The sequence below is a fragment of the Nocardioides sp. genome (assembly GCF_030149505.1).
GTDB lineage: Bacteria > Actinomycetota > Actinomycetes > Propionibacteriales > Nocardioidaceae > Nocardioides.
On sequence record NZ_JASBRN010000040.1, the window covers coordinates 1 to 57,671 of the forward strand.

Here is a 57,671-nt window from a genome sequence, read left to right on the forward strand (position 1 = left end):
GAGGAGCGTGGCTGGGTCTGGCGCGCCGTTCGTGAGGGACGAGCGAACGGCCTGGTAGCGACGAAGGGGGCGCGCCCGGCTGGCCGTGGCCGGGCGCGGCGCCGCGCACCCCTCGACCCAGCCCGACCACCAGCCCGCAGCGACCACTCCGACAAGACAGTCCCCACCCCGCGAGACGGTCGACGCTGCAACGTGACGACGGCTACACTCGCACCCGATAGTTGGACATCCAAGTACCTTCCCCTGGAGCCCCCGTGAGCGACCCGACCTCCCGCCCCCTGCACGTCCCGTCGAACCCGGTCCGCCTGGTGACGGCGAGCAGCCTCTTCGACGGCCACGACGCCTCGATCAACATCATGCGGCGGATCTTCCAGAGCCAGGGCGCGGAGGTCGTGCACCTCGGGCACAACCGCTCGGTGCAGGAGGTCGTCGACGCGGCGCTGGAGGAGGACGTCCAGGGCGTCGCGGTGTCGTCGTACCAGGGCGGCCACGTGGAGTACTTCGAGTACCTCGTCGAGCTGCTGCGCGAGGCCGGCGCGGGCCACGTGAAGGTCGTCGGCGGGGGCGGCGGCGTGATCGTGCACGACGAGATCGCCCGGCTGCGGGAGTCCGGCGTGACGATCTTCAGCCCCGAGGACGGCCAGCGCCTCGGCCTGGTCGGGATGGTCAACACCGTCGTGGAGGCCTGCGACACCGACCTGTGGGACCTCCGGCCGGTCACCGCCGACCAGGTGCTGACCGGCGAGCGGTCCGCGGTCGCCCGTGCCCTCACCGGCGCCGAGCTCGGTCGCCTCGACGGCGCGACCCTGGAGGCCCTCCAGCAGGCAGCCGCCCGCAGCCACGCCCCCGTCCTCGGCATCACCGGCACCGGTGGTTCGGGCAAGTCCTCGCTGACCGACGAGATCCTGCGCCGCTTCCGCGTCGACCAGCAGGACAAGCTGCGGGTGGCGGTCGTGGCCGTCGACCCGACCCGCCGCAAGGGCGGCGGCGCGCTGCTCGGCGACCGGATCCGGATGAACTCCCTCGACCTCCCGGGCCACGACCGCGACCGGGTCTACTTCCGCAGCCTCGCGACCCGCGGCGCGCACGAGATCCCCGACCACCTCGCCGACGTCATCACCGTGCTCAAGGCCGCCGGCTTCGACCTGGTCGTCGTGGAGACCCCCGGCATCGGCCAGGGCGACGCGGCGGTGGTGCCGTTCGTCGACACCTCGATGTACGTCATGACGCCGGAGTTCGGCGCGGCCAGCCAGCTGGAGAAGATCGACATGCTCGACTTCGCCGACCTGGTGGCGATCAACAAGTTCGAGCGCCGGGGTGCGGCCGACGCGCTGCGCGACGTGGGCCGGCAGATGGTGCGCAACCGCGAGGCGTTCGGGCAGCAGCCGAGCGACATGCCGGTCTTCGGCACGAGCGCCGCGACCTTCAACGACGACGGCGTCACCGCGCTCTACCAGCACCTGCGCGGGCTGCTGGCCGACAAGGGCCTGCCCGTGGCCGAGGGCGCGCTGGCCCCGGTCGACGTCAAGCACTCCAGCGGGATCCGCGCGGTCGTGCCGCAGGACCGGGTGCGCTACCTGGCCGAGATCACCCAGACCGTCCGCGACTACCACGCACGCACGGCCGAGCTGGTCGAGCAGGCCCGCCGCCTGCAGCGCCTGGAGTCGGTGGCGGGCGAGCTGGAGTCCGCGGGCGCGGACGCCGGCGGCGTACCCGTCCTGCTGGAGCAGGCGCGCGAGCAGCTGCCGGTCGAGACCCGCAAGCAGCTGGACACCTGGCCGCAGGTCAAGGAGGAGTACGCCGCGGTCGAGGGCCGCACCTCCCTGTCGGGCAACCAGGTGCCCAAGGTGGCGCTGCCGCGCTGGACCGACCACGGCGAGCTCGTGCGGTTCTTCCGCGACGAGAACCTCCCGGGCCGCTTCCCCTTCACCGCGGGCGTCTTCCCGTTCAAGCGCGAGGGCGAGGACCCGGCGCGGATGTTCGCCGGCGAGGGCGACCCGGCGCGCACCAACCGCCGGTTCAAGATGCTGTCGGAGGGCCAGCCGGCCACCCGGCTCTCGACCGCGTTCGACTCCGTGACCCTCTACGGCCGCGACCCCGACGAGCGCCCCGACATCTACGGCAAGGTCGGCACCTCCGGCGTGAGCGTCGCGACCCTGGACGACATGAAGGAGCTGTACGACGGCTTCGACCTGCTCGCGCCGACCACCTCGGTCAGCATGACGATCAACGGCCCGGCGCCGACCGTCCTGGCCTTCTACCTCAACACCGTGATGGACCAGGCCCGCGAGCGCGGCATCGACCCCTACGAGGCGATCCAGAGCGTGCGCGGCACGGTGCAGGCCGACATCCTCAAGGAGGACCAGGGCCAGAACACCTGCCTGTTCTCCACCGAGTTCTCGCTGCGGATGATGGCCGACATCCAGGAGTGGTTCATCCAGCACCGGCTGCGCAACTTCTACTCGGTCTCGATCTCCGGCTACCACATCGCCGAGGCCGGGGCGAACCCCATCAGCCAGCTCGCCTTCACCCTGGCCAACGGCTTCACCTATGTCGAGGCCTACCTCGCGCGCGGGATGGACATCGACGACTTCGCCCCCAACCTGTCGTTCTTCTTCTCCAACGGCATGGACCCGGAGTACTCCGTCATCGGCCGCGTCGCCCGCCGCATCTGGGCGGTGGCCATGAAGGAGAAGTACGGCGCCAACGAGCGCTCCCAGAAGCTGAAGTACCACGTGCAGACCTCCGGCCGGTCGCTGCACGCGCAGGAGATGGACTTCAACGACATCCGCACGACGCTGCAGGCGCTGATCGCGATCTACGACAACGCCAACTCCCTGCACACCAACGCCTACGACGAGGCCGTCACCACCCCGAGCCCGGAGTCGGTGCGTCGGGCGCTGGCGATCCAGCTGATCATCAACCGCGAGTGGGGCCTGGCGATGAACGAGAACCCGCTCCAGGGCTCGTTCGTCATCGAGGAGCTGACCGACCTCGTGGAGGAGGCGGTGCTGCGGGAGTTCGAGGCGATCAACGAGCGCGGCGGCGTGCTCGGCGCGATGGAGACCGGCTACCAGCGCGGCCGGATCCAGGACGAGTCGATGCTCTACGAGCACCGCAAGCACGACGGCAGCCTGCCGATCATCGGCGTCAACACCTTCCTGCGCCCCGGCGGTGACGACGCGACCCCCGAGCACGTCGAGCTCGCGCGCGCGACGGAGTCGGAGAAGGAGTCGCAGCTGCGTCGGGTCCGGGAGTTCACCCGCACCCACGAGCAGGAGGCCACCGAGGCGCTCGCCCGCCTCAAGGCCGCGGCCGCCTCGCCGGACGAGAACGTCTTCGCGGTCCTGGTCGACGCCGCCCGCGTCTGCTCCCTGGGCCAGGTGACCGAGGCGTTCTTCGAGGTGGGCGGGCAGTACCGCCGGAATGTCTGAGCCGCTGCCGAGCGCAGCGAGGCAGCGTCAGCGAAGAGGTCGAGCAAGCCCCGCGGCCGAGGAACGAGGCCGCGACGGGCGTGTCGAGACATCGGTCGGACAACAGATAGGTTCACCCCCGTGACCAGCACCGCGCACCCGTCCTTCGCCCAGCTCGTCGACCTGCCGGCGTACGCCGAGCAGCCCGTCCCGGTGGCCTTCGAGGACAACAACGGCCACCTCAACGTGCGCCACTACCTGGGCATCGGCTCCGAGGGACTCGACGAGTCCCTGGTCGACCTCGGCATCCCGATGGACTGGCCGTTGCGCGAGGGCCACGCCTGCTTCGCCGCCGAGCACCACGTGACCTACCTGCACGAGCTGCGCACGGGCGACCGGATGTCGGTGCGCGTGCGGCTGCTCGGGCGCAGCGAGCGGGCCGCGCACGCGCTGGTCTACATCCTCGACGAGACCCACGAGCGCGTCTCGGCCGTCTTCGAGGAGATCTTCCTGCACATCGACCTCTCCGACCGGCGTACCGCTCCCTGGCCCGCCGACGTCGCCGCCAACCTCGACCGACGCATCGCCGAGCACGCAGCGCTGCCCTTCGAAGCGGCCACGTCGGGCTCGCTCGGCCTGCGCTGACCGCCGAACCGTCACTTCCGAACCCGCCAACCGTCAGTTCCGGACCAGGGCATCGGGCGAGCGCGAGCAGAAGTGACGGGTCGGGGGTTCAGAAGTGACGGTTCGGCGGTGAGGGCGCGGCGGGTGGTGTCGCTGGTCCCCTCGATCACCGAGGCGCTGGCCAGCGTGGACCCCGCGGGGCTCGTGGGCGCCACCGACTGGTGCACCCACCCCGCCGACCTGGAGTCGTACGGCGTCGCGCGGGTGCGCGGGACCAAGAACCCGGACCTCGCCGCGATCAGGGCCCTGCGCCCCGACGTCGTCGTGGTCAACCGCGAGGAGAACCGCGAGCTGGACGTCCGGCGGCTGCGCGACTCGGGGGTGCGGGTCGAGGTGACCGACATCGAGACCGTCCCCCAGGGGGTCGCGGAGCTCGAGCGGGTGCTCGACCTGCTGGGTTGGCCGCGCCCGGCGTGGCTGGCCGAGGCCCGGCGTCTCTGGTGCGGGGACCTGCCGCCGGTGACCCGTCGGGTCGTCGTGCCGATCTGGCGCGACCCGTGGATGGTCGTGGGGCCGCGCACGTTCACCGCCGACCTGTGCCGCCGCCTGGGCTGGGAGGTCGTCGTCCCCGAGGGCGCTGACCCCGAGCAGCGCTACCCCACCGTCACCGCCGAGGCGATCGACACCGCCGCGGTCGACGCGGTGCTGCTCCCCGACGAGCCGTACGTCTTCACCGCCGACGACGGCCCGGAGGCCTTCACCCGCACCCCCGTGGAGCTGGTCAGCGGACGGCTGCTCACCTGGTACGGCCCGTCCCTGGTCGAGGCCGCCGCCGGCGTCGGTCGCTGAGCGGACCCCAGGCACACGGCCGGTCGTCCCCCGTGGCCACCCCTCCGGGCGGTTAGCCGTGCCCGCACCCGGGGAACCCCTGGTGGGACCGCACGGAGAGGGCAGTGATGAGCGAGCAGCAGCAGACCGAGATCCTCGGGCGCTACCGCGTCGACGGCACCATCGCCGCGGGCGGCACCGCGACCGTGCACCGCGCGCACGACCTGCGCCTGGGCCGCGACGTCGCCCTCAAGCGGGTCCGGCCCGGCCTGGGCCGTGCCCAGCACCGACTGCGCCTGCGCGACGAGGGCCGACTGCTCGCCGACCTGCGCCACCCCGGGCTGGTGCGGATCCTCGACGCCGCGTGGGAGGGCCACGGAGCGCCGTACCTCGTGCTGGAGCTGGTCGACGGTCCCGACCTCGCGACCGTGCTCGCCGACGGGCCGCTCGACCCGCAGCGGGTCGCCGCGATCGGGCGCGACGTCGCCTCGGCGCTCGCCTACCTGCACTCCGAGGGCATCGTCCACCGCGACGTGAAGCCCGCCAACGTGCTGCTCGACCCGTCCGGGAGCGCCCGGATCTGCGACCTCGGCATCAGCCTCGACGTCGGCGAGCCCGACCCGCACGGCCGCCCCGGCCACACGGTCGGCTCCCTCGCCTACCTCGCCCCCGAGCAGGTCCTGGGCGAGGCGATCGGCACCGCGGTCGACGTCTTCGCTCTCGGGCTGCTGCTCCTCGAGGCCCTCACCGGCCACCGGGAGTACTCCGGCCCCGACGACAGCTCGGCCTGGGCCCGCGTCCACCGCAGCCCGACCATCCCCATCTCGCTCGGCGCCGCGTGGACCAGGCTGCTCGCGGCCATGACCGCACGGGTCCCGGCCGAGCGGCCCAGCGCCGCCGACGTGGCGGCGCACCTCGAGGCCCTGCTCGCCGTCGAGGACGCCACCTCCGACGTCCCCACTCCCGCAGTGACGCGCACGGAGACCGCGCGCGTCGGGCGGCACCGCGCCGGCCGCCCCGTTCAGGACCTCGCGGCCACCGTCGCCTGAGCCCGACCCGCCACCCCGGGGCCCCCAGGGCGCTGCGGCAGCGCGAAGAGCGCGGAGGCGCCGCATCGACGCAGCCCGGCGTGCATCACCAGCGCGGCCGCGACGGCGAAGCCCGTCAGCACGACGGGGTACGCCGCCGCCTCGAGCCAGCCCAGGTAGCCCCGGCCCAGGGGGCTGACCCGCAGCGGCTCGGGCAGGTGGAGGGCCAGCGCCAGCAGCGGCGCGTGCAGCACGTAGACCGGCAGCGTCCGCCGCCCGATCCAGGCCAGGCGCTCCGCAGCCGGTCCCGCGGGCCAGCCGCACGCACAGCCCGATCCCCAGCGGCACGCCGACCGCGCTCGCGACGAGCAGGTCCACGGTGCGCGGCAGGTGCACCAGCGGCAGCAGCACCACGAGCGCGAGGTAGAGCAGCGCCAGCCGCGGCAGCAGCCCACCAGCCCCGTCCCGGACCCCGAGAGAGACCCCGTCCCCGACCCGGTCAGCGACCCGGCGCACCAGGTCCGGCGCCAGCGCCCCGAGCGCGAAGAAGGTGAAGTGGAAGAGCACCGACGTGCGGTTCCACGCCTCCGTGGGGACCAGTCCGGACAGCGCGGAGACGGCCGCCGCGACCAGCAGCACCCGCTCGCGCGGGAACCGTGAGAGCAGCCGTGCCAGGGCGAAGTAGACGGCCAGGGCGTAGAGGAACCACAGGCCGGTCGAGGCCCACACCAGGTCACCCGCGAGCTCGGCGAGGTCCTGGGTGCGGTTCATCGGCAGCAGCCGCTCGACGGAGAAGAACGCGCCCTGCAGCACCAGCCACACGACGTACAGGTAGTAGGGCGAGAGCACCCGGCGGCGGGCCTGCGGCCACGGGCGGGTGACCGCACCGGCGGCCACGAGGCCGCTGAGCACGAAGAAGAGCGGCATCCGCACGGGCTTGAGCGCCATCGTCACGGCCGCCCACCCGTCCGCGACCGGGGCGAGGGCCGGCGGCGCCTGCACGGCGAGGTCCTTGACCACGGCGTGGTGGAGCACCACGAGCAGGATGCACAGGCCCTTGGCGACGTCGACCCACAGCAACCGCTCCCGCGGCGCCAGGGCAGCCGGGGAGGGTGCGCTCACGCCCCCATGCTGGGGGGGTACGCCGCCGACGACCGACTCGGCGGCGCTGTGCCGTGCCTCACGTGCGGACGAACAGCTCGGTCTCCGAGGTCCGGCCCCGCAGGGTCACCGTGTCGTGCCGGACCCACCGGACCGCCTCCTCCTCGCCCGCGTCCCCGACCGTCTCGGCGCACGTGAGCACCCGGCCCTCGACGTCCTTGGCCAGCTCGGTGAGGCGGGCGGCGGCGTTCACGGCGTCCCCGATCACGGTGTACTCCAGCCGCGAACGGGTGCCGACGTTGCCGGCGACGGTCTCCCCCGTGAAGACCCCGATCCCGGCGTCGAGGGTGGGCTGCTCGGCAGCCAGCCGCTCGACCATCGCGCGGGCCGCGCGCAGCCCTCGGGTGGCGTGGTCCGGGAGGTCGACCGGGGCGCCGAAGACCGCGAGCACCGCGTCGCCCATGAACTTGTTGACCAGCCCCCCGTGCCGGTCGACCTCGTCGACGACGACCTCGAAGAAGCCGTTGAGCAGCTCCACGACCTCGGCGGGGTCGCGGCCCGCAGCCATCGTCGTGGAGCCGACCAGGTCGACGAAGAGCACGGTGACGCACCGGGTCTCCCCGCCGAGCTCGACGTCGCCGGAGACGGCCGCGCGGGCGACCTCCTGCCCGACGTGGCGGCCGAAGAGGTCGCGCAGGTGCTCGCGCTCGGCCAGGCCCTCGGCCATGTGGTTGAAGCCGGCCTGCAGCAGGCCGAGCTCGGTGGCGTCGTAGACCGGCACCCGCTGGTCCAGGTCGCCGTCCTGCACCCGCCCCAGGGCCCGTCGCACCGAGACCAGCGGGGCGACGACCGAGCGGGCGTTGAGCACGGTGACGAGCAGCCCGAAGACCAGCACCACCCCGGAGATCGCCAGTGCCTCCACCGCCATCCGGTCCGCGGAGACGTCGCCCTGCACGAGCGCCAGCAGGGCGGCGTACCCCAGGCCGAGCAACGGCATCCCGGTGCCCAGCAACCAGAAGGTGAGCATCCGCCCGCCCACGCCGAGACCCCGGGGGCGGCGGGTGCCCGGGGCGCCGGTGAGCGCGCGCGCCGCGACCGGGCGCAGGACGAACTCCGCGAGCAGGTAGGTCACCGCGCAGACCACCGCGCCGCCGATCGCCACCGTCGGTCCGGTGCCCAGGGCCCGGGAGGGGGCCAGCCAGAGGGCGAGCCCCGTGAAGAGCACCGCGGCGCCGGCCCACAGGAACCCGGAGACGGCCGCCAGCTGCAGCGGCACCCGCATGGCACGACGACGGTCCGTCGGCGTCGGCTCCTCGCCGCGCAGGGCCCAGCGCAGTGAGCGGAACGCCACCCGAGTGCCCCACACGACCCCGATGAGCAGTGCGAGCCCGACGTACACGGGGACCGCGACGGCGAGTGCGAGGTAGAGGTCGTCGCTGCCGCCGGGTTGCGGGATCACGAACAGCGTCAGCACCACGACGATCCCCGCCCCGATGGCGTGGGTCAGCGAGATGCCGAAGGTCAGCAGCAACTGGATGCGCACCCGGAGACGGCGCAGCGACTGGCCCTCGGGGCCGAGGAGCCAGGAGCCGAAGGGAGCGCGTGCGACCACCACGGGTGCATTGTTGATGCTGCGGCCCGCTCGCGGGGCCGTTCCAGGCGTGCGTCCCGCGCGGCGGCCTTCTCCCCGCCGCCCGACCGCCTCCCGGGCTCCTCCCCGGTCCCGGCCCAAAAGGGTGAGAAGTGTGCAAGGTTTGTCGAAGGTTGTTTAGAGTTCTTCAACAAGCACCGCACCTCCCGGGAGACCGGCCCACCGCGCTCAGCGCAGAGAGCGAGAAGGCATGACGACCAGCCCGCTCGACGACCGGCGCGAGGTTCGCACCGACGACGTCGTCCCGCTCGTACGCCGCCAGCCGACCGCCCCGGCCGACGCCGACCACCGCATCCAGGACGCCCTCTCCGTGCGCCGGCTCACCGACGCGCAGCGCTCCGAGCAGACCGCCGAGCTGCTCGCGCGGGCGCACGCCGCCGGTGTCTCCCCCGAGGAGCGGGCCGCGTGCCTGGACCGGGTGGTCGAGCTCAACATGCGCGTCGCCGAGGCCGTCGCCCGCCGCTACGCCCGCAAGTCGATCCCCGTCGAGGACCTCACCCAGGTCGCCTATCTCGCCCTCGTGCGGGCCGTGCGCTCGTTCGACCCCAGCCACGAGCGCGACCTGCTCTCCTACGCCGTGCCGTCGATGACCGGCGAGATCCGTCGCCACTTCCGCGACCACTCCTGGACCATCCGACCCCCGCGCGAGGTCCAGCGGGCCCACGGCCGCCTGGTCCGCTCCGGCGCCTCCCTGGACCGGGTGGACGAGGCCTCGGTCAGCGCCCTGGCCGACGAGGTGGAGGAGTCGGTGGACGTGGTCCGCGAGGCGCTCGCCGCCCGCTCCTGCTTCTCGCTCCTCTCCCTCGACACCCCTCCGGGCGCCGAGGGTGGCGAGGGCGAGGCCTCGGTCCTGCGCGAGGTCGGCGACCCCGGCCACGAGGCCGACGTCGCCCGCACCGAGGCCCGCCTCGTCGTCGCCCCGCTGCTGCGCACGCTGAGCCCGCGCGAGCGCGACCTTCTGCGCCTGCGCTTCGCCGACGAGCTGCCCCAGCGCGAGATCGCCAGCCGACTGGGCATGAGCCAGATCCAGGTGTCCCGCCTGCTCCAGCGGCTGCTGCTGCAGTTGCGCGGGGCGCTCGCCGAGGCCTGCTGAGCCATCCCCGGCGTACGACGTCGGCGGGACCGCCCCGTGAGGGGCGGTCGTCCCGGACGCCGGTCGGCGCGCCGCGGACGGGTCAGCGCTGGTCGGAGTCGTCCCAGCCGTCGCCGTCCATGCCCTCGACGGAGACGCCGCTGTCGAGCTCGCGGGTGTCCCACTGGCCGGAGGGCCGCACGGGCAGGTCGGTCTGCGCGGCGGCCTGGTGCATGCCGACCCGCTCCATCCAGCTCAGACCCGGCGACCAGGCCGAGCGCATCGAGATGCGGCCGTCGGCCTCCATCACCTTCATCAGCACGACCGCACCCAGGACCAGCTCGCCCTCCTCCGGGCGGTGCTCCACGCCCAGCGAGTCGACGAGCCGGCCGAGCGGCTGCGAGTCCGTCAAGGGTCTCGACCTCCTGGGTCGATCGATGTGCGATGCTCCCCTCGCCGACCCAGCACAGCCCGGCGACGGGCTCGAAGACTCAGTGTAACCCCGCTGTCGAAGGTCGGTAGAAGGTCAAGGAGAAGGTGGGGTGACCGGGCAGCGCCGGCGACGGCGGGGTCACCCCCCAGGCACCCGGACAGCACGCGGCGCCGGGGGCGGAGCCAGGAGGAACCATGAGCGGCGGTCCGGCGGAGCGCTGGCGGATCGGGGTGCTGGCCACCCGGGTCGGAGTGAGCGAGACGCTGCTGCGCGCGTGGGAGATGCGCTACGGCCTGCTCAGCCCCACGCGCACCCAGGCGGGCTACCGCCTCTACGGCCCCGAGGACGAGCGTCGGGCGCTGGCCATGCAGGCCGCCCGCGAGCGCGGGGTGCCCGCCGCCCAGGCCGCCGCCGACATCCTGGCCAACGAGCGCACCCGCGCCGAGGGCCACGACCGCGCCGAGGACGGGACCGTCCACAGCGAGGGGTCGCTCGACGTCGCCCGCACCCGCGCCGAGCTCGAGGCAGCGATGCTGGCCTTCGACGTCGGCTCGATGCACGAGGCGCTGGACCGGCTGCTGCGCACGGTCTCGGTCGAGACCGCCATCCGCGACGTGCTGCTCCCCTTCATGGCCCAGGTCGGCCAAGGGTGGGAGTCCGGGGACTTCGACGTCGCCGACGAGCACTTCGCCAGCGACCTGGTCCGGGGTCGGCTCGCAGCCCTCGCCGTCGGTCCCGGCACCCGCTCGGGACCCACCGCCCTGCTGGCCTGCCCGCCCGAGGAGTCCCACGACATCGCGCTGAAGGCCTTCGAGGTCGTCCTGCAGCGCGCCGGCTGGCGCACCCGGTTCCTCGGCCCGAACTGCCCGCTGCCGTCGGTGCAGGTCGCCGTCGACGTCGTGCGGCCCGAGCTGGTGGTGCTCGCGGGCACCCTCCCGCAGGTCTTCCAGCTCTCCGAGGCCGACGTCGCCGTCGTACGCCGCCTCGCGCGCGACCAGACGCTGGCGCTCGCCGGGCCGGGCGCCACCGCCGAGCTCGCCGTCGAGTGGGGCGCGCTCCACCTGCCGGGCGACCCCGTGACCGCGGCGCTGTCGCTGGTCGACCGGGCCCGGGAGATCCCGGCCGCCCGACCGAGCTGAGCACCGCAGACCTTCCACGCAGCATCCACACCGGACCAGGTCCTTACCGACGCGATCTGGGCCACACCGACCCCCTCCGGGGTTGGCGTGGCGGCCACCCGGACCCCCCACGGCGTGCGGCCCGGACATCGCTGCTGCACGCGTCCTTCCTGCTCAGAGCCCCTTTTCGCACCCTCGACCGGCGCCCCTCCCGGGTCAACCCCCTCCCGTCCAAGGCGGGGGGAGGTGCTGGTCCGGACAGGTCAACCCGAAGGGGTGAGATGTGATTGAACCCTGGAGCACTGGATAAACACAGGAGTGAGGCGCCTGCCGGCGCCTCACCCGGATTCCTGACGTTCCACAGAGGTGACGAGCATGACCTTCGAGAGGAAGACCCTCACGGCGACCATCGTCGACGACAACGACCTGGCTGTCGCCGGCCTGGAGACGCTGCTGACCCCCTACGCCGAGCGCGTGCGGCTGATCGACGTCCGCACCGCCCTCGCCCACCCGGAGGACGTCGACGTCGTCCTCTACGAGCCGATGCAGCAGTCCTCCTACAGCGCCTCGATGCTGCGCAACCTGCAGTCGGCCGCCGAGGCCCAGGCCGTGGTGTTCAGCTGGGCGCCGGCCGACATGCTGCCCGACAACACGAGCCCCTACCTGTCCAAGTCGATGACCGCGGCACAGCTCGTCGTGGCCCTCGAGGACATCGTGTCCGGCCGCGGCGTCCCCGCCCCGCGGGTCCACACCCCCGCCGAGCCGGTGGAGCCGGTGGCCCCGATCCGCACCCCGCAGGCACCCGCGGGCAGCCGCCTGACCCCCCGCGAGCTGGAGATCCTGACCCTCATCACCGGTGGTCTCACCAACGGCGAGATCGGCGAGGAGCTGGGACTGTCGATCAACTCGATCAAGACCTACATCCGCCAGGCCTACCGCAAGATCGACGTCGAGCGTCGCACCCAGGCCGTGGCCTGGGGCATGGCCAACGGCCTGGTCGCCGACGCCGAGCCGGTCGCCGTCTGATCCCGGGTGCCGCCCTGGCACCGGGCGGCACCCAGCACCACGACGAAGGCCCCGACGGTCCGCAGCTCCACCCAGGAGCACGGCCCGTCGGGGCCTTCGTCGTGGTGCTCTGCGGGCTCGCGTCGTACGCCGGCGTGTGACCCCCTCCACCCGTCGGACAACTGGTCCACGTTGGGAAGGGCAGGCTAACCTTTCCTCGGCTGCGGCTCCGGTCGCGCCGACGTACGGCACCTTCCCCGCCCCACCCAGGAGTCCTCGATGTCCCGCCGCCGTTCCCTGCCCGCGCTCGCCGTGGCCCTGCTGACCCCGATGGCCCTGTCCGGCTGCGGCCTGTTCGGCGGCGAGGAGGCCGACCTGCAGGTCTACTCGGCACGGCACTACGACCTCGAGGAGGCCTTCGCGGACTTCACCGAGGAGACCGGCATCACCGTGGAGTTCCTCTACGGCGACGACGCCGAGCTGCTGGAGCGGCTCAAGGCCGAGGGCGAGGACACCCCCGCCGACATCTTCATGACCGTCGATGCCGGCAACCTGTGGAACGCCGCCGAGCAGGGCGTCCTGGAGCCGGTCGAGTCCACCGTGCTCGACGGCGCGGTCCCCGAGGACCTCCGCGACCCCGACGGCGAGTGGTACGGCCTGGCCATGCGCGCGCGCACGATCGTCTACTACCCCGAGACCGTGGACCCCGACGACTTCGACGCCGAGGACACCTACGCCGGTCTCGGCGACCCGCAGTGGCGCGGCCGCATCTGCATGCGCGACGAGACCTCCTCCTACACCCAGAGCCTGGTGGCCAGCCTGATCGACCTGCACGGCCGGGAGCGTGCCCAGGAGATCGTCGAGAGCTGGGTCGCCAACGACGTCGAGATCATGAGCAACGACATCGAGCTGCTGGAGGCCATCGACGCCGGCGGCTGTGAGGTCGGGATCACCAACCACTACTACGTCGCGCGCCTGCTCGAGGAGGACCCCGATTTAAGCGTGGACGTCTACTGGGCCAGCCAGGACGGCGCCGGGACCCACGTGAACATCTCCGGTGCCGGCGTCGTCGCCGGCAGCCCGGCCTCCGCCGAGGCGCAGCAGCTGCTGGAGTGGCTGGCCACCGACGGCCAGAGCGCCTTCGTCGACGGCAACCACGAGCTGCCGGTGAACCCCGACGTCGACCCCGAGCCGCTGGTCGCCTCCTTCGGCACCTTCGAGCGGCTGCCCGTCGACGCGGCGGCGTACGGTTCCCTCAACGCCGAGGCCGTCGAGGTCCTCGACGCCGCGGGCTACCGCTGACCGCCTCGAGCAGCACCCCGTGACCGCCCCCGCCCCCGCCCCCGCGGTGGCCCCTGCGCCGGGCCTCGTCCGCCCGCGCAGCCGCCGCCTGCTGGGTGCCGGCCGCCCCGGCTGGTCCACGGCGGTGCTGGTCGTCGCCGCGCTCATCGCCAGCCCGGTGCTGGCGGTGGCGCTGCGCGCACTGCTCCAGGGCGGACTGCAGCTGCCCGGCGGCGTGGGACGGATGGTCGTCACGACACTGCTGCTGGTCACGTCCGTCGCGCTCGGCACCGCCGCGCTCGGCACGGGGCTGGCGTGGCTGGTCAGCGTGCACGAGTTCCCCGGGCGCAGGGTGCTGTCCTGGTTGCTGGTGCTCCCGCTGGCGATGCCGGCCTACATCCTGGGCTTCGTCTTCCTGTCCACCTTCGACTACGCCGGCCCCGTGCAGGGCGCCCTGCGCAGCGTGCTCGGGGACGACCTCGGTGCCCTGCCGGTCCGCTCGCTCGGGGGCGCGTCGGTGGTCCTGGTCCTCACGCTGTACCCCTACGTCTACCTCCTGGTGCGGGCCGCCTTCACCGACATCGCCCCGACGGCGTACGACGCCGCACGCACGCTCGGCGCGTCGCCGGCCCGCGCCTTCCGGACCGTCCTGCTGCCGCTCGCGCGCCCCTCGCTGGCTGCCGGACTGGCGCTGGTGACGATGGAGGTGCTCACCGACTTCGCGACCGTGCAGTACTTCAACGTCCGCACGGTCTCGGTCGGGGTCTACCTGACCTGGAAGGGCTCCTTCGACGTCGCCTCGGCCGTCTCGCTCGCGAGCCTGGTGCTGGTCTTCGCCCTCGTGGTGCTCGGGATGGAGCGCGGCCTGCGCGGCGGTGCGCGCTACCACCAGCGCGGCGGACGCGGGCGCGGGCTGGAGCGCCGGGAGCTCACCGGAGGCCGCGCCGTGGCCGCCACGGGCGCCTGCGCGCTGGTGGCGGCGCTCGCCTTCGGGCTGCCCGTGCTGCGGCTCGCCACCTGGGCCTGGTCGGCCGTCGCCGACGACAACCCGCTGGTCAACGACCGCTTCGCAGACCACCTCACCAGCTCGGTGCTGGTCGCCGCCATCGCCGCCGTCTCGTGCGTGCTGGTCTCGGTCGTGCTCGCCCACGCGCTGCGGCTCGGCGGCGGTCGCTGGGTGCGGGGCGCCGCCCAGGCCACGACCTTCGGGTACGCCGTGCCCGGTGCCGTCGTCGGCATCGGCGTGCTCGCGCTCTTCGAGGGCGCCGACCGACTCCTGGAGGCCCTCGGGCGCGAGGACGGCACGGGAGTGCTGGTCACCGGGTCGGTGCTGGGCATCCTGCTCGCCTACGTCGTGCGGTTCACCGCTCCGGCCTACCAGGCCGTCGACGCCAGCTTCGGCCGCATCCCCCCGACCGTGAGCGCCTCGGCGCTGACCCTCGGCGCGACCCCCGGCCGGCTGCTGCGCCGGGTGCACCTGCCGCTGGCGCGCTCGGGCGTCGCGGTCGCGCTGACCCTGGTCATCGTCGACGCCGTCAAAGAGCTGCCGCTGGTGCTCCTGCTGCGGCCCTTCGGGTTCACGACCCTCTCGGTCTGGGTCTACGAGCTGGCCTCGGAGAACTTCTGGGAGCGCGCCGCACTGCCCGCGCTGCTCATCGTCGTGGTCGCCGTGGTGCCCGTCGCGCTGACCTTCCGCACGCGCGTGACCGGGCAGGCGCCATGATGGTGGGCGTCATGCCTGCCTCCACGCCCGCCGCCGCGTCCCCCGGATCCGCGACCGGCGACCCGTCCGCCGGTGCGACGACGCCGGCGCTGCGGCTGCAGGCGGTCACGAAGTCCTACGGCGAGCACCCGGCGGTCCAGGCCGTCGACCTCGCGGTCGCGGCCGGCGAGGTTCTCACCGTCATCGGCCCCTCGGGCTGCGGCAAGTCGACCCTGCTGCGGCTGGCCGCCGGTCTCGAGCGGCCGGACTCGGGGTCGGTGTGGCTGGGCGACCGCGAGGTCGCCGGCTCCCGGTGGGTGCCGCCCGAGCGCCGCCACGTCGGGCTGGTCTTCCAGGACCACGCCCTCTTCCCGCACCTCGACGTCGCCACCAACATCGCCTTCGGGCTCGACCGGCTGCCTCGTGGCGAGCGCGGCCCCCGGGTCACCGAGGTGCTCGAGCTCGTCGGGCTCGGCGACCTGCGCGACCGCTACCCGCACGAGCTCTCCGGCGGCGAGCAGCAGCGGGTCGCCCTGGCCCGCGCCCTCGCGCCCCGCCCGGCGGTCGTGCTGCTGGACGAGCCGTTCTCCAGCCTCGACGAGAACCTCCGCGCCCAGGTGCGCGCCGACACCCTCGCCGCGATCCGGCTGACCGGGAGCGCCGCGCTCCTGGTCACCCACGACCAGACCGAGGCGCTCTCCCTGGGTGACCGGCTCGCCGTCGTACGTCGTGGGGTGGTGGAGCAGGTCGGGCCACCCACCGAGGTCTACGAGACCCCGGTCAACCGCTTCGTGGCGACGTTCATGGGCGACGCGGACTACCTCCCCGCCCACGTGCGCGACGCGCTGCTGACCTCCGAGATCGGCGTCGTCTCGACCGTCCCGGGGTGGGGCCGCACCGAGCTCGACGTCGAGGTGATGCTGCGCCCCCACGAGGTCGCCCTGCGCCCCGAACCCAGTGCCGCGGCCGTCGTGGAGCGCGTCGAGTACCACGGGGCCTTCGTCCTCCACCACGTCCGCCTCCCCTCCGGGCGCACCGTCCGCTCCTGGCAGCAGCACGGCGTCCGGCTCGAGCCCGGCACCCCCGTCGACGTCACGGTCGTCCCCGGCTCCCGCCCCGTCCTGCTCTCCGGCGACACAGCCCTCTTCGCACCTCCCGACTCCGCCCGCCGCTGACCCCGGGACGGCTGACCCGTCGCCACTTCGGGGCTCACCCGTCGCAACTTCGCCGCTGACCCGTCGCATCGACGGAGCCAACCCGCGCCGTGCTTGCCGAGCGCACGCGCACAGGGCAGGCAGTCCTGACAGGCTGTGGATGAGCAACGACGTCGTACGCCGGAATTGGGCAACCTGCTGGCCATGATCGACGAACCCGGGGACGGGCCGCGCGACCTTCGCGACCGGCCGTTCACGACCCAGCAGGCCCTCGACGCCGGGATGACGCACGACCAACTGACGCGCGCCGTGATGTCACGCTGGCTGCGGCGACCGGCCAAGGGCGTCTACGTCCCGGCGACCCTGGAGGACACGCTCGAGACCAGGTGCGCCGCCCTGAGCCTGTCCGTGCCGGACGATGCCTTCATCGCCGACCACTCGGCGGCCTGGCTCATCGCGGGCGACCGGGCACTGGTGCCCGGCGACCATCTGACCGTCCCCGAGGTCTCCTGCTTCCGGACCCGGACCGGCAGCCGACTCCGACGCCACCAGGTGCGCAGCGGGGAGCGGGAGCTCAGGGCCGACGAGATCATGGAGCTGGGCGGTCTGCAGGTGACGACTCCGCTGCGCACCGCGCTGGACATCGGTCGACTCGCGCGCAACACCGACGTCCGGCTGCACGGGATGGACACGATGCTCTCGATGGGGGTGTTCACGCAGGCCGAGTTGCTCGCCGAGGTGCCGCGCTTCAAGGGGTACCGAGGTGTCGTCGGTCTGCGGGCTCTCGCTCCGCTTGCCGATGGCGGGTCCCAGTCCTTCGGCGAGTCCGCCCTACGGCTGCGCTGGCACCAGGCACACCTGCCGTGGCCGACGACCCAGCACCCGGTGCCGGGCACGCCGTACATCCTGGACATCGCGCTGCCCGAGGAGACGTTCGGACCCGAGTACGACGGTGAGGAGTTCCACTCGAGCCCGGACCAGAAGGCACATAACGCCACCCGTCGCCGGGAGATCCACCGGGCCGGCTGGACCGTCGAGGTCTTCCGGAAGGAGCACGTCTTCGGACCGCGCCAGAACGCCGAGCGCCGTCTGCGGGCGACGTACGACGCCTTGGTCCTGGGACGGACCAGCCGCACCTACCTGTGAGGACCTCGGCGCGGGCCACCGTCGATCCGCACGGCTGCAGGTCCGTCGGGGCTCGCCGAGGACGCGACGGATGACGCCCGAAGACGCGACGGGTCAGCCCCGAAGATGCGACGGGTCAGCGCGGACAGGTGCGCCACGAGGCGGTGGACCAGGACGCCGACGACCAGGGAGGCGAGGGTGGCGAGGAGCGGGTGGTCGACCTCGAGATGGGGGTAGACCTGCCAGTGGGTGAGGTAGATCCACAGCGAGGCGGCGGCGAGGGCGCTGACGAGCGGGACGAGGGCGGCCGGCACCCAGGTGCGGCGCACCCAGACCAGCGCGAGGGCGGCGACCAGGACGACCAGGTCACGGACAGGGTCGGTGAAGAAGCCGGGGACGGTGAGGACGAGCAGCGCCGAGACGACGGCGCGGTGGGTCGTGGTGGTGGCGCGGGCGGCAGCCCAGCCCAGGGCGACCAGCCACCAGACGACCTCGGCGCGGTGGATGACGTCGCCGCCGCGAAGCACGACGACCTCGTAGCGGGTCAGCAGCCCGACGAGGGCCAGCACCACCGGGAACCAGAAGGGGTGCCGACGGTCGAGCCGGTGCACCGCGGGCACGGCGGCCAGCAGCGCCAGCCCGAGCACGCACAGCACGAACGCCTCGATGAACCAGAAGTGCCAGGCCGGCTCGGTCCACGACCGCGGCCCGACGAGCTGGTTGACGAGCAGGGCAGTGGCCCAGGGGTACTGCCCGGTCAGCAGCGTCACGCCCCCGATCCACAGCACCGACGGCACGGCCACCCGGGCTGCGCTGCGCACCAGCGCCCGCACCCGCTCGCGCCGCTGCGGCGACCCCAGCGCGAACCGGCCCAGGTTGAAGCCCATCAGCACCAGCAGCAGGTGCGCGCCGCCGGTGAGGTCGAGCAGGTTGCCGTGGGTCCCGACGATCGCCACGATCGCCAGCGCCCGCAGCAGCACGCCGGTCTCGACGGCCCGCCACCCGCGCGGTGCCCGCCGGGCCGGCGCGGCGACGAGGGTCCCGACCGGGCGCAGGTGCCAGTCGTCGGGGAGACCGCCGAGCAGCTGCTCGAGCCGCACCGACGCCTCGACGTACGACAGGGAGTCGCCGCCCAGCGAGGCGAAGGAGTCCCGGGGCGCGACCGGTCGGCCGAGCACCGCCGAGAGCACCCCCGCCGCGGACGGCGAGGAGGCCGTCGCGGCACAGGAGCCGCCGGCCGTCACGTACCGCTCGGGGCGCCGGGCCAGCGCGGCGACGCGCTGGCGGTCGGGCTTGCCGGAGGCGAGCAGCGGCCGCTCCTCCAGGGGTACGACGGTGACGGCCGCCGCGGGGACCCCGGCGAGTCGCGCGGTGCGGGCGACCAGGTCGGCGAGCCCCTCGCGGTCCGCGGGGGTCGAGGCCGCGCGACCGACCGGGTCGGCGCCGTCCGCGGGAGCCTGGGCAGCGGCGGGCGCGGAGGCGGGCACCGAGGTGGGCACTGAGGCGCGCACGACGCCGACGGCCACCCGGTCCCCGGCGTCCACGACGAGCGCGTCGACGCCCTCGGCGGCGAGCCCGGACTCGACCCGGTCGAGGTCGACGCGCAGCCCGAGCACCTTGGCGAAGCGGCTGCGCCGTCCGACCACCCGCCACAGGCCGTCGGCGTCCTGGCGCCCGAGGTCGCCGGTGCGCAGCTCGGTGAGGTCGTGACCGCGGGCGAGGTCCTCGCGGGTCTCGGCGTAGCCCATCATCACATTGGGCCCGCTGTAGACCAGCTCCCCGACGCCCTCGGGCTGGCCGGCCACCGGCTCGAGCCGCAGGTCGCCGCCGGGCACGGGCACGCCGACGCAGTCGGGTCGTTCGGCGGCCAGGTGCGGCGGCAGGTAGGCCATCCGGGCAGTGGCCTCGGTCTGGCCGTACATCACCACGAGGTCGAAGCCGCCGCGCTCCCCGCGCTCGGCCCAGGACCGCACGGTCTCCGGTGCCATCCGGCCACCGGCCTGGGTCAGCACCCGCACGGAGGGGTGCTGCCCGGCGGCCAGCCGGGCGGCGGCACCGGAGACCTCGAGCATCTCGAAGGAGTGCGGCACACCGGCCACGCTGGTGACGCCGTGGCGGTCGACGGCCGTCCAGAAGCAGGGGTCGACGACGGAGGTCCCCGTCAGCACGACGGCCGCGCCGACGGCGAGGTGCGAGTGCAGGACCGAGAGCCCGTAGCAGTAGTGCAGCGGCAGCGCGGTGACGCCCACGTCGTCGGGCGTCAGCCCGAGGTAGTCGGCGATCGCCTCGGCGTTGGCCTGCACGGCCCGGGCGGAGAGCCGCACGAGCCGCGGGCTGCCGGTGCTGCCGGAGGTCGACATCAGCAGCGCGAGGTCGGGGTGCGGCGCAGGTGCGCCGGGCCGCGCGCCGAAGCGCGCCTCGAGCTCGTCGGTCGACCGGGCCGGGTCGGTCAGCAGCACGGGCCGGCCGACCGCCAAGCAGGCGAGGTAGGTGACGACGTCCTCGAGCCGGGGCCCCACCGCCAGCAGCAGCGGCTCCGCCACCCGGGCGGCGTGCCGGTCGGCGGCCGCCTCGACCAGCCGCGCCAGCTCGGCGTACGACGTCGTGCCGGCCTCCCCGAGCAGGGCCGGCCGCTCCCCGTGCCGCCCCAGGCCCCGGGCCAGGGCGACCCCGCGCGGGGACGCGTCGGCGTCCTGGATCGCGCGCACGGGCAGGAGGGTCATGCGGACAAGAGTAAGGCAAGCCTCACCTACCTCCTAGTGTCGTCCACGTCACCCCCGGACGACTGCCGACCTCGACGCACCGGGTCGCGCGACGCCAGGTGGACCAGACCACCCCCTCCTCCGAACGGCCAGTCCTCGCCTGGGCGCGGGCCAATTCCGCCGTTCCCCGGCGCGGAGGGCCCCTGGTGTGGACATGCTGGGCGCGCCGTTGTCTGGGAGGGCTGCGGTTCATCTACATGGGAGGACGTTTCACCATGCACTCACGCATGTTCCGGAACGGTGTCGTCACCGGCACCGTCACCCTCGCTCTCGCCCTGGGCGGTGTCGCCGTCACCGGCGGCGCGGCCCAGGCAGCCGGCTCCTCGGCCGACCGCGAGGTCAGCTCGCAGTGCCAGCAGGCCCGCAAGGACCTCAGCAAGGCCAAGAAGCAGCTGCGCAAGGCCAAGCGCTCCGACAACGCCGCCAAGGTCCGCAAGGCCAAGAAGCGGGTCAAGGCCGAGAAGCGCGACGTGCGCACGGCCTGCGCGCCCGCCCCGGTCACCCAGGAGACGGTGCTCGAGCAGGTCCAGCAGGGCTCGCTCGCGCTCGACGGGATCGACCTCAACGGCCTCACCGCGGTGCTGCCCCCCGAGGCCGCTGCCGCCATCCAGGCGCTCATCGCCCAGCTCCAGGCCGGTCTCGACCAGGTCCAGGGCCAGGCCGAGGTCCCCGGCCTCGACACCGCGCAGCTCGAGGCGCTCCTCGCGGCCGTCCAGGCCATGGACCCGGCCGGCGTCGCCGCCGCGCTCCAGGGCCTGCTCGGCGAGCTGACCGCCATCGGCGGCGGCCCCGAGGCCATGGCCACGCTGATCCAGCTGCTCCAGGGCGGCCTGCCGACCGGCGACCTGCCGATCGCCGGCATCCCGCAGCTCGAGGACCTCATCGGTCAGCTCACCGCACAGCTCGGCGGCCTCGCCGGCGGCGGCCTGCCCACCGACCCGGCCGCGGTCCAGGCCGCGATCGCGCAGTTCATCGGCACCATCGAGGCGATCTCCGGCAACGTCGGCGGCGACTCCGCCCCGTGGCTCGGCGCCCTCACCGAGATGGTCGACCAGCTCGGTGCCCTCGGCGCGCTCGTGCCCGGTGGCGCTGGCTCCGGCGCGATCCTGGGCCAGGTCATCAGCGGCCTGCTGTTCTTCGCCCAGCCCGGTGTCGACCCGCTCGGCCAGCTGCAGGGCATCCTCGCCGGCCCCGGTGGCATCGGCAGCGTCCTGGACCTGCTCGGTCTCGGCGACCTGCTGGGCGGCCTGCTCGGCTGATCGCTGGTAGCACCGCACCGGCACAGACACACGCGAGAGCCGCGGCCCCCTCGGGGACCGCGGCTCTTCGCGTTGCCGGACCGCCGACGACGTACGCCGCCGGCAGATGGCCTAGGAGACCGTGACGCCCCCGAGCCGCAGCCAGGTGTCGACGACGGTGTCGGGGTTCAGCGACATCGACTCGATGCCCTGCTCCACCAGCCACTCCGCCAGGTCGGGGTGGTCGGAGGGGCCCTGCCCGCAGATGCCGACGTACTTGCCCTGCTTGCGGCACGCCTCGATCGCCAGCCGCAGCATGTGCAGCACCGCCGGGTCGCGCTCGTCGAACGTGGCCGCGACCAGGCCGGAGTCGCGGTCCAGGCCGAGCGTCAGCTGGGTCATGTCGTTGGAGCCGATCGAGAACCCGTCGAAGTGCTCGAGGAACTGCTCGGCGATCACGGCGTTGGACGGCAGCTCGCACATCATCACGACCTGCAGGTCGTTCTCGCCGCGGCGCAGCCCGTGCTGTGCGAGCAGGTCGATGACGCCCTCGGCCTCACCGACGGTCCGCACGAACGGGATCATCACCTTGACGTTGGTCAGGCCCATCTCGTCACGCACGTGCCGCAGCGCCGCGCACTCCATCTCGAAGCACTCGGCGAAGTCGTCCGAGAGGTAGCGGGACGCACCGCGGTACCCGATCATCGGGTTCTCCTCGTGCGGCTCGTACGCCGGTCCGCCGACGAGGTTGGCGTACTCGTTGGACTTGAAGTCGCTCATCCGCACGATCACCGGCTCCGGCGCGAACGCAGCGGCGATCGTCGCCACACCCTCGGCGACGCGCTTGACGAAGAAGTCGCGCGGGCCGTCGTACGCCGCGATGGTCTCCTCGATCTCCGCGCGCAGGTCGGCGTCCAGGCTGGCGGGGTCGCGCTCGAGGTCGAGCAGCGCCTTGGGGTGCACGCCGATCTGGCGGTTGATGATGAACTCCAACCGCGCGAGCCCGACCCCGGAGTGCGGCAGGCGGGAGAAGGCGAAGGCCTGCTCGGGCGTGCCGACGTTCATCATGATCTTGACCGGGATGTCAGGCATCGAGTCGAGCTCGGTGCGCTCGACGGAGAAGTCCAGGACGCCGTCGTAGACCAGACCGGTGTCGCCCTCGGCGCAGGAGACGGTCACCTCGGTGCCGTCGGCGAGCTCCTTGGTCGCACCACCCGTGCCCACGACGGCGGGGATGCCCAGCTCGCGGGCGATGATCGCGGCGTGGCAGGTGCGGCCGCCGCGGTTGGTGACGATCGCCGAGGCCCGCTTCATGATCGGCTCCCAGTCGGGGTCGGTCATGTCGGCGACGAGCACCTCGCCGGGGTTGAAGGTGTGCATGTCGTCGAGCGAGGTCAGCACTCGCACCGGGCCGGCGCCGATCTTCTGGCCGATCGCGCGGCCCTCGACCAGCACGTCGGCACCCTTGGTCGCCGAGGCGTCGATCTTGAAGCGCTCGAGCGCACCGCTGCGGCGCGACTGCACGGTCTCCGGCCGGGCCTGGAGGATGTAGAGCCTGCCGTCGACACCGTCCTTGCCCCACTCGATGTCCATCGGGCGCCCGTAGTGCTCCTCGATGACCAGCGCGTGCTTCGCGAGCTCGGTGACCTCGTCGTCGGTCAGCGAGAGCAGCCGCGACTGCGCGGGCTCGACCTCGACGAACTCGGTCGTGCGGCCCACGGTCGCGTCGTCGGTGTAGACCATCTTGGTGGCCTTGCCGCCGACGCCGCGCTTGAGGATCGCGGGGCGCCCGGCGCGCAGCGCGGGCTTGTAGACGTAGAACTCGTCGGGGTTGACCGCACCCTGGACGACGCCCTCACCCAGGCCGTACGCCGAGGTGATGAAGACCGCGTCCTCGAACCCGGACTCCGTGTCCATCGTGAACATGACGCCGGAGGAGCCGATGTCGGAGCGCACCATCCGCTGCACGCCGGCGGAGATGCCGACCGCGTCGTGGGCGAACTCGTGGTGCACGCGGTAGGCGATCGCGCGGTCGTTGTAGAGCGAGGCGTAGACCTCACGGATGGCGGTGAGGATCGCGTCGATCCCACGCACGTTGAGGAAGGTCTCCTGCTGCCCCGCGAACGAGGCGTCGGGCAGGTCCTCGGCGGTGGCGGAGGAGCGCACCGCGAAGGACGCCTCACCGCCGGCCTCGGACACGAGCTTGTCGTACGCCGTGCGGATGTCGGCCTCGAGGTCGGCCGGGAACTCCTGCGCGACGACGGCCTCGCGGATCTCCTTGCCGGTCGTGGCCAGGGCGCGGGTGTCGTCGGTGTCGAGGTCGGCCAGCAGCCCCGAGATCCGCTCGGCCAGGCCCGTGTCACCGATGAAGCGGTGGAAGGCCTCCGCGGTCGTGGCGAACCCGTCGGGCACGCGCACCCCGAGGTCGGTGAGGTGGGAGACCATCTCGCCCAGCGAGGCGTTCTTGCCGCCGACCTGCTCGAGGTCGCCGAGGCCGAGGTCGGCGAACCACCGGACGTTGCTGATGTCGGAACCGGTCATGCTGGGGAGTCCCCTCTGCTGGTGCTGCTCGTTCTCGCGGCCGCGGCGGTGCGGGCGCGCTGCTTCTTGGTCTGCAGGATGAGTGCCGAGATCTCCTCCACCGACTTGGCCGAGGAGTCCACGACGGGCAGCCGGTGGGCCTCGAAGAGCTCCTTGGCGCGCCGCAGCTCCCAGCGGCACTGCTCCGGGGAGGCGTAGCGGGAGCCGGGGCGGCGCTCGTTGCGCACCCGGCTGAGCCGCTCCACGGTCGTCACCAGGCCGAAGCACCGGTCGGCGAGGTCGGCCACGGGCCGCGGCAGGGCGGAGTCCTCGAGGTCCTCGTCGACGAGCGGGTAGTTGGCGACGTACAGCCCGTGCTGGAGCGCGAGGTACATGCTCGTCGGCGTCTTGCCGCACCGCGAGGGCGCCAGCAGGATCACGTCGGCCTTGTCGAGCGCGCGCAGCGACTGCCCGTCGTCGTGCTCGATGGTGAACTCCACCGCCGCCATCCGGGCGTTGTAGCGCTTGATGTCGCCGACGCCGTGCAGGCGGGCGGCCTGGCGGATGCCGCGCTGGCCGAGCAACGACTCCACGCGGCTCATGTGAAGGTCGAAGAAGTCGATGACCGGCGCCTTGGTGAGGTTGAGCTCGTGGCGCACGTCGTCGGCGGCCGCGGTGCAGAAGACCAGCGGCGTGACCGGCCCGGCAGCGACCTCGTCGAGCATCGCGACGATCTCCCGCGCCTGCTCGACGCCCGCGATGAACGGGATCGTGGTGCGCTCGAAGGTCAGCTCGGGGAACTGCAGCAGCAGCGCGTTGCCCATCGTCTCCGCGCTGATGCCGGTGGAGTCGGAGAGGAAGTAGACCGGTACGACGCCGTCGTGCTCGCCCACGCTCCCCACCTCGCTCTCCACCTCGGTCTGCTGCCGCCCTGCTCCTGGGCCCCCGACGTCGTACGCCGGGTGGCCGGCCGGGCACGGGTCGTGCCGGGTCAGGGGGACCGTAGCGCCGCGACGCCGCCACCGGCAGCCACCTGCGGCTCCGTCCGAGCCGCGGACGTGGCGCGCCTCACCCTCTGGGGCGGCAGCGCGCGCGGGACTACTCGAACTCCAGCGTCACCATGACCTGTCCGATGGCTTCCTCACGCTCCGCGTCCGTGAAGTCGATGGGGGTCGCGACCACGACCTCGATCCCGATCTGGTCGTCACCGAGGAAGAAGGCGTCATAGACCGTGAACCCGTTGTCACCCCGTGCGCGCAACATCTCCTGCCCGTCGACGACCACCGGCTCGAGCTCCTGCACCTTGCTCGTCGTCACCCCGTTGACCCTGGACCAGTCCCGGAGCATCGCCTGCGAGCTGCCCGGGGCCAGGACCTCTGGAAGCGTGCTCACCAGGAGCGCCAGGGAACGGCCTGGCCCGAGCACCAGTTCTCCGCCGCCCAGACCCTCTTCGACCTGCGGGGTCGCGCCCTCCCAGATGCTGACGGCCTCGACTCCTCGGAGCAGCTCGGCGTCCAGGGGAACGGTCGCGGGGTCGGCGACGTCGCCCCACGTGTCCTCGGGCTCGGCCTCCGGCTCCCCGGTCGTAGATGGCTCGGCGGCACCCGACGACGCAGCCGCAGAGACAGGCGCTGTCCTCTCCGCGCCCTCGTCGTCCGCGCAGCCGCTCAGCGCCACACCTATCGCAAGCACCACCGCGGCGATCGGAGCACCATGAGCGACGTACGACCTCACTCGAACTCCAGGGTCGCCATGACCTGCCCGATGGCCTCGTCCCGCTGCGCCTCGGTGTAGTCCAGCGGTGTGGTGAAGATGACCCGGTACGCGATCGCACCGTCGGCATACAGGTAGCCGTCGACGACCTCCACCCCGTTGCGCCCCCGCGCGTGCTGCAGCTCGAGCCCGTCGACGACCACCGGGTCGAGCACCTCGGCTCGACCCTCGACCAGACCACTGCTCCTCGCCCAGTACCTCACTGCTTCCTCGGAGCTCGCAGGCGGGCTGAGGGTCTCGCTGCCGAGGGTCAAGGTCTGGAAGCTGCTCCGATCGGCCGACGGGACAGCGACGATCACCGCAGACGGATTCACACGGAAGCGCGACCCCTCCCACACGCGGACGCCCTCCACCCCGTCCACCGACTTCAACGGGACCTTCATCGTCGCCGGGTCCTCGACATCCGCCCACGTGTCCTCGGGCCCGGGCTCCGGCTCCTCGGTCGTGGACGGCTCGGCTGCACCCGACGACGGAGCCGCAGAGACGGGCGCCGGCGTCTCCGCGCCCTCGTCGTCCGCGCAGCCGCTCAGCGCCACGCCTGTCGCAAGCATCACCGCGGCGATCGGAGCACCATGAGCGCCGACGTACGCCCTCACTCGAACTCCAGCGTCGCCATGACCTGCCCGATGGCCTCGTCCCGCTGCGCCTCGGTGTAAGACAGGGGCGTCGTGAAGATGACCCGGTAGGAGATCTCCCCGTCGGAGTACAGGTAGCCGTCGACGACCTCCACCCCGTTGCGCCCTCGCGCGTGCTGCAGCTCGAGCCCGTCGACGACCACCGGGTCGAGCACCTTGGCCCGATCCTCGAGCAGGCCGCTGTTCCGGCTCCAGTACCTGACCTCGGCCTCCGAGGTCTCCTTCCCGATCACCCTGCTGCTCCCAGCGTCAAGGTCTGGACCCCACCACCATCGGCAGGGCCTGCCACGACTACCGCTGTCGGGTTCTTGCGGAAGAGCGACCCCTCCCACACGCGGACGCTCTCCACCCCGTCCACCGACTTCAACGGGACCTTCATCGTCGCCGGGTCCTCGACATCCGCCCACGTGTCCTCGGGCTCGGCCTCCGGCTCCCCGGTCGTGGACGGCTCGGCGGCACCCGACGAGGCAGCCGTAGAGACAGGCGCTGTCCTCTCCGCGCCCTCGTCGTCCGCGCAGCCGCTCAGCGCCACACCTGTCGCAAGCACCACCGCGGCGATCGGAGCACCATGAGCGAACGACGTACGACCTCACTCGAACTCCAGCGTCGCCATGACCTGCGCGATGTACTCCTCCCGCTCGGTCTCGGAGAAGTCGAGCGGAAGGAGGAAGAGCACCTCGACGGTGAGGCCCTCGACGGCGTGGACGAACCAGTCCACGAGGCTCAGGGAGCTGCTCCCGCGGGCATGCTGCAGCTGCTGCCCGTCCACGACGACGGGGTCCATGACCTCGACCGGACCCTCGGTGAAGAGGTTGCGCTTGCGCCAGTAGCGCAGCTCGGCCTCCCCCGAGCCTCGGGCCGACAGACCGTCGTAGGACTTCAGCAGCACGACTGCACTCCTCCCGGGACCGAGGAAGAGCTCGGCACCGATGGGAGTGGTCGTGGCGTCGACCCGCGCTCCCTCCCACGCCTTGACAGCGTCGAGCCCGGGGACCTTGCCCGTCGGGATGCGCACCGTCGCCGGGTCCTCGACGTCGGCGAAGGTCTCCTCGATCGCAGAGGGCGACTCCTCGGGCGTACCGGAGGCCGGGGCCGAGGTCTCGGGAGTCACCGGAGGCTGCGTCGCCCCCTCGTCCGAGGGCTCCCCCGAGCAACCGGTCACCAGCATGGCCGTGGCCGCGACGCCGCCCACTGCCTGGATCGCCAGCCTGGTCCATCCCTGTCGGCGCTCACGACGTTGCATGGAGCCGGTTCTGCCCCGCGGGTCTCGCGGCAAAACCCGCGGCTCCTGCCGCTCACGTGCGTGGCGAGGATTGAGGACCTCGCCGATAGGGAAAGCACGTGGACGAGCCTTTACCATCGCGTCCGCGGGGGTAAAGGAAGAGCGACCTGCAACGACTCGATGACGGCTTTCGGGAGGCTGGACCATGGTGGCCATCAGCGGTGACGGATCACCCATCGACATGGGAGCGATCATGCAGTTCCTCCAGGAGCTGCGGATCGACACCGAGACCATCGCGGCCATCACCGAGGCCCTCCAGGAGGGCAGGGAGCAGGCCACCTACGAGCCGGCGCAGGTCCCCCAGTCCCGTTTCGGCACGCTGCCCAACGGCAGCGCCCTGGGGCACCACACCGAGCTCGCGCGCCGCGCCGTCAAGGAGACGCTCGTGACGATGGTGCACGACCTCCAGCACTACGACGACGGCGTCGAGACCTTCCGCAAGGGCTTCAACGTGGCGGACCAGCACGCCCAGGAGGATCTCGATCGCATCGCCGCCGAGGTCGGCAGCGTGCGCTCCGCGACCGAGGGAGGACTCGACCGATGAGCAATGGACCCGAGCGGCAGAGGCTGGACGCGGCCCTTGGTCCCGCTGACGAGGGAGTCGTGACGATGAACGGCGTCCTTGAGTGGGGCCGGTCGGTCGGCCGCCTCGAGGAAGTCGCGCGCCGCCTCCGATCGGCGGCCAACGCGGGCCTCGGCATCGGCGGGCAGACCGGCCCGGCGATGTTCAAGGCCATGCGTCGCTCCGCCGACAACCTCGACGCCCGGGTCGCGGAGTTCCGACGCGGTCAGGCCGCGCTGGAGTCGGCTGCCCAGACGATCACCAACATCCGCGCCCAGCGCAACCAGATCGACTCCGACCCGGCGACCGCACCGCTGATGGACCCCGGGTCCTTCTCCGACAACCCCGAGTGGGACGACGAGAAGCGGATGACCGAGCAGGGCAAGCACAACGCCGCTGTCTCGGCCTTCCAGGAGCGTGAGGCGCTGCGTGAGCAGCGGGCCCGCGAGATCGCCGAGGAGTTCGACCGGCGCTACGAGGAGCCGATCGCGGTCATGAAGTCGATCCACGGCCTCCCCGACCCCGAGGAGCCGGGCGGCCAGGACGGCCCCGGCGGCGGCGACGGCCCGAGTGCACGCGCACCGATCCCCGGGGGCCGCGGCCCCAGCGGGACCACCGGGACGACGTACCACCCCACCGTCATCGGCCAGCCGACCGACATCGACCCCGGCGACACCAACGAGGTCGACCCGATCGACAACGGCACCGAGCCGGAGATCAAGGACCCCACGGTCATCGACCCGACCGTGATCGACCCGGTCGACCCCACCGGCCCCACCACGATCGGCCCCACCGGCCCGGGAGGCACCGGCCTCGTCCCCGGCGGGGTCGGTACGGCGGTGGGCGTCGGCCTCGGCGGCGGTGCCCTGCTCGGCGGGCTGGCCAAGGGCGTGGGCATCGTGCGCGGCATCGGCGCCGGCGTCCTCGCACCCGGCCAGCAGGCCCGACCCCTGGGCGGCCTGAGCCGCTCGGCGGTCTCCGGCACCCTCGGCCGCGGCGCGGTCGCGGGGGCGCCGGCACAGGCTCGGCCGGCGGCCCGGGGTGGGGTGGGGGCCACCTCGACCGCCGGTCGTACCACCGCCTCCGGCCGCGGCGCGGCGGCAGCCGGCGCGGGCGGTCGCGGGAGCGGCGGGGCCCGGACCGGTGCGGCCGCCGGTGGCGGCCGCGGCGGCGCCGCTGGAGCGGGCGCAGCCCGTCGGCGCGGTCGCGGCGACGACGCGGCCGACCGGGAGCACTACGACGACGGGCAGGACTGGCTCGACGACGAGGCAGCCCCCGGCGTCCTGGACTGACACCGACCCACCGCTCGTCCACGAACGGGCAGCTCTCCAGGAGAGAGCTGCCCGTTCGGCGTCCTCGGCTGCTGCGAGCGGAGACAGGGCGACGCCGGCCGGAGCGCTGGGGGGCAGACGTGCCGGCCGACGTCGCCGGACAATCGTCGCATCCCCATACCCCGACGGGTAGACCCGGGCCCACCCGTTCCTCACCCCCGGGGCCACGCCTGCCCTACGCTGAACGGGTGGACGAGCCGCCGCAGGGAGCGGCCCCAGGGGCCGACGAGGGCCCCTCCGGGCCCGCATCCCTGTCTCCCGCCAACATGGCCGACGTCGCGCGGCTGGCCGGGGTCTCGATCGCCACGGTGTCCCGAGCACTGCGCGACGTGCCGGGTGTCGGGGAGTCGACGCGCCGCCGGGTCCGCGAGGTGGCCGACCAGCTCTCCTACGTCGTCTCCCCCGAGGCCAGCTCGCTGTCGCGTCGCGAGACCGGCCGGGTCGCGGTGGTGATGCCGCGGATGGACGTGTGGTTCTACTCGATGATGCTCGGCGGGCTCGAGCGCGGGCTGCGCGCCGAGGGCATGGACGTGCTCGTCTACCAGGTGCCCGGCCCCGCCGAGCGCGGCGCCTTCGTGCGCGACCTGCCGGCCCGACGCAAGGTCGACGCGGTGGTGCTCGCCGCCCTGCCGCTCTCGCCCGAGCAGCGCGACCGCCTCGACCTGCTCGGCGTCCCGCTCGTCATCGCCGGCGGTGCCGCCCGCGGCCTGCCGCACGTCGACGTGGACGACCGCGCGATGGCCCGCCTCGCCGTCGAGCACCTCCTCGACGCCGGCCACCGCGACATCGCGATGGTGCGCACCAGCGACACCGACGACACCACCTGGGACGCCGACCTGCTGCGGGTCGCCGGCTTCCGCGACGCGCTCGCTGCCCGAGGCGTGCCCGAGCGCTCCGACCTGCTCGTCACCGAGCCGTGGGCCGTCGACGCCGGCAGCCGCGCCCTCGACCGGCTGGTCGCGCTGCCGCAGCCACCCACCGCCGTCTTCGCCTACTCCGACGAGCTCGCCACCGCCCTCAGCATGGGCGCCTTGCGCCGCGGGCTGAGGATCCCCGAGGACCTCTCGGTCATCGGGATCGACGGTCACCCCACCGCCGCGGTGATGGGCCTGTCCACCGTCGACCAGCAGGTCGAGCTCCAGGCCGCCACGGCCGCCGAGATCACCGTCCGGTTGCTGCGCGGCGAGGGCGGCGAGCGCTCCGTGCGGGTGCCGCACGTGCTCGTCACGCGCGGCTCGGTGGGTCCGCCGGCAGCGCGCTGACCGCGCGGTCGCACCCCACCGCGCGACACCCGGCCACCGCGCCCCTTCCCCGGGCCGTCCCGCCCCGCTAGCGTGCGCCTGCCTCGTTGTGAGGCAGATCACTGCTCGGGAAAGGTCCCTCATGTCGTCCACCGCCACCTGGCGCCGCCTCGCCGCCCCCGTCGGCGTGCTGCTGCTGCTCGCCGCGCTCCTGAGCGCCCTCACCAGCGGCGCCGCCCCGCTCCTGCCCGTCCCGGCCGCCCGCGCCGACGGACCCGGGGTCGGCACGCCGTACGTCGTCAGCGTCGGCGACTCCTACATCTCCGGCGAGGCCGGGCGCTGGGCCGGCAGCTCGAACGTCTCGTCGTCGTACGCCGACGCGCTGGGCTCCACCGCCTACTGGGACACCCCGACCGGCGAGTCGACCGCGCGCTGCCACCGCAGCAAGGCCGCCGAGGTCTTCATCGGCGCCGGGACCCTCGGGAAGAACCTCGCCTGCTCGGGCGCGAGGACCACCACCGACGCCTCGGGCACCTACTTCAAGCCCGGCCTGGACTTCTACGACGACGGCGCCGGCCGGATCGGTCAGGCCAAGGCGCTGCAGCAGTTCGCCTCGAGCAACAACGTCAAGATGGTCGTGGTCTCCATCGGCGGCAACGACTTCAACTTCGCCGACATCGTCACCACCTGCGTGGCCAACTGGCTCTCCTCGCCCAGCTGGTGGAAGAACTACTGCAACGACGACAGCTCGGTGACCGCGAACTTCACCAGCAGCAACGTCACCGCGGTGCGCACCCGGATCGCCACCGCCTTCCAGAACCTCCGCACCGCCATGCGCAACGCCGGGTACGCCGACAGCGCCTGGACCCTGCTGGTGCAGACCTACCCCTCGCCGATCCCGAACGCCTCGGGCTTCCGCTACGCCGAGACCGGCTACACCCGGCAGAACACCGGCGGTTGCGGCTTCTGGAACGCCGACGCCAACTGGGCCAACTCCACCGCCCTGCCGACGATCAACAACACCGTCCGCAGCGCCATCACCGCCTCGGGGCTCACGAACACCCGCGTCCTCGACCTGGCCTCGGCCTTCAACGGCCGGCGCCTCTGCGAGAGCACGGTCGGTCTCTACGAGGAGAAGGGCCTGACCTCCTGGACCCAGGCCGGCGCGGTCGACCGGACCGAGTGGGTCAACCAGATCCGCACCGTCAGCACCTGCTGCTCCAGCAGCCCGTACTACATCCAGGAGTCGCTGCACCCGAACTACTGGGGCCAGCTGGCCACCCGCAGCTGCGTGCGCCAGGCCTGGAACGCCGGCACCCCGCGCGGGGGCACCTGCACCATCGCCGGCACCGGGCTCTCCGGCGGGGAGCCGCGGATGACCCTGCGCTGACCCCTGGCTGCTCTGGTCCCGCCGAGCCGGCGCATCCTCCCGAAAAGATGCGCCGGCTCGGCCACTCCGGCCCCCGCACGTGCGGGACAGGACATGATGGGTACCTCGGGAGCAGGCGCGAGCGAAGGGGGGACACGGGTGGAGCAGCCGGACTGGCTGGTGTCGCTGGTCGACGCGACGACCGACGGCCTGTGGGTGCTCGACCGCCGCGGGACCACCGTGTGGGCCAACCGCGCGATGGCGCACCTACTGCGCCGCGACCTCGGCGAGATGGCCGGCCTGCCCGCGCACGAGGTCTTCCCCGCGGGCCAGCGCACCCGGATCGAGATGCACCTGTCGATGCTCGCCCGCGGCACGCGCGGCCGCGACAACCTGCCGGTCACCCTCCAGCGCGCCGACGGCACGCTGGTCGGCGGCCTCATGAGCTACAGCCCGGTCCGCGAGGACGGACGCACGCTGGGCTGGCTGCACCGCTTCACGGCGTACGACGCCGCCCACTCCCCCGCCGCACGGCCCGAGCGTCCCGCGGGGCAGCCGAGCGGGGTCGCTCCGGCGGACGGGCGGCAGGTCGCCGGCCCGGGTCCCGACGCCCACGACGAGGTGCTCTCCCGCCAGCTCGTCGAGGCGCAGGAGATCGCCGGCATCGGCTCCTTCTCCTGGGACCTGGAGACCGGCGAGGTGGTGTGGTCCGACCAGCTGCACCGGCTCTACGGCGTGCCCCGCGAGGAGTTCGACGGCACGGTCGCGGCGTTCGAGGCGTGCCTGCACCCCGACGACCGCGCGCACGTGCAGGCGGCCACCGAGGAGGCGCTGCGCGACCGGGTCGCCTACGAGTTCGACGCCCGGGTCCTGCGACCGGACGGAGAGCAGCGCTGGATCCACGGCCGCTGCCGGATCATCCGGGACCCCGCCACCGGTCGCCCCGTGCGGATCGGCGGCACCAACCAGGACGTCACCGAGGTCCGCCGCGCCGAGGTCGCCGCGACCGCCGCGACGGCCCGGCTCCGGCTGCTGCAGCAGATGGCGATGGCCTCCAACCGTGCCCGCACGCTGGAGGAGGCGATCGAGGTCGCCGCGCTCCGGCTGCCCGAGCACACCGGCTGGGAGCCGGTCGCCGCCTGGACCAGCGAGCGTCCCGGGCTGCTCACGCAGGTGTGGCCGGCCCACGACCCCGGGCTCGGCCAGCGCCGGATCGACCAGGACGGGGCCGGTCGACCGCCCAGCCCCACCGACCTCGCCGAGCGGGTGCTGGTCTCGGGCGAGGTCGCCGTGCAGCCGCTGCACGACCGCGGCCGGGCGGTCTCCCGGGTCACGATGCCGGTCGTGGTGACCGGCGAGGTGCTCGCGGTCCTCGAGGTCCTCGCCGACGAGGACCCGCTCTCGGAGGCATCCCACGAGCTGGTCGAGCAGGTCGCCGCGCAGCTGGGCGTCGTCGCCGAGCGCGAGCGCGCCGCGGCCGCCCTCGCCGACGCCCGCGACCGCGCCATGGAGGCCTCGCGGATGAAGTCGGAGTTCCTGGCCACCATGAGCCACGAGATCCGCACCCCGATGAACGGCGTCATCGGGCTCAACGAGCTGCTGCTGCGCACCGAGCTCGACGACCACCAGCGGCGCCTGGCCGACGGGGTCCACCAGTCCGGGCTCTCGCTGCTGGCGATCATCAACGACATCCTCGACCTGTCGAAGATCGAGGCCGGCAAGCTGGAGCTCGAGGACGTCGACTTCGAGGTGCGCTCGGTCTTCGAGCAGACCGCCTCGGTCCTCTCCAGCCGCGCGCACGAGAAGGGCGTCGAGCTGGTCGTCGCCTGCCACCCCGACGTCCCGGAGTACCTCCGCGGCGACCCGACCCGCCTCGGCCAGGTCCTCACCAACCTCGGGTCGAACGCCCTCAAGTTCACCGAGGACGGCGAGGTCTCGATCCAGGCCCGGGTCGAGCACCAGGACCGCGACGGCGTGGTGCTGCGCGTCGACGTCTCCGACACCGGGATCGGCATCCCCGCCTCCGCCCAGGCGCACCTCTTCGACGCCTTCACCCAGGCCGACCTCGCGACCACCCGCCGCCACGGCGGCACCGGGCTGGGCCTGGCGATCTGCCAGCAGCTGGTCGAGGCGATGGACGGTCAGATCCAGGTCGACTCCGCCGTCGGCGAGGGCTCGACCTTCTCCTTCACCGCCCGACTGGCCCACACCCCCTCCGCGCCCCGGCGCAGCACCGCCGCACCCGAGTCACTGCGCGGGCGGCGGGTGCTGGTGGTCGACGACAACGAGACCAACCGCTTCATCCTCACCGAGCAGCTGCGGGCCTGGCAGCTGGAGCCCGTCGCCGTGGCGACCCCGGCGGAGTGCCTGGCGACGCTGCGCGAGGCCCAGCGCGCGCAGAAGCCCTTCACCCTCGCGCTGCTCGACCTGGTCCTGCCCCGCATCGACGGGCTCGAGCTGGCCCGGATCATCAAGGCCGACCCGGCGCTGGCCGACCTGGCCCTGGTCCTGCTCACCTCCGACCAGGGGGTCGGCGCCCGCACCGCCCGCGAGGCCGGCATCAGCACCACGCTGTCCAAGCCCGTGCGCCACTCCGAGCTCTACGACGCCGTGCTGCGCACCCTCGGCGAGCCGCAGGAGCCGACGCCCCGCGCCCCCCGGCGGCTGGTGGTGCCGTCGCTGGACCTGCGCGTCCTGGTCGTCGAGGACAACCCGGTCAACCAGCTGGTGGCCACCGGGCTGCTCGAGGCGCTGGGGGTCGAGGTCGACGTCGCCGACGACGGGGAGGCCGCGATCGCCGCGCTCGCCGGGCCCGACCACGGCTACGCCCTGGTGCTCATGGACTGCCGGATGCCCGGCATCGACGGCATCGACGCCACCCGGGCGATCCGCGGCGGCGAGCCGCGCGGCACCCGGGTGCCGATCATCGCCATGACCGCCTCGGCCCTCGAGGGCGAGCGCGAGCGCTGCCTGGCTGCGGGCATGGACGACTTCCTCACCAAGCCGGTCGACCCCACGCAGCTCGAGGAGGTCGTGCAGCGCTGGACCCGGCGCACCGGCGCGGTCCCCGCCCCCCGCCCGGGCAGCACCCACCCCGCGGCTCCCGGCCCCCGGCACACCGCCGAGGCGGGCGGCCGGTCCGCGACCGGCGGCGGCACCACGACGGCGCTGGCCGACCCCGCCCGGCAACCGAGCCCACCAGAGCTGTCCGAGCCGCCCTCCGAGCTGCCCCCGGGCGAGGCACCGGTCGTCGACGAGGAGCGCCGCAAGGTGCTGGCCGAGCTGGTCAAGGACGGCGAGAGCTTCTTCGACCGCACCGCCCGCTCCTTCGTCGGACGCATCGACGGCCAGGTCGCCGACATCCGCACCGCCCTCGAGGCCCGCGACGCCTACGCCACCTTCACCAACGCCCACCTGGTCAAGGGCAGCGCCCTCAACCTCGGGCTGCCACGTGTGTCGGCCGCCTCGGCCGCGGTCGAGGCCCACGCCCACGCCGGCGACCTCAGCGGCATCGAGCCCAAGCTCGAGCTGCTGGAGCGCGAGGTGGCCGTCGCCGTGGCCGAGCTGCGTCGGAGGCTGGGCTGAGCCGCAGCGGGGCACCGGTCGACCCGCTCGGCCTGCGGTACTCCGAGGTCGCCCGCCTGCGCCCCGTCGACCTGGTCTCCACCCTCGACCGTCCGGTGCAGCGGGTCGACCCCCGCCGCAGCTCGCTGACCCCACTGCCGCGCCCGGCGCCGTACGCCGCGGTGGAGGCGGGGCTGGCCGGCTCCGGCGAGGAACGGCTCGTGCTCACGCTCGCCGGGGCGGGCCTCTCGCTCTCGGCGGTGTACGCCGCCGGCAGCTGCTGGCTGGAGGTCGACGGTCCCGCGGGGCCGTCGGTGTTGCGCAGCCGCCGCTCGGGCCGGGCGGGACCGGCCGCCGCGCTCGGCCTGGCGCTCACCGGCACCCACGTCACCGTCCTGACCCGCGAGGTCCCCGACGGCCCCTGGACCGGCCGCGCCCGCGTCGACCTGGCCGACACCCAGCCGCGCGCGGCCGCGCTGGTGCGCGAGCCCGACTGGCTCGACCGGCTCCAGGTCGGGCACGACGGCCCGGCGACGTCGCTGCTCGCCGGGGGCTTCGGCCAGCTCGGGCTGCGCGACATCCGCGTCGTCACGCACGCCGACGGCACGGCGTACGACGCCGGCGACGGACGCGTGCGGCTGACCGCCACCAGCGCCGGCCCGGGCCCGTTCGGCACCGGGCACGCCTCGGTCTGGGCGTTCGACCCGGCCGGCCCGGCGCTGGAGCAGACCGCCGACCTGTTCTTCCACCGTCCCAGCGAGAGCGCGGTGCACGGCGACCACGCCGTGCACGTGCTGCGCGACGGCGACGAGTGGCTGGTCGCCACCAGCACCTGGGGCGACCTGGATCCCGACCGCGACGGTGCCCGGGTCGAGGTGCTGCTCGCCCGCTGCGAGCACGCCGCCGGCTCCGACGTGCTGCGCGGGGTGCACGTGCTGCACACCGATCCGCTGCGCCTGCCCACCGACGGACTCGTCTCCGTGGGGGTCTGGGACCCGCACCTCGTGCGCACCGGGTCGGGGTGGCTGGTCGGCTACGTCAGCGCCTCGCGCTTCTTCCGCTTCCACCCCGTGCTCGCCGAGGGGCCGGACCTGTCCTCGCTGCGGCTGCGGGCCGCGGCGCTCGGACGCACCGCCACCGAGGGGCCGACGCTGCTGCTGCGACCCGACCTGCCGGGCGGCGTGGTGGTGCTCGCCTCCGACGGGCCCGACGGCCCGCGCGGCGCGCGCGAGCAGTGGGTGGTGCTCGACAACGACCTGCGGGAGGTCGCTCGCCTCGACGGGGACTTCCCCACCAACATCCCGTGGCCCACGCTCGTCCGCGATGGGGACGGCTGGCTGCTGGTGACCTTCGACGGCACCCCGCACGGGGGTCGGGTCTGTGGCTACGGCACCCACGGCGACGTGGTCGTGCTGCGCGGCACCGCCGACGCGCACTAGCCTGGGTGTGACCCGCGCCACCCCTGCGGGCCCCACCGGTCGCACCACCCCCGCGACCCCGAGCAGAACGGACCGACCATGTCCACGAGCCAGCCCACGAGCCAGCCCACGAGCCAGCCCTTCGACCTCCTCGAGGCCGCCGCCGAGCACGAGCAGGTCGTCGTGTGCCAGGACGCCGCCACCGGCCTGCGCGCCGTCGTCGCGATCCACTCCACGGCCCTGGGCCCCGCCCTCGGCGGCACCCGCTTCTTCCCCTACGCCAGCACCGAGGCCGCGCTCCGCGACGTCCTCGACCTCTCCCGGGGCATGACCTACAAGGCCGCGGTCGCCGGGCTCGACCTCGGTGGCGGCAAGGCCGTCATCGTCGGGGACCCGGCCACGGTGAAGGGCGAGGCCCTGCTGCGCGCCTACGGCCGGTTCGTCCAGACCCTCGGCGGCCGCTACCGCACGGCCTGCGACATCGGCACGACCAGCGAGGACATGGACCACGTCGGCCGCGAGTGCGACTTCGTCACCGGCCGCACCGTCGCCCACGGCGGCGCGGGCGACAGCTCGGTCCTGACGGCGTACGGCGTGCTGCAGGGCATGCGCGCCGCCGCCGAGGCCACGTGGGGCTCCACGTCGCTCGAGGGTCGGCGCGTCGGTGTCGCCGGCGTCGGCAAGGTCGGGCGGCACCTGGTCGCGCACCTGGTCGAGGAGGGTGCCCACGTGCTGGTCACCGACGTCGTGGACGCCGCCGTGCGGACCGTCGTCGCGACGCACCCGGGGGTCCGGGCCGTCGGATCGGTCGAGGAGCTGATCACCGCGGGGCTGGACGTCTACGCCCCGTGCGCGATGGGCGGGGCGCTCGACGACCGGGTCGTCGACGTCCTCGGCGCCCAGGGCACCCGCGTCGTGTGCGGCGCCGCCAACAACCAGCTCGCGCACGCCGGGGTCGACAAGCACCTCGTGGACGCCGGGGTCACCTACGCCCCCGACTACGTCGTCAACGCGGGCGGGCTGATCCAGGTCGCCGACGAGCTCGACCCCCGCGGTTTCTCCTTCGAGCGGGCGCAGCAGCGCGCCACCGGCATCCTCGACACCACGCGTCGGGTGCTGGCGCTCGCACAGTCCGACGGGGTCACCCCCGCGGTCGCCGCCGACCGGGTCGCCGAGGAGCGCATCCGCTCGGTGGGGCGGCTGCGCGGCGTGTGGGTGCCGGGCCGCCCCTGAGCACTCCACTGGTGGTCTCTCCCGGCGAGCGCCAGCGAGCCGAGCACGGGTGTTCTCTCCCGGCGAGCGCCAGCGAGCCGTCGTCGAGACCGCGTGAGCTGTCTGTGGTCGGCGACCACGGTCAGCTCACCTGGTCTCGACGACGCCCTCGCCTAGCGGCTCGGGCTGCTCGACCTACGGGGAACGCGCGTCCTCGTCAGTCGCGACGCGGGTCGGCGATGTCGGACCACTCGTCGTGGTCCTCCGCCTCGTCACGGGACTCGCTCCCGTGGAGCTCCGCCGCCAGCGCGCTCAAGTCCGTCTCGTGAGTCCGGTACTTGAGTTCGCGAGCGACCTTGGTCTGCTTGGCTTTTGCACGGCCGCGGCCCATAGGGTCCAGCCCCCTCGCACACTTGGCCGGGGCACGTGGCTCCCGGGCTGCTCTCGAACACTCGTGGGCGCAACGCTACCTGCTGCCCGGCTGTTCCCGCACACCCCATCCTGCTATTCACCGCACGACGTCGACCCGGCCAGCGTGCAGCGTGACGGGCGTCACGTGGCCGGCCCGCTCAGGGCGGCCCGCGCGACCGCCCCGGGGTCACCAGCCGGGGTCACCAGCCGGGGTGCTGCCCCACCAGCTCGACGGCACCGCCGCGACCGGTCGCGACGCCCACGCGACCTGCAGGCCAGGCGTGGATGCCGTAGCCCTCGAGCAGGGCGACGGCGGCGTCGACCTGGTCGGCCGGGAGCAGGGCGACCATCCCGACGCCGCAGTTGAGCGTCGCCTCCAGGTCGGCCTGGGAGACGTCCCCGACCCGGCGTACGAGGTCGAAGACCGGCTCGGGGGTCCAGGTGCCGCGCTCGATCGTCGCGGACAGCTCGACCGGCATGACCCGCTCGAGGTTGGCCGCCAGGCCGCCACCGGTGACGTGCGACATCGCGTGCACCGTGACCGAGCGCGCGAGGTCCAGGCAGGCCTTGGCGTAGATCCGGGTGGGGGTGAGCAGGGTGGTGCCGAGGTCGCCGCCGAGCTCGTCGACGTGGCGGTCCAGGGCCCAGCCCGCGCCGTGCTCGGAGAGCAGCACGTGGCGCACCAGGGAGTAGCCGTTGGAGTGCAGGCCCGAGGAGGCCATGGCCAGCACGACGTCGTCGGGACGCACGCGGCCCGGGCCGAGCAGGTCGTCGGCCTCGACGACACCGGTGGTCGCGCCGGCCACGTCGTACTCGTCGGGGTGCAGCAGCCCCGGGTGCTCGGCGGTCTCGCCGCCGACCAGCGCGCAACCGGCCTCGACGCAGCCCTCGGCGATGCCCTTGACGATCGCGGCGATCCGCTCCGGGACGACCCGGCCGGTGGCGATGTAGTCGGTCATGAAGAGCGGCTCGGCGCCGCAGACGACCAGGTCGTCGACGACCATGCCGACCAGGTCGCGGCCGATGGTGTCGTGGACGTCCATCGCCTGGGCGATGGCGACCTTGGTGCCGACGCCGTCGGTCGAGGTGGCCAGGAGCGGGCGCTTGTAGCGGGTCAGGGCGGAGGCGTCGAAGAGCCCGGCGAAGCCGCCGAGCCCGCCGATCATCTCGGGGCGCTTGGCCTTCTCCACCCACACCTTCATCAGGTCGATGGCCCGGTCGGCCGCCTCGATGTTGACGCCGGCCTCGGCGTAGGCGTTGCCGGCGTGGTGGCCGGCGGTGGGGTTGGCGGGGGTGTCGCTCACGGGGGCGGGGCTCCTGGTCAGGGGTTGTTGAGGACCGGCAGCGCGCGGCCCATCGTCGGCGAGCTCAAGGTGGCCTCGAGCAGGTGCTTGCCCAGCAGGGACTCGTCGGGCAGCTCGACGGGGTACTCCCCGGTGAAGCAGGCCGTGCAGAGCGCGTCGGCGCGCTGGCCGGTGGCGTCGATCATCCCGTCGAGGGAGATGTAGCCCAGGGAGTCGGCCCCCACGCTGGCGGCGATCTCCTCGACGTCGAGGCCGTTGGCGATCAGCTCCGCGCGGGTGGCGAAGTCGATGCCGTAGAAGCACGGCCACTTCACCGGCGGGCTGGAGATCCGCACGTGCACCTCCAGGGCGCCGGCCTCGCGCAGCATCCGGATCTGCGCACGCTGGGTGTTGCCGCGCACGATCGAGTCGTCCACGACGACCAAGCGCTTGCCGCGCACCATGTGCTCGAGGGCGTTGAGCTTCAGCCGCAGGCCCAGCTGGCGCAGGGTCTGGCTGGGCTGGATGAAGGTGCGCCCGACGTAGGCGTTCTTCACGAACCCCTGGCCGAACGGGATGCCCGACTCCTCGGCGTACCCCGCGGCGGCGGGGGTGCCGGACTCCGGGACGGGCATGACCAGGTCGGCCTCGACCGGGAACTCGCGGGCCAGCTGGCGGCCCATCTCCACCCGCGCCTGGTGCACGCTGCGCGCGGCGATGGTGGCGTCGGGGCGGGCGAGGTAGACGTACTCGAACACGCAGCCCTTGGGCTCGGGCTCGGCGAAGTGGTGCGAGCGCAGGCCGTTCTCGTCGATGACCAGCATCTCGCCGGGCTCGACCTCGCGCACGACCGAGGCGCCGATGGTCTTGAGCGCCGCGTCCTCCGAGGCCACGACCCAGCCGCGGTCGAGCCGACCCAGGACCAGCGGCCGGATGCCCTGGGGGTCGCGGGCGGCGTACAGGGTGTCCTCGTTCATCCACACGAAGCAGAAGGCCCCGCGCAGCAGCGGCAGCACCTCCAGGGCCCGCTGCTCCAGGGCGGAGTCGGGGTGGTGGGCCATCAGCGCGGTCACGAGGCTGGTGTCGTTGGTGGCTCCCTCGCCCGGGCGCTGGTGCAGGTCCAGCTCGTCCTCGGGGCCGGGGAGGTCGGCGACCAGCTCGCGCAGCTCGTGGGTGTTGATCAGGTTGCCGTTGTGACCCAGGGCGATCGAGCCGTCGACGGTGGGCCGGAAGGTCGGCTGGGCGTTCTGCCAGGTGCTCGCGCCGGTGGTGGAGTAGCGCGAGTGGCCGATCGCGAGGTGGCCCTTGAGGGAGTCGAGCGTGGACTCGTCGAAGACCTGCGAGACCAGCCCCATGTCCTTGTAGACCAGGATCTGGCGGCCGTTGCTCACCGCGATCCCGGCGGACTCCTGGCCGCGGTGCTGGAGGGCGTAGAGGCCGAAGTAGGTCAGCTTGGCGACGTCCTCCCCCGGGGCCCAGACGCCGAAGACGCCACAGGCGTCCTGGGGTCCCTGGTCGTGCGGGTCCAGCGCGTCGGTCAGACGTCCGTCACCGCCCCTGCGGGCACGAGGGCCACTGCTTTGGAAGGGCACGGGCGGGATTCTACGCGGGACGCGACGCCGCCCGCCCCCGGTCCGGGGACGGGCGGTGCCGGCGCCTTTGGTGGTGCAGGTGCTGCTGCTGGCTGCGTACGCCGTGTGCGGGGCCGGGCCCCGAGCGGTCACATCTTCCGGGCGCCCTGCACGATCGCCTCGCGGATGCGAGTGTAGGTGCCGCAGCGGCAGATGTTGCGAATGGAGTCGAGATCGGCCTCGGTGATGGTCCCGCCCTCGCGCTGAACCTTCCGCACCAGGGCCACCGCGGCCATGATCTGTCCTGGCTGGCAGTAGCCGCACTGCGGCACATCGCGGTCGATCCATGCTTCCTGCATGGGGTGCAGGTCCCGACCGACGGTGTCGGGAAGACCCTCGATCGTGGTGATCTCGTCGTCAGGAGCGATGTCGCCGATCCTCACCGAGCAGGGATTGAAGGCCTTGCCGTTGATGTGGGACGTGCATGCCTTGCAGACATTGATCCCGCATCCGTACTTCGGGCCTGTCACGCCCAGAAGATCGCGCAAGACCCACAGGACCCGCTCGTCGTTGGCGACCTTGACGGTCACCCGTTCGCCGTTGAGGACAAAAGTGTGCTTGGGCATGTCTGTCTCCTCAGTAGGTGAACTTCAGGCCGTTGGTCGGCGAGGGAGGAACGGGCGGGATGAAAGTCTTGGGCTTGAACGTGATCTCGCCGTGGTTGATCGGGAACCGGGTCGGAACACGTCCCGTGGCGCGGGCGTAGGCGCACGCGACGGCGGCCGCCGAGGACCCCACAGCCGCTTCTCCTGCTCCACCGGGGATGTCGACTCCGGGGTCCATGATGACGACCTCCATCTCGGGCGGAACGTTCCACTGCCTCGTGTAGTAGTAGTTGTCCCAGCTGGCCTCGAGGAAAGCCCCGTCCCGAAGGTGACAGCTGCTCGTGAGCGTCAAGGCCATCCCGTCCATGAAGCCCCCCTGCATCTGCGCTTCCAGTCCCATCGGGTTGACCACCAGTCCCGCGTCCACGCCGATGACAGCCTTGGTCACACGCGGGCCGGTGACGGCGTCGCGGATCTTTCGTTTGACTGTTGCCGGTCGACAGTCGATTTCGACCAGAACGGCAGTGTTGCCCTTGTACTCCTTGTGCAAGGCGATGCCCTGCGCGGTGCCGGCTGGCATCCTCTTCCCCCAATCGCCTCGCTTGGCCACGGCCTCCACCGTGCGGCGCACCCTGGCGTCGCGGATCAGCCGGAGCCGCAGTTCCAGCGGGTCCTGGCCGATCTGGCGGGCGATCTCGTCGAGGGTGAGCTCGGCAGCGACACAGACATCGGGGCTGTAGATGTTGCGCATGGACCCGGTGCTGAAGCGCTGGTCGGTCTCACTGAGCAGCTGGGTGACCAGACCGAGGTTGTAGGGCAGTTCTTGGGTCAGCGTGAAGATCAGCTCAGAGAACACCAGCCCTCCGAGCCGACGTCCGAGCTCGGTCGGCAGCTCGTCCAGGGCGGAGGTGATCGCCTCACCGAAACCGTGGCTGAAGTCGGTGACGACACTGGTGTGTCGCTGCTCGAAGGTCAGCACCTCGTCGCGCAGCATCGTCGCGCGCACGCGCGATGTGCACATCGGGTGCAGCCGACCCTGGCGCGGCTCGTCGGCCCGGTGCCACATCAACCTGACCGGCACGCCCATTGCCTGAGAAGCGCGAGCCGCCTCGATGGCGTGATCACCGAACAGCTTGTGCCCGAACGAGCCTCCACTGGTGACGACGTTGACGGTGACCCGGTTGGGCAGCATCCCCAACTCACGCGCGATGTTGGTCTGAGCCAGGATCGGTGCCTTCAGACCGGCCCAGATCTCCGCGCTGTTCTCCCGCACGTCTGCGATCGCCGCATAGGGTTCCAAGGCGGCGCTGGAGCGGAACATGAACTCGAATTCGAGATCGATCTGTCGCGCGCCGACGGGAACCTCTGGGACCACCATCGGAATCTCGGCCCGTCGCAGGCGTTCGAGAATGCTGTCGTCGGACTCATCCTTCAGGTCACCCAGATCCCATTCGACATCCATCTTGCGGATGGCGTCGATGCACTGGCCGAAGGTCTTGCAGCGCACAGCGACACCAGTCTCGATGATCGCCACGTGCGTGACCCCGCGCATCCTGAGGATCTCGGCCTTGTTGCGCAACCGGACCGGCTTGCCCATGTGCGTGGGCGGGCGGCAGACCATGGTCGGCAGGGCATTGGGGACGTCGAGGTCCATGGCGAACTGCTTGGTCCCGGTGACGGCTTCGCGGGCATCGGTACGGCGCCGACCGGTGCCGATGACGCGGAAAGTCTCCGGCGGCGAGAGCACGACCTCGACGCGTTCGACCACCTCGCTGGAGGCAAGGGAGGACAACTCCCCGAACGTGAGGATGTTCCCCGCCGCGTCGACCACGGTTCCTACCAGGGTCCGCAGCTCGTCTACGGTCACGTCGAGCACCTGAGCAGCCGCACTCAACAGCCGCATCCGGGCCAGAGCGCCCGCCACCCGCACTGCCTCGAACGTGCTGACGGTGGTGTTGGAACCGCCCGTCAGCTGATTGAACAGCAGCTCTGGACGCGCCGGCGCCAAGGTCACGTGGATCTTGTCCATGGGGAGGTCGAGTTCCTCGGCAAGGATCATGGTCGTCGAGGTCACGATGCCCTGACCGACCTCCGCGCGGGGTAGCGCGAAGTGAGCCTCGCCCTGCTCATCGATGCGCACGGCGATCAGCCCTGCGGTCGGCGCAGCCGCCAGGGTCTGCAGGTCCTCGAGGTCGATGAGTTCTGGGATCTGCGGCAGCGAGGGGACCTCCAGGTCCAGAGCGGCTGCTGCGGTCGGAGACAACATCGAGGCTGCCGTGATCAGCGTGCTACCGCCCAGCACATAGCCGACGAACCGGCGGCGATCGAGACTGGGTCTGGCTCTCTCTGCGTCGCCACCGCTGTCGGTCGTGCTTGCTGCAGTCTCGGTCATGTCCGTGGCTCCTTTTCAAAGCTGGCACTGTGTCGACCGTGGAGAATCGGAGGCTCCCCACGTGGGTCGTGAAACGTACGTCGACGCAGTGAGCGGTCACTCACCCATACAGCATTCGGACAGGGGAGTCTTTCGGATGGGACCGTCCCGCATCGTGGGACAGGTCACATCCGGGGTGACCGTGGGATGGCCGAACCGGCGCATGTTCCCCGGAAGAAGGCGCCGACTCGGCGGGGCAGGGGCGGCCGCGTAGTACGTCGACGGGCCGCCGACGCTCAGGCGGAGCCGAGCTTGGCCAGCAGCAGCGTCTCCGCCAGGACCACCCGCTCGAACTCGGCGAGGTGCAGGCCCTCGTTGGCGCCGTGGGCGCGGGTGTCGGGGTCCTCGACACCGGTGACGAGCACGCTGGCCTCGGGGAAGGCCTCAAGGAACTCGGCGATGAAGGGGATCGACCCGCCCACGCCCATGTCGATCGGCTCGGTGCCGTCCCAGGCCTCGGCGAAGGCGGCCCGCGCGGCGTCGTACGCCGGCCCGGTGGCGTCGATAGCGGTCGCCTCCCCCGTGTCGACGACGGTGGTGGTGAGGGTGGCGCCCCACGGGACGTGCGCCTCGAGATGCTCGGTGAGGCGGGCGACGGCGTTCTCGGTGGTGTCGCCGGGGGCGATGCGCAGGCTCAGGCGAGCGCGCGCGGCGGGCACGAGGGTGTTGGAGGCACCCGCGACCTGCGGGGCGTCGAGGCCGGTGATGGAGAGCGCGGGCTTGGTCCAGAGCCGCTCGACGGCCGAGCCGGAGCCGATCCACTCGATGCCGGGCGCGGCACCGGACTCCGCGCGCAGCCGGTCCTCGGGGTAGTCCACGTCGGCGGCCGGGCCGCTGTGCAGGCCGGCGATCGCGACGTTGCCCTCGTCGTCGTGGAGGCTGGTGAGCACGCGGCTCAGCGCCATGAGGGAGTCGGGCACGAGGCCGCCCCACATGCCCGAGTGCACGGCGTGGGTCAGGGTGCGGACCTCGATGTCCATGCGGACCAGGCCGCGCAGGCTGGTGGTCAGCGCGGGGACGCCGATGTCCCAGTTGCCGGAGTCGGCGATGACGATGACGTCGGCGCGCAGCGCCTCCTGGTGCTGCGCGAGCAGCGCCGGGAGCGTCTCGGAGCCGACCTCCTCCTCGCCCTCGATGAACATCACGACGTTGACCGGCAGGTCGTCGCCGAAGACCCGGACCGCGCCGAGGTGGGCGGCGATCCCGGCCTTGTCGTCGGCCGCGCCGCGGGCGTAGAGCCGGTCCCCGCGCTCGGTCGGCTCGAACGGCGGGGAGTCCCAGTCGGCGTGGTCGTTCTCGGGCTGCACGTCGTGGTGGGCGTAGAGCAGCACCGTCGGCGCGCCCTCCGGACCCTTCTTGTGCGCGACGACCGCAGGGGCGCCGCCGTCCTCGCTGACGATCTCGCTGGTGAAGCCCTCAGCGTCGAAGAGCGCCTTCACGGCCTCGGCGGAGCGCTGCACCTCGCCCGCACGTGCCGGGTCGGCGCTCACCGACTCGATCCGCACGAGGTCCTCGAGGTCCTTCCGCAGGGCAGGCAGGACGGACTGGACGCGGGCCTTGAGGTCGTCGCTCATGCCCCGCACGTTAACCGCGCCCCCAGGTCAGAACAGCGGCAGGTACGTCGACAGGTCGGTGCGCTCGCCGGACGCGCTGACCCGCCCCTGAGCACGGGCGTCGGCCCACGACAGCTCGCCCGTCGCCAGCGCGACCATCGTCAGCGCGTCCGTCTCCACGACCGCCGGCGGGGTCCCGCGCGTGTGCCGCACCCCGGGGATGCACTGGACGGCGGCGTACGGCGGGACGCGGACCTCCACGGAGTGCCCCGGCGCACGCTGCTCGAGCACCGCCAGCACGTGCTTGACGACGAGCTTGAGGTCGGCGCGCTCCTCGCCCCCGGCACGGATGCGGTCGAGGGCGGCGGCGAGCTCGTCGGGGTCGGCGAGGCGGAGGCGGGCGGGCACGGACCGAGCCTAGGAGCCGGGCCGGCGGGCGGTCACAGGCGGGCGGTTGAGGAGGTTGCTCTGGCAACCGTCTCGAAACCCCCGCCCCGGGCAGACCGACTACGGCGTACGCCGCACGACCCGGCGCCTCAGCGTCGGGGAGGCGTAGACCTCGAAGCCGGCCTCGAGGAAGACCGGCAGCAGGCCGACCGAGGCCTCGTCCCAGATGACCAACTTGTCCGGCGCGGGCTCCATCGGGTAGCCCTCGAGCACCCTCGCACCCTGCTCGCGGGCGTGCTCGACCGTCGCAGCGGCCAGCTCGTAGGTCAGGCCCGTGCCGCGGTGGCCCTTGGCCACGACGAAGCACGTCACGGACCAGACGCCCTCGAGCTCGGGGTCCATCCGCATCCAGGGCTGCTTGCGGCTCCAGATGCGGGGGTAGTTCTCGCGCGGCTCGACCGCCACCCAGCCGGCCGGGTCGCCGTCGACGTACCCGATGAGACCCGACGTCGGGCCCTCGGTGCCGCACGCGGTCTGCGCGACCAGCGCGGCGTCGCGCTCCTCCTGGGTGCTGTCGCGCCAGATCCAGCCCTCGATCTTCAGGCCCTGGCAGCGGCACCGGCGCGCACCACCCGCGCCGAGGACCGCCTCGACGTCCTCGGGGGTGGCCCGGTTGGCGGGCAGCCAGGTGAACTCCGGCACGTCCGTGACCCTAGGCGCTCCCACCGACGGCCGGCCAGGAGTGCCCCGCCGAGGCGTCAGGTGTGGACCGCCGAGGCGTCGCTGGCGAACCCCCGACACGTCGCTCCCGCACCGTGGGAGCGTGGGCTCGGCGCCGCGTGGGGCCGTCGCCCAGCCCGCTCCTAGGCTCGAGGGCGTGCCGGAGGGGGACAGCGTCTGGAAGCTCGCGCGGCGGCTCGACCGCGGGCTGCTGGGGCGCACCGTCACGCGCTCCGACCTGCGGGTGCCGCGGCTGGCGACCCGTGACCTGTCCGGCCGGGAGGTCCTCGAGCACGCGACCCACGGCAAGCACCTGCTGCAACGGTTCTCCGGGGGGGTCACGCTGCACAGCCACCTGCTGATGGACGGCGAGTGGTCGGTGACCGGGCCCGGCAAGCGGCTGCCGTCACGGCTGCAGCACCAGGTGCGCGTGGTGCTGGAGACCCCGACCGGCACCGCCTGGGGGCTGCGGCTGCACCAGCTCGACCTCGTCGCCACCGACCAGGAGCACCGGATCGTCGGGCACCTCGGGCCCGACCTGCTGCACGAGGACCTCGACCGCGAGGAGGCGGTACGCCGCCTGCTGACCGACCCCACGACGCCGCTCGTCAGCGCGATGCTCGACCAGACCCGGGTCGCGGGGCTGGGGAACCTGTGGGCCAACGAGCTCGCGTTCCTGCTCGGCGTCTCGCCGTGGACCCCGATCGGGGAGGTCGACGTCGCGCGGCTGGTCGACCGCGCCGTCACGGCGCTGCGCCACTCCGCGACCGTCCCCGGCGCCTACCAGGTCACCACGGGGCTCGGCCGGCGCGGCGACTCCCACTGGGTCGCGGGCCGCCAGCGCCGGCCCTGCCTGCGCTGCGGGACCACCGTGCAGATGGTCGACGAGGTCCCGAACGACCCCGCCCACCGGCGTACCTGGTGGTGCCCGCGGTGCCAGCCGGGGCCGGGGCGCCCGGTCTGAGCCGGCGCCGGTCGAGGCCTGGATCGAGGCCTGGGTCGAGGCCTGGGTCGAGGCCTGGGTCGAGGCCTGGGTCGAGGCCTGGGTCGAGGCCTGGGTCGAGGCCTGGGTCGAGGCCTGAGGACGCGCGGGCGCGCGTCGTGGCACCTCGACTCGCACCTCGACTCACACCTCGACTCACACCTCGACCCGGGCAGGCGCCCTCAGGACGCCCGGACCGGCCCGACCCGCCGACCAGGCCACCGGACCACCCGGGTCGTCCAGCCGGTCAGATCTCCTCGAGGATCTCCAGCGTCCTGGCCCAGGCCTCCGAGCCCGGGTCGACGACGGCGAAGTGGTCACCCTCGACCTCGACCAGCTGGGCGGTCGCACCCGCGGCGGTGGCGGCCGCGACGTAGGACTCCGACTGGCTGATCGGGACGATGTCGTCGCCGGTGCCGTGCACACACCAGACCGGGACCGCGAGCGGCACCTGCGCCACCGGGTCGACCTCGACGTCCCCCTCGCGCGGCGGCCGGCCGAGGAACGCCTCGACCGCTCCACCGCCGAGCCCGGCGTCGTGGGCGGCGACGAGGTCGAGCACGCCGGCCTGCGACACGACGTGGGTCAGCGGCTGCGGCAGGTCGCGGCGCGAGGCGAGCCAGGTCGCGAGGTGGCCACCGGCGGAGTGCCCGATGGCGACGACCGGGCCGTCGATGCCCTCCTCGGCCAGCCGCTGCATCGCGGCGACGAGGTCGTCGAGGGTCTCCGGTACGCCGCCGCCACCCCCGGAGCCCGAGCCGACCCGGCGGTACTCCACGGCCCACGTCGCCCACCCGGCCGCGAGCAGGCTGGGGACGAGCGGCTGGGCGTACTCGATGCCGTACTCCGCGCGCCAGAACCCGCCGTGCACCACCACCGCCACCCCGCGCGGCGTGCCTGCCGGCAGGCCGAGCTCGGCGAACTGGCTGGGATCGGACCCGTAGGTCACGCGCTGCGGCTCGCTGGCGCCTTCCGGCACGGGCGGGACCTCCTCGGGGCTCGGTGCGCACGCGGCCCACAGCCAGGCGAGGGAGCCCAGGGCGGGCAGGGAGAGCAGCGTACGACGGCGCACGGGAGTCCTTCGGCGCCGACGGGCGTCCGGGCTGGTCGGGCCGGCTGAGCCGGGTGGTCAGGGTGGTCGGGCGGCTGGCCGTGAGGGTGGCAGGTCGGGCCGGTCGCGCGCACCCGCTCTGTGTGGCGTCCTGGTTCACGCTGGTTGAGCCAGGACGCCACACAACGGCTCTTCCGGCACCCGGGCCCTCAGGACCAGTCGCCCGAGCGGCCCCGCTTCACGTCGCCGCGCCGCTTCTTGGCGTCCAGGCGTCGGCGCTGCGAGCCGCGGGTGGGTCGGGTGGCCCGGCGGGCCGCGGGCGGCGGGGCGGCCGCCTCCCGCACCAGGGCGGCCAGGCGCTCCCGGGCGGCCCGGCGGTTGGCCAGCTGGGTACGGTGCTCGGAGGCGACGACCACGACCGAGCCGTCCACGAGACGGTCGGCCAGCCGGTCGAGCACGCGGCGGCGTACGTGGTCGGGCAGGGCGGTGCCGGCCGCGTCCCAGAGCAGCTCCACCCGCGTGTCGGCGGTGTTGACGCCCTGGCCGCCGGGGCCCGAGCTGCGGCTGAACCGCTCGCTCAGCTCCGCACCCCGGATCACCAGGCTGCGGCTCACCACCAGGTCCTCGGCCACTGCCCCATCATCGCCCGGAGGGTCACTCGGCGCCCGTTCGAGCGTGACTCGGCACCCGTTCGAGCGTGACTCGGCACGTGTTCGAGAACCAGTCGAACCAGCGCCGACTCACCCTCGAACCAGCGCCGAGTCAGCGTCAGGCGAGGGCCGCGGGGAGGGTGGCCATCCAGGTCGAGCGGACCTCGAGCAACGCCAGGTCGAAGAGCCCCTCGACGGCGAGCGAGTCGCCGCCGGTGGTGCCGAGCTGGGCGACGGGTACGCCGTGGCGCGCGGCCAGCTCGGTCAGCCGGGCGACGTCGCCGTCCGGGACGGTGACGAGCACGCGGCCGGTCGACTCGGAGAACAGCGCCACGAACGGGTCCTCGTGCACGCCGGCGAGCGAGACCGCCGCGCCGGTCATCGACGGCAGCGCCGCCTCGACCAGCGCCTGCGCTAGCCCGCCGTCGGAGAGGTCGTGGGCGGAGGTGACCAGGCCGACGGCCTCGTGCAGGAGCGCGGCGAGCGCCTTCTCGCCCGCGAGCGAGAGCGCGGGCGGGCGGCCGCCGAGGTGGCCGTGGACGACGTGCGCCCACTCCGAGCCCGACAGCTCCTCGGCGGTCGAGCCGAGCAGCAGCACGCGCTCCCCGGCGGCCGACCACGACGACGGGGTACGACGGGTGACGTCCTCGATCACGCCGAGCACGGCGACGACCGGGGTCGGCAGGATCGCGGTCTCGCCGGTCTGGTTGTAGAGGCTGACGTTGCCGCCGGTGACCGGGGTCCCGAGCTCGGCGCAGGCGTCCTTGAGGCCGCGGCAGGCCTCGGCGAACTGCCACATCACCGACGGGTCCTCGGGCGAGCCGAAGTTGAGGCAGTCGGAGACGGCCAGCGGCACCGCGCCGCCGGTCGCGACGTTCCGGTAGGACTCGGCGAGGGCGAGCTGCGCCCCGGCGTACGGGTCGAGCTTGGCGTAGCGGCCGTTGCAGTCGGTGGAGACGGCGACGCCGAGGTTGGTCTCCTCGTCGATCCGGACCATCCCGGAGTCGGCCGGCTGGGCGAGCACGGTGTTGCCGCGCACGTAGCGGTCGTACTGGTCGGTGATCCACGACTTGTCGCAGAGGTTGGGCGAGGCGACGAGTCGCAGCACGGTCTCGCGCAGCTCCTCGGGCGTCCCGGGCCGCGGGAGCGCCTCGGCGGCGTCGGCCTGGAGGGCGTCCTGCCAGTCGGGGCGGGCGAAGGGGCGGTGGTACGTCGGCCCGTCGTGCGCCACGGAGCGCGGCGGGACGTCGACGACCCGCTCGCCGTGCCAGTCGATCTCGAGCCGGCCGGTGTCGGTGACCTCGCCGACGACGACCGCCTCGACGTCCCACTTCGCGCAGATCGCCATGAAGCCGGCGACGTCGTCGGGCTCGACGACGGCCATCATCCGCTCCTGGGACTCGCTCATGAGGATCTCCTCGGGAGCCAGCGTGGAGTCGCGCAGGGGCACCCGGTCGAGCTCGACGCGCATGCCGCCGTCACCGGCCGAGGCGAGCTCGGAGGTGGCGCAGGAGAGACCCGCGCCGCCGAGGTCCTGGATGCCGGCCACGAGGCCCGCGGCGAAGATCTCGAGCGTGCACTCGATGAGCAGCTTCTCCATGAAGGGGTCGCCCACCTGGACGCTCGGCCGCTTGGCGGGGCCGTCGGCGTCGAAGGTCTCCGAGGCCAGCACCGAGACACCGCCGATGCCGTCGCCGCCCGTGCGCGCGCCGTAGAGGATGACCTGGTTGCCGACGCCGGAGGCCTTGGCCAGGTGCAGGTCCTCGTGCCGCAGCACGCCGACGCAGAGCGCGTTGACCAGCGGGTTGCCGAGGTAGGAGGAGTCGAAGACCGCCTCGCCGCCGATGTTGGGCAGGCCCAGGCAGTTGCCGTAGCCACCGACGCCGGCCACGATCCCGGGCAGCACGCGGTGGGTGTCGGGGGCGTCGAGCGGGCCGAAGCGCAGCGGGTCCATCACGGCCACGGGACGCGCGCCCATCGCGAGGATGTCGCGGACGATGCCGCCGATGCCGGTCGCCGCGCCCTGGTAGGGCTCGACGTACGACGGGTGGTTGTGCGACTCGACCTTGAAGGTCACCGCGTAGCCCTGGCCCACGTCCAGCACGCCGGCGTTCTCGCCGATGCCGGCGAGCATCTTGCCGACCGGGGTCTCCTGCGGCAGCTCACCGAACTGCTTGAGGTGGACCTTGGAGGACTTGTACGAACAGTGCTCGCTCCACATGACCGAGTACATCGCCAGCTCCGACGAGGTGGGACGCCGCCCGAGGATCTCGCGGATCCGGGCGTACTCGTCGGCCTTCAGGCCGAGGTCGGCCCAGGGCTGCTCGCGGTCAGGGTCCTCGGCGGCGACGGCCACGGTGTCCAGCACAGGAGGAATCTACCGAGCCCCGACGCCGGTGGCGTCACCGCGCTCGCCCGCGAGACCTGCAACCGACCCGCACCCCCTCTGACCTGCGAAAACTACACGTCTGTAGTTCACAACGAAGTCTGTTACCCGTGTGACTGGTGTGGTTATCGTGCTGTCGCCGGGCTTCCCGGAACGCCCTTGAACCCCACGCGCTGGAGCCCGCCCCATGTCCCGAACGGTCCCCGCCCGCACCCCCGCCGGCCCCGTGCGCCGCGCCCTGCTGACCGCCACCTCCGCACTGCTCGCCGTGACGGTCCTGGGCGCGCCCGCCGGTCCGACGGCGTACGCCGCCAGCGGGGAGCGCCGCACCTCGACCGTCACCGAGGGCGGGGTCGTGGTGACGCCCGGGAACTTCACCGGCTACGGCTTCGACCAGTGCCTGGCGCCGACGAGCCAGGCGATGCGCACGTGGTGGAACCATTCGCCCTTCCAGGCCGTGGGCATCTACATCTCCGGAAAGTCCCGTGCCTGCCGGAACCAGCCCAACCTCTCCAAGGAGTGGGTGCTCCAGCAGTCGCGGCTCGGGTGGCGGCTGCTGCCCATCACCCTCGGCCCGCAGGCCTCGTGCCAGCCGCGGTTCCCCCGCTACGACGACGACGTGCGGATCAACCCCAAGCCGGGCAGGAGCGGGACCTACAACAAGGCCCTGGTCATGGGCCGCGCCGAGGCCGAGACCACCGTCGCCGACGCCAAGGCGCTCGGCATCGGCGAGGGCAGCACCCTCTGGTACGACCTCGAGGGCTTCGACGCCACCAACACCGCCTGCCGCGAGTCCGCGCTGTCCTTCCTCTCCGGCTGGACCCAGGCGCTGCACCGGCTCGGCTACGTCTCCGGCGTCTACTCCTCCGCCAGCTCGGGCATCAAGGCGCTCGACGACGCCCGGGTCAACCGCCCCGACCGCTTCACGCTCCCCGACGCGATCTGGATCGCGCGCTGGGACGGCAACGCCAACACCGACACCACCTACATCCGCGACGACGGATGGCGTCCCGGTGGTCGGATGAAGCAGTACCTCGGCGGCCACGACGAGACCTGGGGCGGCGTGCGGATCAACATCGACAGCAACTTCCTCGACCTCGGACGCGGCACCACCGCCCGCGCGGAGAAGGAGCGCTGCGGCGGCACCCGCGTCAACTGGCAGGACTACGAGCTGCTGCGCCCGCCGCGGACCAAGAAGAACGGCCAGACCGTCGTCCCGGACGCCGCGATGGTGACCACGCTGCAGTGCCTGCTGCGCGAGAAGAAGCTCTTCGAGGGCACGCTGACGGGTGAGTACGGCGCCGCGACCCTCAAGGCCACCCGCGCCTGGCAGGCCCAGCGCGGCTTCGAGCAGGTCGACCTGTGGTCGCGCCAGCACTGGATGTCGCTGCTCTCCGCCGGCTCGCAAACCACCATCAAGTACGGCTCGGCCGGCCTCGCCGTACGTCGGCTCCAGCGCGCGCTCAACGCCGCCTCGCCGCAGCACCGCCTCGTCGTCACCGGCGTCTACGGCCCCGGCGTCGAGCCCGTCGTGAAGGCCTGGCAGAAGAAGGTCGGCCTGCAGCCCTCGGGTGTGGTCAACCGCCAGGTGTGGCGGGCCCTCGTGGCCGGCAAGCGCAGCTGACTCCCCCGCCCCACTTCTCTCGGCCGAGCGGGCGGGATCTTCACGAGGACCTGCCCGCTCGGCCACCTCGGCGGTGGACGGGGAGGCGTCAGCTGGTGGGCGGACCGACCAGGAGCGCGAGCCCGGTGAGCGCGGCGACGGCCACCAGGCCGGCGGCCACGCCCTGCGCGGGCGAGCGGACCAGCCAGGCGACGAGCCGCTCGAGCGGGCCGGCGGGGTCGGCGGCACGCAGCCGCCAGGTGCCGTCGAGCGGGTGGTGCTTCTCGACCCAGCGGTCGAACGGCACGGTCGCGAACGGGGGTACGGCGCTGGCCAGCGCGGCCACGGTGCGCCGGGCGGTCCAGCGCTGGTCGACGGCCACGACGACCGCCACGACGGCGTACGCCACGAAGACGACTCCGTGCAGCATGCCGAAGACGCTCACGCCGAGCTCGGTGGTCTCCGTGACGTACTTGAGGAACATGCCGGTCAGCAGCAGCGCCCAGGTGATGGCCTCGGCGACGGCGATGCGGCGGAACAGGCTCCGTGGACTCATGCCGGCCTCCTGCAGGTCTCGCGGGGTCGAGCGGGTGTGGGTCAGGCGAACGCGGACTCGACCAGGCTGGTGAAGAACCCCAGCCCGTCGGTGCCGGACCCGGTGAGCGTCTCCACGGAGTGCTCGGGGTGCGGCATCAGGCCGACGACGTTGCCGCGCTCGTTGGTGATGCCGGCGATGTCGCGGGCCGAGCCGTTGGGGTTGAGGTCGAGGTAGCGCGCGAGCACCTGGCCCTCGCCCTCGAGCCGGTCGAGGGTGGCCTCGTCGGCGACGAACCCGCCCTCGCCGTTCTTCAGCACGATCGTGACCTCCTGCCCCTCGGCGTACGCCGCGGTCCAGGGGGTGCGGTTGTTCTCGATGCGCAGGCGCTGGTCGCGGCAGACGAACGTGCGGTGGTCGTTGCGGATCAGCGCACCGGGCAGTAGGTGCGACTCGCAGAGGATCTGGAAGCCGTTGCAGATGCCGAGGACCGGCATGCCGCGCCCTGCCGCGTCGATGACCTCGGTCATCACCGGGGAGAAGCGGGAGATGGCACCGCAGCGGAGGTAGTCGCCGTACGAGAAGCCGCCCGGCAGGACGACGGCGTCGACGCCCTTGAGGTCGTGCTCGCCGTGCCACAGCGCGACGGCCTCGTGCCCACCGATCCCGACCGCGCGGGCGGCGTCGACGTCGTCGAGCGAGCCCGGGAAGGTGACGACGCCGATCTTCACGCGCTGGCCCCGGGGGTGAGGTCGTCCTCGACGTGGACCGCGAAGTTCTCGATCACGGGGTTGGAGAGCAGCGTCTCAGCCATCTTCTCGACCTCGGCGAGGACCTCGGGGGTCACCTCCGGCACCTCGAGCTCGAAGCGCTTGCCCTGGCGGACCTCGGTCACGCCGGAGAAGCCTAGGCGCGGCAGCGCGCCGAGCACGGCCTTGCCCTGCGGGTCGAGGATCTCGGGCTTGGGCATCACGTCGACGACGACACGGGCCACGGGGCGGCTCCTGGCTCACTCATGCAGCGGGGGTGGACAAGCACCACGATCGTATCCGGGCGCTCGGGCGGCCCCGCGCAGCCGGTGGGGCTGGGACGCTCGGGCAGACTGGAGGCATGGCCCCGCAACGTCCCGACCTCGCCTCCCCGTTCTCCCTGGAGTTCCCGCAGTCCCTCGCGGTCTACGACGAGTACGCCGCCGCGCAGCGCACCGTGGACCACCTCAGCGACCAGGAGTTCCCCGTCGAGCAGCTGATGATCGTCGGCACCGACCTGAAGCGGATCGAGAAGATCACCGGCCGGCTCACCACACCGCGGGTGGCTGCCAGCGGGGCTGCGTCGGGCGCGTGGTTCGGGCTCTTCGTGGGCCTGGTCTTCGTCATCGTCTCCGAGGAGTCACTGCTGGCCGCGCTGCTCCCGCCGCTGGTGATCGGCGCGCTCTTCGGGCTGATCTTCGCGCTCACGGGGTACGCCGCCACGCGCGGGCGCCGGGACTTCTCCTCCGTCACGCAGGTCGTCGCCACTCGCTACGAGGTGCTGGTCGAGCACAAGTCGGCCGCCCGGGCGCGCGAGCTGCTCGCCGGGCTGCCGGGCGCGCTGCCCAACCCCTTCGAGTGACGAGGCCGCGCCCGAACGTGAGCTCGGCGCGGGCGGCGGGTCGGGCGTTTCCACCCCGCCCCGGAGGAGGGTGGATGGGCCTGGCCGTCCTCCCGTAGGGCACGAGCGGGAGGACTGGTTCCGACGAAGGGGCGGGGTGGCGGCGCCCGCACCGCCGTTCCCACCCCTAGGCGCGCTGCCCCGGCTTGAGCACCACGATCGCCAGTGCCACACCGAGCCCGGCGAAGATCGGCCCGAAGGGCGCGTCGGGAGCGCCGTACCACCACAGGCCGCCGCCCAGCGTCATGAGGACGGCGGCCACGAGGAGGATCCACTTCACGCGCAGGGCCTCACGAGAGCTCGCGCTTGAGGATCTTGCCGGTGGCGGTCATCGGGAGGTTCTCGACGACCTCGACGATGCGGGGGTACTTGTAGTTGGCCATCTGCTCCTTGGCCCACGCGACCAGCTCCTCGCTGGTGGTCGTGGCACCGGGGTTGAGGATGACGTACGCCTTGATCTCCTCGCCGTGGGACTCGTGCGGGACGCCGATGACGGCGGCGAGCGAGACGTCCTCGTGGGTCATGAGGACCTCCTCGATCTCGCGGGGGTACACGTTGTAGCCGCCGCGGATGATCATGTCCTTGGACCGGTCGACGATGTAGTAGAAGCCGTCGGCGTCCTTGCGGCCCAGGTCGCCGGAGCGGAACCAGCCGTCGGTGCCGTCGACGGTGCCGAGCACCTCGGCGGTCGCCTCGGGGCGGCCGTAGTAGCCCTTCATGATGTTGTGGCCCTTGATCGCGATCTCGCCGACGGCGGTCTTGCCGTCCTCCTCGAGGTCGTCGGGCACCTTCTCCCAGGACTCGTTGCGCAGCAGGCACATCTCCACGCCCGGGATCGGGGTGCCGATGGAGCCGACGCGCACGGGCTGACCGGGGGGGCTGAAGGACGCGACCGGGCTGGTCTCGGACAGGCCGTAGCCCTCGAGGATGGTGACGCCGAACTTCTTCTCGAAGTCCTTGTGCACCTCCACCGGCAGCGCGGAGCCTCCGGCGGCGGCGACCCGGAGGTTCTTGGCGAGGGTCTCCACGTCGACCTCCCCCTCACCGGCACCGCTCAGGGCGCCCAGCAGGCCCCAGTACATCGTGGGGACGCCGGCGAAGAAGGTCACCTTCTCCTTCAGCATCAGGCCGAGCGCAGGCTCAGCCTCGAAGCGCGGCAGCATGACCACGGTGCCGCCGTAGGCGAAACCACTGTTCTGGATCACGGTCTGGCCGAAGGAGTGGAACAGCGGCAGCACGCACAGGTAGGTGTCGGGCTCCTTGGCGTTCGCCCCGAACAGCGCTTCGCCCACCAGGGCGTTGTCGCGCATGTTGCGGTGCCGTAGCTCAGCACCCTTGGGCTGGCCGGTGGTGCCCGAGGTGTAGAGGATCACCGCGGTGTCGTCCTCGTCGGTGGCGACGGTCTCGAAGG

At 72.9% G+C, this 57,671-nt stretch carries 48 protein-coding genes and 1 pseudogene (1 of these 49 running past the window's edge); 22 read left to right on the plus strand and 27 right to left on the minus strand.

Going from position 1 to position 57,671, the window contains the following annotated elements; all coding sequences use genetic code 11:
- Positions 1 to 254: 254 nt before the first annotated feature.
- From icmF to Q1V71_RS07440, 4 genes are all read left to right on the plus strand, one after another.
- Positions 255 to 3,434 (plus strand): fused isobutyryl-CoA mutase/GTPase IcmF, encoded by a 3,180-nt coding sequence (icmF, locus tag Q1V71_RS07425; protein ID WP_300642436.1) that lies wholly within the window; start codon positions 255 to 257, stop codon positions 3,432 to 3,434.
- Positions 3,435 to 3,554: 120 nt separating this feature from the next.
- Entirely contained in the window at positions 3,555 to 4,058 is a 504-nt protein-coding gene (locus tag Q1V71_RS07430; RefSeq protein ID WP_300642439.1) for a thioesterase family protein, read from the plus strand.
- A 108-nt stretch (positions 4,059 to 4,166) separates the two neighbouring features.
- Positions 4,167 to 4,886, plus strand: coding sequence for a helical backbone metal receptor (locus tag Q1V71_RS07435; protein ID WP_300642442.1), 720 nt, complete (start codon positions 4,167 to 4,169; stop codon positions 4,884 to 4,886).
- A gap of 107 nt (positions 4,887 to 4,993) precedes the next feature.
- The gene (locus tag Q1V71_RS07440) at positions 4,994 to 5,914 is read left to right on the plus strand and encodes a serine/threonine-protein kinase (RefSeq protein WP_300642444.1); all 921 of its coding nucleotides are present in this window, start codon (positions 4,994 to 4,996) and stop codon (positions 5,912 to 5,914) included.
- Here the strand turns inward: Q1V71_RS07440 and Q1V71_RS07445 are convergent.
- The 3 genes and pseudogenes from Q1V71_RS07445 to Q1V71_RS07450 form a co-directional block, all read right to left on the minus strand.
- Positions 5,887 to 6,147, minus strand: coding sequence for a hypothetical protein (locus tag Q1V71_RS07445; RefSeq protein WP_300642447.1), 261 nt, complete (start codon positions 6,145 to 6,147; stop codon positions 5,887 to 5,889). The two genes, Q1V71_RS07440 and Q1V71_RS07445, sit on opposite strands and share 28 nt — an antisense overlap.
- Positions 6,148 to 6,217: 70 nt before the next feature.
- Positions 6,218 to 7,015 (minus strand): annotated as a pseudogene (locus Q1V71_RS20035) (acyltransferase family protein); the annotation flags it as partial.
- Positions 7,016 to 7,073: 58 nt separating this feature from the next.
- On the minus strand, positions 7,074 to 8,609 hold the full coding sequence (locus tag Q1V71_RS07450; RefSeq protein WP_300642450.1) for an adenylate/guanylate cyclase domain-containing protein: 1,536 nt from the start codon (positions 8,607 to 8,609) through the stop codon (positions 7,074 to 7,076).
- Positions 8,610 to 8,835: 226 nt separating this feature from the next.
- Here Q1V71_RS07450 and Q1V71_RS07455 point away from each other — a divergent pair, with 226 nt between their 5' ends.
- A complete protein-coding gene (locus Q1V71_RS07455; RefSeq protein ID WP_300642453.1) occupies positions 8,836 to 9,738 on the plus strand; it encodes a sigma-70 family RNA polymerase sigma factor in 903 nt (300 codons plus the stop codon).
- A gap of 82 nt (positions 9,739 to 9,820) precedes the next feature.
- Here the strand turns inward: Q1V71_RS07455 and Q1V71_RS07460 are convergent, their stop codons facing one another.
- Positions 9,821 to 10,129, minus strand: a complete 309-nt coding sequence (locus tag Q1V71_RS07460) for a hypothetical protein (protein WP_300642456.1) — start codon at positions 10,127 to 10,129, stop codon at positions 9,821 to 9,823.
- 215 nt (positions 10,130 to 10,344) lie between these two features.
- On the opposite strand from Q1V71_RS07460, the gene Q1V71_RS07465 reads away from it, so the two are divergent.
- From Q1V71_RS07465 to Q1V71_RS07490, 6 genes are all read left to right on the plus strand, one after another.
- Positions 10,345 to 11,289, plus strand: a complete 945-nt coding sequence (locus tag Q1V71_RS07465) for a B12-binding domain-containing protein (protein WP_300642459.1) — start codon at positions 10,345 to 10,347, stop codon at positions 11,287 to 11,289.
- 354 nt (positions 11,290 to 11,643) lie between these two features.
- Positions 11,644 to 12,294 (plus strand): response regulator transcription factor, encoded by a 651-nt coding sequence (locus Q1V71_RS07470; protein ID WP_300642462.1) that lies wholly within the window; start codon positions 11,644 to 11,646, stop codon positions 12,292 to 12,294.
- Positions 12,295 to 12,552: 258 nt separating this feature from the next.
- The gene (locus Q1V71_RS07475) at positions 12,553 to 13,575 is read left to right on the plus strand and encodes an extracellular solute-binding protein (RefSeq protein WP_300642465.1); all 1,023 of its coding nucleotides are present in this window, start codon (positions 12,553 to 12,555) and stop codon (positions 13,573 to 13,575) included.
- A 19-nt stretch (positions 13,576 to 13,594) separates the two neighbouring features.
- On the plus strand, positions 13,595 to 15,277 hold the full coding sequence (locus Q1V71_RS07480) for an iron ABC transporter permease (protein WP_300642468.1): 1,683 nt from the start codon (positions 13,595 to 13,597) through the stop codon (positions 15,275 to 15,277).
- An 11-nt stretch (positions 15,278 to 15,288) separates the two neighbouring features.
- Positions 15,289 to 16,431 carry an ABC transporter ATP-binding protein gene (locus tag Q1V71_RS07485; protein ID WP_300642471.1) on the plus strand — a complete coding sequence of 381 codons (1,143 nt, stop codon included), beginning with the start codon at positions 15,289 to 15,291 and terminating at the stop codon, positions 16,429 to 16,431.
- 183 nt (positions 16,432 to 16,614) lie between these two features.
- Positions 16,615 to 17,556 carry a hypothetical protein gene (locus Q1V71_RS07490; protein WP_300642474.1) on the plus strand — a complete coding sequence of 314 codons (942 nt, stop codon included), beginning with the start codon at positions 16,615 to 16,617 and terminating at the stop codon, positions 17,554 to 17,556.
- On the opposite strand, the gene Q1V71_RS07495 is transcribed toward Q1V71_RS07490, so the two are convergent.
- On the minus strand, positions 17,547 to 20,258 hold the full coding sequence (locus tag Q1V71_RS07495) for an AMP-binding protein (RefSeq protein ID WP_300642477.1): 2,712 nt from the start codon (positions 20,256 to 20,258) through the stop codon (positions 17,547 to 17,549). The genes Q1V71_RS07490 and Q1V71_RS07495 overlap by 10 nt on opposite strands.
- Positions 20,259 to 20,512: 254 nt before the next feature.
- On the opposite strand from Q1V71_RS07495, the gene Q1V71_RS07500 reads away from it, so the two are divergent.
- Positions 20,513 to 21,556 (plus strand): hypothetical protein, encoded by a 1,044-nt coding sequence (locus Q1V71_RS07500; RefSeq protein ID WP_300642480.1) that lies wholly within the window; start codon positions 20,513 to 20,515, stop codon positions 21,554 to 21,556.
- Between the two features lie 111 nt (positions 21,557 to 21,667).
- Here Q1V71_RS07500 and ppsA read toward each other — a convergent pair whose 3' ends face one another.
- The 6 genes from ppsA to Q1V71_RS07530 form a co-directional block, all read right to left on the minus strand.
- Positions 21,668 to 24,076, minus strand: coding sequence for a phosphoenolpyruvate synthase (gene ppsA / locus Q1V71_RS07505; RefSeq protein WP_300642482.1), 2,409 nt, complete (start codon positions 24,074 to 24,076; stop codon positions 21,668 to 21,670).
- Complete coding sequence (locus tag Q1V71_RS07510) at positions 24,073 to 24,948, minus strand: pyruvate, water dikinase regulatory protein (protein ID WP_300642485.1); 876 nt, start codon at positions 24,946 to 24,948, stop codon at positions 24,073 to 24,075. The genes ppsA and Q1V71_RS07510 overlap by 4 nt, the downstream gene beginning before the upstream one ends.
- A gap of 205 nt (positions 24,949 to 25,153) precedes the next feature.
- Positions 25,154 to 25,750, minus strand: a complete 597-nt coding sequence (locus tag Q1V71_RS07515; protein WP_300642488.1) for a hypothetical protein — start codon at positions 25,748 to 25,750, stop codon at positions 25,154 to 25,156.
- A gap of 35 nt (positions 25,751 to 25,785) precedes the next feature.
- Positions 25,786 to 26,382, minus strand: coding sequence for a hypothetical protein (locus tag Q1V71_RS07520; RefSeq protein WP_300642491.1), 597 nt, complete (start codon positions 26,380 to 26,382; stop codon positions 25,786 to 25,788).
- A gap of 38 nt (positions 26,383 to 26,420) precedes the next feature.
- Positions 26,421 to 26,696: a hypothetical protein gene (locus Q1V71_RS07525; protein ID WP_300642493.1), complete on the minus strand. Its 276-nt coding sequence runs from the start codon at positions 26,694 to 26,696 to the stop codon at positions 26,421 to 26,423.
- A 356-nt stretch (positions 26,697 to 27,052) separates the two neighbouring features.
- Positions 27,053 to 27,574 carry a hypothetical protein gene (locus Q1V71_RS07530; RefSeq protein WP_300642495.1) on the minus strand — a complete coding sequence of 174 codons (522 nt, stop codon included), beginning with the start codon at positions 27,572 to 27,574 and terminating at the stop codon, positions 27,053 to 27,055.
- 316 nt (positions 27,575 to 27,890) lie between these two features.
- Here Q1V71_RS07530 and Q1V71_RS07535 point away from each other — a divergent pair, with 316 nt between their 5' ends.
- From Q1V71_RS07535 to Q1V71_RS07565, 7 genes are all read left to right on the plus strand, one after another.
- A complete protein-coding gene (locus Q1V71_RS07535; RefSeq protein WP_300642498.1) occupies positions 27,891 to 28,289 on the plus strand; it encodes a hypothetical protein in 399 nt (132 codons plus the stop codon).
- Entirely contained in the window at positions 28,286 to 29,599 is a 1,314-nt protein-coding gene (locus tag Q1V71_RS07540) for a hypothetical protein (protein WP_300642501.1), read from the plus strand. The genes Q1V71_RS07535 and Q1V71_RS07540 overlap by 4 nt, the downstream gene beginning before the upstream one ends.
- Positions 29,600 to 29,826: 227 nt before the next feature.
- Positions 29,827 to 30,900, plus strand: coding sequence for a LacI family DNA-binding transcriptional regulator (locus tag Q1V71_RS07545; protein WP_300642504.1), 1,074 nt, complete (start codon positions 29,827 to 29,829; stop codon positions 30,898 to 30,900).
- 121 nt (positions 30,901 to 31,021) lie between these two features.
- On the plus strand, positions 31,022 to 32,269 hold the full coding sequence (locus Q1V71_RS07550; protein WP_300642507.1) for an SGNH/GDSL hydrolase family protein: 1,248 nt from the start codon (positions 31,022 to 31,024) through the stop codon (positions 32,267 to 32,269).
- 138 nt (positions 32,270 to 32,407) lie between these two features.
- Complete coding sequence (locus Q1V71_RS07555; RefSeq protein WP_300642510.1) at positions 32,408 to 35,833, plus strand: response regulator; 3,426 nt, start codon at positions 32,408 to 32,410, stop codon at positions 35,831 to 35,833.
- Positions 35,834 to 35,928: 95 nt separating this feature from the next.
- Positions 35,929 to 37,251: a hypothetical protein gene (locus Q1V71_RS07560; RefSeq protein ID WP_300642513.1), complete on the plus strand. Its 1,323-nt coding sequence runs from the start codon at positions 35,929 to 35,931 to the stop codon at positions 37,249 to 37,251.
- A 78-nt stretch (positions 37,252 to 37,329) separates the two neighbouring features.
- Positions 37,330 to 38,463: a Glu/Leu/Phe/Val dehydrogenase dimerization domain-containing protein gene (locus tag Q1V71_RS07565; protein WP_300642515.1), complete on the plus strand. Its 1,134-nt coding sequence runs from the start codon at positions 37,330 to 37,332 to the stop codon at positions 38,461 to 38,463.
- A gap of 196 nt (positions 38,464 to 38,659) precedes the next feature.
- Here Q1V71_RS07565 and Q1V71_RS07570 read toward each other — a convergent pair whose 3' ends face one another.
- The 8 genes from Q1V71_RS07570 to Q1V71_RS07605 form a co-directional block, all read right to left on the minus strand.
- Positions 38,660 to 38,833 carry a DUF3073 domain-containing protein gene (locus Q1V71_RS07570; protein ID WP_300642518.1) on the minus strand — a complete coding sequence of 58 codons (174 nt, stop codon included), beginning with the start codon at positions 38,831 to 38,833 and terminating at the stop codon, positions 38,660 to 38,662.
- Positions 38,834 to 39,053: 220 nt separating this feature from the next.
- On the minus strand, positions 39,054 to 40,157 hold the full coding sequence (gene purM / locus Q1V71_RS07575; protein WP_300642521.1) for a phosphoribosylformylglycinamidine cyclo-ligase: 1,104 nt from the start codon (positions 40,155 to 40,157) through the stop codon (positions 39,054 to 39,056).
- Positions 40,158 to 40,174: 17 nt separating this feature from the next.
- Positions 40,175 to 41,728, minus strand: coding sequence for an amidophosphoribosyltransferase (purF, locus tag Q1V71_RS07580; protein ID WP_300642524.1), 1,554 nt, complete (start codon positions 41,726 to 41,728; stop codon positions 40,175 to 40,177).
- A 128-nt stretch (positions 41,729 to 41,856) separates the two neighbouring features.
- On the minus strand, positions 41,857 to 42,333 hold the full coding sequence (locus Q1V71_RS07585) for a (2Fe-2S)-binding protein (protein WP_300642527.1): 477 nt from the start codon (positions 42,331 to 42,333) through the stop codon (positions 41,857 to 41,859).
- A gap of 10 nt (positions 42,334 to 42,343) precedes the next feature.
- Entirely contained in the window at positions 42,344 to 44,704 is a 2,361-nt protein-coding gene (locus Q1V71_RS07590) for a molybdopterin cofactor-binding domain-containing protein (RefSeq protein WP_300642530.1), read from the minus strand.
- Between the two features lie 275 nt (positions 44,705 to 44,979).
- A complete protein-coding gene (locus Q1V71_RS07595; RefSeq protein WP_300642532.1) occupies positions 44,980 to 46,317 on the minus strand; it encodes a dipeptidase in 1,338 nt (445 codons plus the stop codon).
- 27 nt (positions 46,318 to 46,344) lie between these two features.
- Positions 46,345 to 46,704: a sterol carrier family protein gene (locus tag Q1V71_RS07600; RefSeq protein WP_300642535.1), complete on the minus strand. Its 360-nt coding sequence runs from the start codon at positions 46,702 to 46,704 to the stop codon at positions 46,345 to 46,347.
- Positions 46,705 to 46,803: 99 nt separating this feature from the next.
- The gene (locus Q1V71_RS07605; RefSeq protein ID WP_300642538.1) at positions 46,804 to 47,385 is read right to left on the minus strand and encodes a GNAT family N-acetyltransferase; all 582 of its coding nucleotides are present in this window, start codon (positions 47,383 to 47,385) and stop codon (positions 46,804 to 46,806) included.
- 175 nt (positions 47,386 to 47,560) lie between these two features.
- On the opposite strand from Q1V71_RS07605, the gene Q1V71_RS07610 reads away from it, so the two are divergent.
- The gene (locus Q1V71_RS07610) at positions 47,561 to 48,367 is read left to right on the plus strand and encodes a DNA-formamidopyrimidine glycosylase family protein (RefSeq protein WP_300642540.1); all 807 of its coding nucleotides are present in this window, start codon (positions 47,561 to 47,563) and stop codon (positions 48,365 to 48,367) included.
- A gap of 265 nt (positions 48,368 to 48,632) precedes the next feature.
- Here the strand turns inward: Q1V71_RS07610 and Q1V71_RS07615 are convergent, their stop codons facing one another.
- The 3 genes from Q1V71_RS07615 to purL all read right to left on the minus strand — a co-directional run bounded on the left by Q1V71_RS07615 (position 48,633) and on the right by purL (position 52,454).
- A complete protein-coding gene (locus Q1V71_RS07615; RefSeq protein WP_300642542.1) occupies positions 48,633 to 49,457 on the minus strand; it encodes an alpha/beta fold hydrolase in 825 nt (274 codons plus the stop codon).
- 188 nt (positions 49,458 to 49,645) lie between these two features.
- On the minus strand, positions 49,646 to 50,068 hold the full coding sequence (gene arfB, locus Q1V71_RS07620; protein WP_300642544.1) for an alternative ribosome rescue aminoacyl-tRNA hydrolase ArfB: 423 nt from the start codon (positions 50,066 to 50,068) through the stop codon (positions 49,646 to 49,648).
- Positions 50,069 to 50,204: 136 nt separating this feature from the next.
- Positions 50,205 to 52,454, minus strand: a complete 2,250-nt coding sequence (purL, locus tag Q1V71_RS07625) for a phosphoribosylformylglycinamidine synthase subunit PurL (RefSeq protein ID WP_300642547.1) — start codon at positions 52,452 to 52,454, stop codon at positions 50,205 to 50,207.
- A 205-nt stretch (positions 52,455 to 52,659) separates the two neighbouring features.
- Between purL and Q1V71_RS07630 the strand changes: the two genes are divergently transcribed.
- Positions 52,660 to 54,096 carry a glycoside hydrolase domain-containing protein gene (locus Q1V71_RS07630; RefSeq protein ID WP_300642549.1) on the plus strand — a complete coding sequence of 479 codons (1,437 nt, stop codon included), beginning with the start codon at positions 52,660 to 52,662 and terminating at the stop codon, positions 54,094 to 54,096.
- Positions 54,097 to 54,184: 88 nt separating this feature from the next.
- On the opposite strand, the gene Q1V71_RS07635 is transcribed toward Q1V71_RS07630, so the two are convergent.
- Genes Q1V71_RS07635 through purS form a run of 3 tightly spaced genes read right to left on the minus strand, consistent with a single transcriptional unit; the run spans position 54,185 to position 55,604 of the window.
- Positions 54,185 to 54,631: a DUF3817 domain-containing protein gene (locus Q1V71_RS07635; RefSeq protein WP_300642552.1), complete on the minus strand. Its 447-nt coding sequence runs from the start codon at positions 54,629 to 54,631 to the stop codon at positions 54,185 to 54,187.
- Between the two features lie 41 nt (positions 54,632 to 54,672).
- Positions 54,673 to 55,341, minus strand: a complete 669-nt coding sequence (gene purQ / locus Q1V71_RS07640) for a phosphoribosylformylglycinamidine synthase subunit PurQ (RefSeq protein ID WP_300642555.1) — start codon at positions 55,339 to 55,341, stop codon at positions 54,673 to 54,675.
- A complete protein-coding gene (gene purS, locus Q1V71_RS07645; protein ID WP_300642558.1) occupies positions 55,338 to 55,604 on the minus strand; it encodes a phosphoribosylformylglycinamidine synthase subunit PurS in 267 nt (88 codons plus the stop codon). Before purS ends, purQ begins: the two co-directional genes overlap by 4 nt.
- 116 nt (positions 55,605 to 55,720) lie before the next feature.
- Here purS and Q1V71_RS07650 point away from each other — a divergent pair, with 116 nt between their 5' ends.
- A complete protein-coding gene (locus tag Q1V71_RS07650; RefSeq protein ID WP_300642561.1) occupies positions 55,721 to 56,221 on the plus strand; it encodes a general stress protein in 501 nt (166 codons plus the stop codon).
- Positions 56,222 to 56,387: 166 nt separating this feature from the next.
- Here Q1V71_RS07650 and Q1V71_RS07655 read toward each other — a convergent pair whose 3' ends face one another.
- A complete protein-coding gene (locus Q1V71_RS07655) occupies positions 56,388 to 56,540 on the minus strand; it encodes a hypothetical protein (protein ID WP_300642564.1) in 153 nt (50 codons plus the stop codon).
- A 10-nt stretch (positions 56,541 to 56,550) separates the two neighbouring features.
- On the minus strand, positions 56,551 to 57,671 hold the 3' portion of the coding sequence (locus tag Q1V71_RS07660; protein ID WP_300642567.1) for a long-chain fatty acid--CoA ligase. Its footprint extends 484 nt past the window's final position; 1,121 of the gene's 1,605 nt are visible here — the last part of the coding sequence; its start codon lies beyond the right edge, outside the window; it ends in the stop codon at positions 56,551 to 56,553.

Bases quoted from the DNA above. Each gene is read 5' to 3' on its own strand.
- Q1V71_RS07440 (WP_300642444.1), top strand. From the start codon at position 4,994: ATGAGCGAGCAGCAGCAGACCGAGATCCTCGGGCGCTACCGCGTCGAC.
- Q1V71_RS07455 (WP_300642453.1), top strand. From the start codon at position 8,836: ATGACGACCAGCCCGCTCGACGACCGGCGCGAGGTTCGCACCGACGAC.
- Q1V71_RS07465 (WP_300642459.1), top strand. From the start codon at position 10,345: ATGAGCGGCGGTCCGGCGGAGCGCTGGCGGATCGGGGTGCTGGCCACC.
- Q1V71_RS07470 (WP_300642462.1), top strand. From the start codon at position 11,644: ATGACCTTCGAGAGGAAGACCCTCACGGCGACCATCGTCGACGACAAC.
- Q1V71_RS07475 (WP_300642465.1), top strand. From the start codon at position 12,553: ATGTCCCGCCGCCGTTCCCTGCCCGCGCTCGCCGTGGCCCTGCTGACC.
- Q1V71_RS07485 (WP_300642471.1), top strand. From the start codon at position 15,289: ATGCCTGCCTCCACGCCCGCCGCCGCGTCCCCCGGATCCGCGACCGGC.
- Q1V71_RS07490 (WP_300642474.1), top strand. From the start codon at position 16,615: ATGATCGACGAACCCGGGGACGGGCCGCGCGACCTTCGCGACCGGCCG.
- Q1V71_RS07495 (WP_300642477.1), bottom strand. From the start codon at position 20,258: ATGACCCTCCTGCCCGTGCGCGCGATCCAGGACGCCGACGCGTCCCCG.
- Q1V71_RS07500 (WP_300642480.1), top strand. From the start codon at position 20,513: ATGCACTCACGCATGTTCCGGAACGGTGTCGTCACCGGCACCGTCACC.
- ppsA (WP_300642482.1), bottom strand. From the start codon at position 24,076: ATGACCGGTTCCGACATCAGCAACGTCCGGTGGTTCGCCGACCTCGGC.
- Q1V71_RS07535 (WP_300642498.1), top strand. From the start codon at position 27,891: ATGGTGGCCATCAGCGGTGACGGATCACCCATCGACATGGGAGCGATC.
- Q1V71_RS07540 (WP_300642501.1), top strand. From the start codon at position 28,286: ATGAGCAATGGACCCGAGCGGCAGAGGCTGGACGCGGCCCTTGGTCCC.
- Q1V71_RS07550 (WP_300642507.1), top strand. From the start codon at position 31,022: ATGTCGTCCACCGCCACCTGGCGCCGCCTCGCCGCCCCCGTCGGCGTG.
- Q1V71_RS07565 (WP_300642515.1), top strand. From the start codon at position 37,330: ATGTCCACGAGCCAGCCCACGAGCCAGCCCACGAGCCAGCCCTTCGAC.
- Q1V71_RS07570 (WP_300642518.1), bottom strand. From the start codon at position 38,833: ATGGGCCGCGGCCGTGCAAAAGCCAAGCAGACCAAGGTCGCTCGCGAA.
- Q1V71_RS07585 (WP_300642527.1), bottom strand. From the start codon at position 42,333: ATGCCCAAGCACACTTTTGTCCTCAACGGCGAACGGGTGACCGTCAAG.
- Q1V71_RS07590 (WP_300642530.1), bottom strand. From the start codon at position 44,704: ATGACCGAGACTGCAGCAAGCACGACCGACAGCGGTGGCGACGCAGAG.
- Q1V71_RS07595 (WP_300642532.1), bottom strand. From the start codon at position 46,317: ATGAGCGACGACCTCAAGGCCCGCGTCCAGTCCGTCCTGCCTGCCCTG.
- Q1V71_RS07630 (WP_300642549.1), top strand. From the start codon at position 52,660: ATGTCCCGAACGGTCCCCGCCCGCACCCCCGCCGGCCCCGTGCGCCGC.
- Q1V71_RS07635 (WP_300642552.1), bottom strand. From the start codon at position 54,631: ATGAGTCCACGGAGCCTGTTCCGCCGCATCGCCGTCGCCGAGGCCATC.
- Q1V71_RS07650 (WP_300642561.1), top strand. From the start codon at position 55,721: ATGGCCCCGCAACGTCCCGACCTCGCCTCCCCGTTCTCCCTGGAGTTC.